Origin of the sequence: Breoghania sp. JC706 (genome assembly GCF_037026715.1) — a bacterium.
Classification (GTDB): domain Bacteria; phylum Pseudomonadota; class Alphaproteobacteria; order Rhizobiales; family Stappiaceae; genus Breoghania.
In genome coordinates this window covers 115,343-173,013 of sequence record NZ_JBANCG010000009.1, presented here as the reverse complement: position 1 = coordinate 173,013, position 57,671 = coordinate 115,343, and the positions used below count along the sequence as shown (strand labels likewise).

Sequence of the window (57,671 nt, the reverse complement as noted above, 5' to 3'; positions counted from 1 at the left end):
AGCTTCTGCGCAAGTTTCAGCCATGTGCCTTCCGCGGCTCATCCGCACCGCTCGCCCCGCCATCGACGGCGCGCCCGTGATCCAAGTGTCCGTTGTCGCCGATTAACCTTGCGATTTGGTTTCGCCCTGCCCGCAAAGCCCGAGCGGCATCCGCGCCTTTCGGTTGCGACGCGCGGTCATTCCGCTAAGGTAGCGAACGCACCTGCGGTGCGCGTCGGCGGCAGTTTTCCCGGTCCTCTCCATTTCTCGCACCATGCGCTTGCGGGCATTCTCGCCTGTCCGCCCTCTTTCCGGATCAACCCATGTCCCTGCTTCTTCGCGCCGTGCCGGTGATTTTCGTGCTGCTCTGGTCGACCGGCTTCATCGGATCGCGTATGGGAGCGCCCTACGCCGAGCCGCTGACCTTCCTGGTCCTGCGCTATGTCGCGGTGCTGGCGATCCTCGCCCTTTCGATGCTCGCCGTCCCGCCCCGCAGGCGGTTGACGATGCACGAGCGCGGCCATGCGATCGTGGTCGGGATTCTCATTCACGGCATCTATCTTGGCGGGGTCTTCTGGGCGATCGACAACGGCATGCCCGCGGGCGTGGCGGCACTCATCGTCGGCCTTCAGCCGCTCGTCACGGCCCTTTTCGCCGGCATGCTGCTCGGCGAACGCATCGACACCCGCTACTGGATCGGCATGGCGATCGGGCTCGTCGGCGTGGGGCTGGTGCTCGGCCCCAAGGCCGGAGTCGCAGGGCAGGGGATCCGGCCGGAGACGGTCGGCATGTGCCTGCTGGCCGTGCTCGGCATCGCCTTCGGCACGATCTACCAGAAGCGCTTCGCCCAGCACATGGAAATGCGCGGCGGGGTCTTCTACCAATATGCTGGCGCCCTGAGCGTGACTGCCCTCCTCGCCCTGTTCACTGAAACGGGCGAGGTGCAATGGACAGGCGAATTCGTCTTCGCCCTGTTCTGGCTCGTCGTCGTGCTGTCGCTGGGCGCGATCTCGCTGCTGATGCTTCTGATCCGCAAGGGCGAGGTCTCGCGCGTGGCGGGCCTGTTCTACCTCGTTCCCGCCGCAACCGCCGTGGAAGGCTATTTCCTCTTCGGCGAAGCTCTGGCCCCCATCCAGATCCTCGGCATGGTCATCGCCATCGGCGGCGTGGCCCTCGTCTCGCGCCCCTCCACCGGCCGGATCAGGACGCAAGCCGGCTGACGCAGCGCGGGGCCCTCCCGATTACGCCTGCGGGCAGGCCCCCTCATGCCGCGCGAACGCCGTCCAGGAACAGTTCCACCTCGCGCCGGATCGTCTCCACCTGTTCGGCAAGCCGCTGCGAGAGATCCTCCACGCTGCGCCCGGTGCGCCGGGCATGCTCGGTCGCCGCCCCGACGCTGCCCATCGCATCCGCGCCTTCCTGCGATCTGGTGGAAGCCCCGTCGATGTTATGGGAGATCGCATCCACCGACGCGCTCTGCTCAGCGACGGAGGCCGCCACCGTCTCCGCAATGGCGTGCATGTCGTCGATGATCTGGCGGATGTCGGAAATCGAGCTCGTCGCATCGGACGAAATGGCCTGGATGGACTCGATCTGGGTCGCGATTTCCTCCGTCGCCTTCGAGGTCTGCGTCGCCAGCTCCTTCACCTCCGCCGCAACGACCGCGAACCCGCGCCCGGCCTCGCCGGCCCGCGCCGCCTCGATGGTGGCATTGAGCGCCAGCATGTTGGTCTGGTCGGCGATGTCGCGGATCAGGTGCATCACCTGACCGATGCGGTCGGCGGTGCGGGCGAGCGTCGCCATGGTGGCGGATGTCTCCCCGGCGCCCGTCATGGCCTTGCGCGCGATCTCGCGGGACTTGTCCGCCTGTTCCGCGATTTGCCCGATGGAGGATGCCATTTCGCGCGTCGCCTGCGCCGCGCTGCCGACATTGTCCGTGGCGATGGAGACCGAATCGCCGGCTCTGCGCGCCTCCTCGGTCACGTTGTCGGAGGCTTCCTCCACCGCTTTTGCGGCACCCCGCAGATCCTGCGATGCACTGTTGAGACCGGCAAGCACGCCGGCGACCGTGTCCTCGAACGAACCGATGAGACCCGCAATGCGCCCGGCGCGGACGTTGCGCGCCTCCTCCTCGTTCGCCTGTTCCGCCCGCAGCCGCTCGCGCTCCACGGCATTGTCGCGGAAGACCATCAGCGTCCTGGCCATCGCCGACATCTCGTCGCGCCCGCCGGTTCCGGGAATATCGACGTCGTTCTCGCCGTCAGCAAGCCGCTCCATCACCTTTCGGAAGCCGACGAGCTGTCCGGTGATCGAGGATGCAATTACCAGCCCGAGTAAAGTGGCGACGATGATGGAGGCGCCGATCATCACGGTGACGATGGCCAATGTGTAGGTTCGCACCTGCGCCAGCCGCGCCACCGCCTCCGTCCGCCCTTCTTCCGCGACCGCCTTCAGCGCATCGAGGCGCGGCGGCAGCAGCGAGAAGAGCGTCTCCATCAACTCGACCGTCTTGGCACGCTCGGCGACCAGACCTGTGTATGCATCGAAGCCCTTGCGATAGGTCGCCATGTCGCCGGAAAGCTCGCCGCGCACGTCTTCGGGAATCTTGGCCTTCTTCAGCCGCCGGTCGAAGCGGGCGTAGGCAACCTCGAATGCCCCTTCCGCGACATCGGTGGGATTGAGCAGAAAGGCCTTCTCGTTGCGCGAGACCTCGACGATGGCGCGGGCGAGCTTGTCGTAATCGGCCCCGCCGCCGAACCGGGCCTCCTTGACGAGCCGCCGCTCTACCCGGGCGGAGGTTTCCGAAAGCTCGCCCAGAAGCCCCGTCTCGGGATCGAACCCGATGCCGGACTGCACCGCGTGCAGCGTCTCGAAAGTATCGTGAATGCTGTCGAGCGTGTCGATCACTTCCGCAAGGCTCGCGCGATAGGGCGCGGCAACATCCATCGAGGCGATGGTCCTGCCGTGCTCGCGGACGCCGGCTTCAAGGGCGAGAAGCGACGTCATCGCCTCCTGCGATGGCTTGTGCAGATAGCCCTGCTCCGCGCCGTGCAGCCACTGGGCCGCGGCGGACATGTCCCGCGCTTCCGCAGCCAGCGAGGCAAAGGCGACTTCGTCCGCGCTCGCCTCAGCCACCTGCGACTGGCTCCACCAATAGACGCCAGCGACACAAAGCAGACTAGCGGATGAGATGACGACAAGGCTGAACACCCGCGCCTTGAGAGAGAGACCAGAGAGAAAAATCGAATTTCTTCTAGAAAACAGTCGCATTGCACACGTCCCGGACGGCGGTGGAATCGGGAACCGCGCCGGCGGATCGCATCAGATCGAAACAGCCGGCGACGGAGAACGGGAAGTGACGCGCAGCGTAGAACCGAGAGGTTTACGAAGGGATAAGAAGGGCAACCAAGCCGTTGATATGACGGGTCTATTTTATAAGCATCGATACCCTTTGAAATATATACATGGATATTTCTTGCAATATCAATCGGATAAGAACAAAGCCATCACTCCAGGTGTAATCGCGATGCTGCCACACCGGGCACAACTCGCCATGCACTGCGAAGGGCATGCCCATATCGAAGGCATTTTTGACCTCTCGATTGAGGCGCGGGGGCGCCGTCCAGACAGACTCGACAAAAGGATAGTTTGCAGCGCAACATAACCTTTCGTAACAAGCAACCAATACGAAGAACCATACGTGGGGGATCCGACATGACACTCGCCGCGCCGTCTCCGGCCGCAGCCACCTCCGATCTCGTCGACCTTGCCGGACCGGCGCTTGCCGCCGTCGATACGCTGGTGGCGGAAGCCGCGGCGGGCGTGCGCGAGCGAGTGGTCGTCGACAGTCGGATCGACGCCGGGCGGATGGACCTGGAACAACGCGCCGCACATGGACTGGCATGGCTTGCGACCTACGCGCAGGCGCTACGCCAAGTGGCAGACTACGCCTCTCGCATGAGTGCGGAAGGCCGCTACGGCCGGATCGAGGATCAGCTCGCCCGCATGGCGTTTGCCGAATATCTGGCACAGATCTTCGGCGGCATTCCCATGAGCCAGGGTGAGATTGTCCGTCTTTCCGACATGGGCGTGCGCGCTGAGTCGATCGCGCGGGCACGCACGCCCGAGGTCGAGACCCTGATCGCCACCGGCAACACGGCCGAGACCCGCGCCCATCTGGTCGAGCTAATGGTGCAGCAGCAGGGCTCCGCCACCGTCGGCGATGCCGGGCTTGACGAGACCTACGAACAGATCCGCAACGAGATGCGCCGCTTCGGCGAGGCGGAGGTCGTGCCCCGCGCCCACGAGTGGCATCTCGCCAACGAGTACATCCCGCTCGAGGTCATCGCCCACATGGCCGAGCTCGGCGTCTTCGGCCTGACCATTCCGGAGGAATACGGCGGACTGGGGCTCGGCAAGGAATCCATGTGCGTCGTCTCCGAGGAGCTTTCGCGCGCCTATATCGGCGTCGGTTCGCTCGGCACTCGTTCCGAAATCGCCGCGGAATTGATCCTGTGCGGCGGTACGGAGGAACAGAAGGCGAAATGGCTGCCGAAAATCGCCTCCGGCGAGGTGCTACCGACCGCCGTCTTCACCGAACCCAACACCGGCTCCGACCTCGCCTCGCTGAGGACGCGGGCGGTCAGGGACGGCGACGTGTGGAAGGTCCACGGCAACAAGACCTGGATCACGCATCCCGTGCGCGCCGATCTGATGACCCTTCTGGCGCGCACCAACCCGGAAGAGCCCGGCTATCGCGGCCTGTCGATGTTTCTTGCCGAAAAGCCGCGCGGCGACGATGCCGACCCGTTCCCGGCCGAGGGCATGACCGGCGGCGAGATCGAGGTCATCGGCTATCGCGGGATGAAGGAATACGAGATCGCCTTCGACGGCTTCGAGGTGAAGGCGGAAAATCTGCTGGGTCAGGTCGAGGGGCAGGGTTTCAAGCAGCTGATGCAGACTTTCGAGGGCGCCCGCATCCAGACCGCGGCCCGTGCCATCGGCGTTGCCCAGTCGGCGCTGGAACTCGGCCTTCGCTATGCCCAGGAACGCATCCAGTTCGCCCGGCCGCTGATCAAGTTTCCGCGTGTTTCCGACAAGCTGGCGATGATGGCCTGCGAGATCCTGATCGCCCGCCAGCTCACCTACCATTCGGCCCGTGAGAAGGATCAGGGCCGACGTTGCGACCTGGAAGCCGGCATGGCCAAGTTGCTCGCGGCCCGCGTCGCCTGGGCCGCGGCCGACAATGCGGTCCAGATCCACGGCGGCAACGGCTTTGCGCAGGAATACCCGATCTCCCGCGTGCTGTGCGATGCCCGCATCCTCAACATCTTCGAGGGTGCGGCGGAGATCCAGGCGCAGGTTATCGCCCGCCGGGTTCTGGAGACGGCGGGCATCTAGATCCCCTTGCGTCAACTTTTGTCGCTTTGGTCCGAAACCGTGCGGAGGGCACCCCTGCCCCCGCCAACTCCATTGTATTTATGATTTTTTTCTAACCTGGCTTCCGAAAATAGAGTTTTCTTCACGAGAATTTTTACAAAATCTTCGCGCGCCTTCGTCGCTTGGGACTTGATTTATCCGCAATCTGGCTCTATGTCGCCAAGACCAGTTATTTCGCTCTTCTAAGATACTGCCTGTCCGACAAAGGTCGCAGTTTCGGGACGATATCGATAACTGCGTTAAGCCGCTGCAATCTCGCACTGCGGTAAATGATGAGATGATGGAGACAGGTAGATGGCTACCGGCACCGTGAAATTCTTCAACACCACCAAGGGCTATGGCTTCATTTCGCCGGACGCTGGCGGCAAGGACGTTTTCGTCCACATTTCCGCGGTGGAACGCGCTGGTCTGCATGGCCTTGCCGAGAACCAGAAGGTTGAGTTCGAGCTCGAGACGGGCCGCGACGGCCGCACCTCGGCCGGCTCGCTGCGCGCGCTCGACTAATCGAGCCCACAGCTTACGAGTTTCGAAGCCCGCCGGGTCCGCCCGGCGGGCTTTTTCGTTTGCGGAGCATTCCCGCAGAAAAATCAGTCCAGCGCGACGAGCGGCTCGTCCTTGGTCCGGCGGATTGTGAGCGCCGTGCGCACGCTGTCCACGTTCGCCGCCGCGGTCAGGTCGGAAATGATGAAGTTCTGAAAGGTCTGCAGGTCCGGCGCCACGCATTTCAGCAAGAAATCCACCTCGCCCGACAGCATGTAGGCCTCACGCACCAGCGGCCAGTTGCGGGTCGCACGCTCGAAAGCCTGAAGATCGCTTTCGGCCTGGGAATGCAGCCCCACCATCGCGAAGGCGGTGACATCGAGCCCAAGCTGCTTCTCGTCAACGAGCGTGCGATAGCCGCGGATGATTCCCGCTTCCTCCAGCGCCCGAACCCGGCGTAGACAGGGCGGGGCGGAAATGCCGACGCGACGCGCCAGCTCCACGTTGGTCATGCGGCCGTCGTCCTGAAGCTCTTTCAGGATCTTCCAGTCGATAGCGTCCAGTCGAGCTTTCACTCTTGAACCCCCGATTGCCTCATTGGGCCGGCCGTGGCAGGACAGGAAGGCCCAATGCGCAGATGTATGTTTTTTGCGCAGTTTTGTAACCATATAACAATATCGCGCACGATTCGGAAAGAATATGAGAGGTTATCCCCCGTGCCGGCCCCTGTGACAGAAAGCAGCGCACCCGTTCCGATCAGGTCCGCGTGGGTGCTGAGCGACGGCAAGGCCGGCGACGAAAACCAGTGTGCCGCCGTGGTCGAGGCGCTCGATTGCCCTTACGAGAGGCGCCACGTCGCCCCCCGCCCGCCCTTCGTCTGGGCGATGCCGTGGGGCCCGATCGACCCGCGCGAACGCCCATCGCGTCCTCAAAGCCCGATCCGCCCGCCCTATCCGGATCTCGTCATCGCCTCCGGCCGCAGGGCCGTGCCCTATCTCAGATACGTCGCGCACGCCTCCGGCGGTCGGACCATGACCGCCTTTCTGAAGGATCCGCTGACGGGCCCTGGCACGGCGGATTTCATCTGGGTACCGGAACACGACAGGCTGCGCGGCGAGAACGTGCTGGCAACCCCCACCCCTCCACACCGGTTCTCCAAGGTGCTTCTGAGCCATCTGCGGGTCATGCCGCCGGCGGACGTGGCGCATCTCGCCTCTCCCCGGGTCGCCGTGCTTATCGGCGGCGACAGCCGCCATCATCGCTTCACGCCCTACGACGTGGAGGCGCTCGGCCACCGGCTGGAGCATCTGGCCGAGACCACGCATCTGATGGTGACCCTATCGCGGCGCACGCCCGACCTGCTAGCCGACCGGATTTCCCGCCTTCTGAAGATCGGCGGACCTCATCTGCTGTGGGACGGCACGGGCGAAAATCCGCTCGCCGCCTACCTCGCGTGTGCCGACGCGGTGGTGGTGACGGCCGATTCGACCAATATGGTGGGGGAAGCGGCTGCGACCGGTCGCCCCGTGCTCGTTTACGAGCCGAGCGGCGGACACGAGAAAATCCGCAAGTTTCTTGATAATATGTCGGCATTGGGGATTACTCGCCCCTTTGCCGGGCGGCTTGAAACCTATAGGTACGAGCCACTAGATTCCACACCTGTCATTGCTGCGGCGATCCTCGCCCGCTGGCAGGCCCGACATGCCGGCAAGTCCGGCGAAAGCTGAGCCCCTTAGAGACCGGACGATGCCCATGACCGCGACACACACCAAGCTTCTCATCATCGGTTCCGGTCCTGCCGGCTACACCGCGGCGATCTACGCGGCGCGCGCCATGGTGGAACCGACGCTCATCGCCGGCCTGCAGCCGGGCGGCCAGCTCACCATCACCACCGAGGTGGAGAACTATCCCGGCTTCGCCAATCCCATCCAGGGTCCCTGGCTTATGGAGCAGATGCAGAAGCAGGCGGAGAACGTCGGCACCAAGATCGTCTGGGACCTGATCGTGGAAGCCGATCTCGCGGCCACCCCGAAGCGGCTCGTCGCCGACAGCGGCACGGTCTACACCGCCGACGCGGTGATCATCGCCACCGGCGCCCAGGCGAAATGGCTGGGCCTGCCCTCGGAGCAGACCTACATGGGCGCCGGCGTCTCGGCCTGCGCCACCTGCGACGGCTTCTTCTACCGTGGCCGCAAGGTGATCGTTGTCGGCGGCGGCAACTCGGCCGTGGAGGAGGCGCTTTATCTGGCCAACATCGCCGAGGAAGTGACCGTGGTGCACCGCCGCGACGAGTTCCGCGCGGAAAAGATCCTGCAGCAGCGGCTTTTCGCCCACCCGAAGATCACGGTCGTGTGGAACCACGCGCTTGACGAGATCCTCGGCGGCGGCACCCCGCCGGCCGTCACCGGCGCCCGGCTCAAGAACACACGGACCGGCGAAACCATGGAGCTGGCGGCCGACGGCGTTTTCATCGCCATCGGCCATGCGCCGGCCATCGACCTGTTCAAGGAGCAGATCAAGCTGAAGCCGACCGGCTACATCTGGACCGAGGCCGACAGCACCAAGACATCCCTTCCCGGCGTCTTTGCCGCCGGCGACGTTACCGACGAAATCTACCGCCAGGCCGTCACCGCGGCCGGCATGGGCTGCATGGCCGCACTCGAAGCGGAAAAATATCTGGCAGAATTGGAAGTCACCGCGGAAGAGGCGGCCGAATAGGCGGACGTCGCAACGCCCTGTAAACATGCGCGGCAAGGGAGCATCGCCTCCCCTGCCGAGTACGCAGACAGGACGCGCCGGAAGAGGGGCTGGAAATGGATTGGGACAAACTGCGGATCTTTCACGCCGCGGCACAAGCGGGCAGCTTCACCCATGCGGGCGACATGCTGCACATGAGCCAGTCGGCCGTGTCCCGCCAGGTTTCCGCCCTCGAACAGGAACTGCACGTCTCGCTGTTCCACCGCCACGCCCGCGGTCTGCTGCTGACCGAGCAGGGCGAGATGCTTTATCGCACCGCCCAGGACGTGCTGCGCAAGCTGGAGGCCGTCCAGTCGCGGCTGACCGACACCAAGGGCAAGCCGTCGGGCCTGCTGCGCATCACCACCACCGTCGGCCTCGGCTCCACGTGGCTCACCTCCCGGCTCAACGATTTCGTCGATCTCTACCCGGACGTGAATCTCGAACTGCTGCTGACCGATGACGAGCTCGACCTCTCCATGCGCGAGGCCGATGTCGCCATCCGTCTGCGCCAGCCCGTGCAGCCGGACCTGATCCAGCGCAAGCTCTTCACCGTCCACTTCCATCTCTACGCCTCGCCCACCTACCTCAAGCGCTTCGGCAGCCCGGTCACGGAACGCGATCTCGACAATCACCGCCTGATCAGCTTCGGCGAAAAGGCACCGCTCTATCTGCGCGAGATGAACTGGCTGGAGACGGCCGGCATGCCGGAAGGACAGAAGCGGCGGGCGACGCTCAGGGTCAACAACGTGGTGGCGATCAAGCGGGCGGTACAGCGCGGCATCGGCATCGCCCTGCTGCCGGACTATCTGATCGATCCCGAATCAGGCCTGGTGCAGCTTATCGCCGGCGCGGACGTGCCGAGCTTCGACACATATTTCGTTTATCCATCGGAATTGAAGAACACGGCACGCATTACCGCCTTCCGAGACTTCCTTCTCTCCAACGCCGAACACTGGACTTACTGAGGGGCCGCCTCCGGTCTGCGGCTCGGATGGCGACTTTATGACATCGCCATGCGGTGCACGCATATCAGAATTGCGCCGTTGATAGTTGTTTGGGCAGCCTGTGCTGCGCATATAGGCAGTGTCTGATGGTTCTGGGCCGTCGCAACCTCCTCCCTGCGACGCGCCGATTTCAGCCATCTGTTCCCTCTGGAAGGTGAATGTCCACGAGTTTCTCGTGGTCAGAACTGCCGGGCTCTTCGCGAGCCCGGCTTCTTTTCTTTCAGGGCCGGCTTCTCCCCAAAATCCGCAAAACAGCCGACAGTAATCGCCGAACGCAGGACCGGCGAACGCGTGAAGCCGCCAACCGACCGGCTCAATTCGTATATTCAGACATATTTGGCCAAACGATCAAATTTTGGCCGGCGCACATTTTTTGAGCAAAACATCTCAGCTCAAGCCATGCACCCGACGAATGACTTCGACCCGTTATGCGGCCGACCCGTGGCCGCACCCCGCATCGCCCCAAATCGCCGGCATCGTGGCGCATGCCCTTGTGACGGCAATGCGGGCGGCGAGGCCGCCCGCATTGCTCCTTTTCCCGCGCCGATATGCTGGCCCGCGTCGCCCCCAGACCCTCAGGCCGCCTGACGGCCGTGCCGTTGCAGCACCTGCTCCGCGAGCTTGCCGGTCAGTTCCGAAAGATGATCGAACCGGGCCGTGAAGTTGCCCACGCCCGCCGTGGCCGAGCGCATTTCCACGATCAGATCCAGGATTTCGGCCGCCGGCATGGTTGCCTTCACCTGGTCCCAGCCCGGCCAGTCCGGTCGGGCGTCGAAGCCGAGGATCTGTCCGCGCCGTCCGGCGACCATGGCGTTGATCTTCGCCGTCGCCTCGCTGGGGCAATTGAGCACGACCTGCATGATCGGCTCCAGCAGAACCGGCTTGCAGGCGTCCATGCCTTCACGCATGCCGACCTGGGCCGCCGCCTTGAAGGCCTGATCCGAGCTGTCGACGCTGTGATACGACCCGTCCGTCAAAGTCACGGCGATGTCGACAACAGGGAACCCGAGCGGTCCCTGCCGCAGATAATCCTTCACCCCGGCCTCCACCGACGGGATGTACTGCTTGGGCACGACGCCGCCGGTGATCGTGTCGGAGAAGACGATGCCCTCGCCGCGCGGCAGCGGCGCGATCGTCAGCACCACGTCGCCGAACTGGCCATGGCCGCCGGACTGCTTCTTGTGCCGCCCGCGCACGCTGGTGCTGGCGCGGATCGTTTCCTTGTAGGGAATGTGCGGCTGCCCGGTCTGGACCTGAATGCCGTACTTGCCGGTCAACCGCTCCAGTGCGACGCGCAGGTGCATCTCGCCCTGCCCGCGCAGCAGCGTTTCGGCCGTATCCTGCACCTGCTCCACGATCAGCGAGGGATCCTCCTCCACGATCCGCGACAGGGCGGCTGACAGCTTCACCTCGTCCTTGCGGTCGCCCGGCTTGACGGCAAACGCCATCACCGGCTCGGGCGGTTCCAGCATCGTGAGATTGGCGGCCGGCGCGCCGTCGAGCTTCAGCGTGTCACCCGTCTGGGCCGTCTCAAGCTTGCCGAGCGCCACTGTCTCGCCGCGGCCCGCCGGCCCGCGCTTGCTCGCCTGGGTGCCCACGACTTTCAGCACGCCGGAAACCCGGCTCTCCGCACCGTCGGACCGCATCAGCACAGCACCGTCGCCGATCGTGCCTTCCAGCACCCGCACGATCGAGAGCTTGCCGGCATGCGGCGTATGCAGCGTCTTCAGCACCTGCACGACGGATCCGGTATTCTCCGCAAGCCCGAGCCGCACGCAGGTGTCGTCGATAGCCGGCGCTTCATGCCGCAAGGCCTTCATCAGGCGCAGGATCCCGTTGCCATGCTCCGCCGACCCCATGAACACCGGACAGATGAGACCATCCCGCGTTTCCTTGACCAGATCGGTGAAGACGCGGTCCGCCTCGGGCTGGATGTCCTCCAGCAGCTGCTCCATCAGCGCGTCGTCGTAGTCCGCGATCGCCTCCAGCATTTCAAAGCGCGCTTCCAGTTCCCGCTCGCGCTCGTCAGCAGGGAAATCGATCACCTCGCTTTCCGCCTGTTCCTGGTAGATGTGCGCGCGCTCCAGCGCGAGATCGATGAAGCCGGCGACTCGACCGTCCTTGCGGATGGGGATCTGTCGCAGCACCATCGGCACCGCGGATGCCGGTTGCAACATGGTAAGGATGTCGTGGACCCGCCCGTCCACCTTGTCGATCTTGTTGAGGAACAGCATGTGCGGGACGCCGCGTTCCTCAAGTTGCTTGAGAATGAGCTGAAGCGCGGGAACCTTCTTCTCGTCGGCCTCCGCCACCACCACGGCCGCATCGACGCCGGCCAGCACGCCCTGCGTCTCAAACAGGAATTCCACCGAGCCCGGGCAATCGATGAAGGTGTAGGCATCCCCCATGAAGGTGGTTTCGGCGATATTCGCCTCCACGCTCATCGCATGGGCCCGCGCCTCGGGCGAGGCGTCGCCCACCGTGTTGCCCTGGGAGACCGTTCCCTGTCGCTGGATGGCCCCCGTGCGCGCCAGTATCGCTTCCAGAAGCGAGGTCTTGCCGCTTGCGAACGGACCGACCAGCGCAATGCACCGGGGCCCGGCTACTCTGCCGTTGGCGTCTCCCATGATGGTCTCTCCTTCTGTTCTCGGGTGCGAGAAAGGCGATGGACGCTGCGGAGAGCTCATGTCCCGAGTCGATTGTTCCCTATTTGTTCGTAAGCGTCCATCCTCCGCGATAGGGGAAACCGGGGCTATGTGCACCGGCCCGAACCCATCGTCTCAGCCAAGCTTTCGATGCGCAAGGGAATCCGATGTCGCGGCGCGGAAACCGCGAGCGTTTTTCCGGCCGCTGCTTTTCCGGGTTGCGGGAAAGTGCTAACCCTTGAGCGAAATATTCCAGACCCGGAATATGGGCGGCAGCAGACACACGCGTCTGCGCAGCCTTCGCATACCGGGCTCCCGTGGCGGCGCGACCGTCTTGTCGGGAGATTACCAACCAACGGAGCATTTCGTGATGAAGACGGAAACTGTCAGCGGCGTGGAATTGCAGGTCCTCACGCCCGAAGAGGTGAAGGAGCGCCTCGATCGCGACGAGATCGTTCTGATCGACGTGCGCACGCCGGCCGAATACTCCTTCGAGCACATTGCCGGTGCGATGCTGTTCCCGATGTCGTCGTTCGATCCGGGCAAGCTGCCGGTGCAGACCGGCAAGCCGATCGTCTTCCACTGCGGCTCCGGCATCCGCTCCAAGGCCATCGCCGACCGTTGCGCGCAAGCCGGAATCGCGCCGCTGGCCCATATGGGCGGCGGCTTCAACGCCTGGAAGGCGGCGAAGCTCCCCTATTCCGCCATCGATCCGGCCACCGGAGCCGTGGTCCCGAGATAGCGCCGCCGGCCCCGGCAACCATTCTCTCGGACGACAAAAGGCCGGGCAATCGCCCGGCCTCGCTGCAGTATTATGCTGTGTCCCGCGATGGGACCGCCCCCCTAATATAGGCACCCCCAAGACGTCTTAACCGAGCCCGGAGGGCAGACAAACCCGTCCGATTCAGGCTCTTTCTTTTCCTGCAGACGGTCAAGCGCCTGGCCGAGAGCGCGCAGACCGAGATCGCCCGGATCGTCCTCGCGGTGACGACGGATCAGCGACTTGGTCCCCCCACCCAGATAGAACCGCACGCCGCCCATCACGCTCCATGCGTCATCCTCGCCGACCAGACCGTCGGCAAACAGGCTGGTATTGCGCGCAAAGGCAAAGTCGGGCTGCCATTCCGCACCCATCGAGGCGAAATTGTCGCCGGTGACATTGAGGTAGCCGGCATAAAGACGCAGATCGTCGATCGGATAGAAGGCCGCCGTGACGGCGCCGAAGAGGTCGGTATCGCCATAGCCGTAATCGACGCCCGCAAGCCCCTCCAGAGACAGGCGCCCGAAATAGACTTCGCTTTCCGCCGCCACGATGCCCAGGTTGACATCGCGATCGCCGTCGAAGCCCGAATAGGAGGCATAGACGCCAAGAAGGCCGGCGGCCGGATCACGCCAGAATGCGTGCGCGCCGACGCCATAGCTGCCATCGCCATCGGTGGACGCGACCGATCCGTCGAGCTGCAGGCCGAAGGAATGGCCCAGCGGCGTTACGAAGGAACCGAAGATCGTTCCCGCCCCGGCATCGTTGACAGCTCCGAAGCTGGCGGCGATCTTGCCGTTCACGCCGGAAACCGCAGGTGCCCCAGACAATCCAGGCGCTTCGAAACCGGCGGCGCTGGCCGAGCCCGCAATAGCGGACGTTGCAACCCCGCACAGGGCTGTGGCGAAAAGGATACGAAGACACGCAGACATAAATCGAGCCCCTCACTTCATGAGCCCGATCTCATGCCATGCAAGGCAATCGATTTAAATCGCTAATATGACTTCAGACGTCACAACGCCCGCGTGTGTGGCACAATTACAAATAAGCCACCGAATTCATGTCTTTCCGCAGAGACTCCGGAAAGACGGGCTCCGGGGCCACCGCCTAGTTCAGAGAACGCAGTTCCAGTTCGGTGATGCCGGCGGCAAGGTTGATACCGACCTGGCTGTTCAAGCTCACCGGTTGCAGCACAATGGTCTGATCTCCCTGGCTGACGAGCGCATTGGCACCGATGCCGACGCCGAGCGTCGCCTCGGCCGAAACGCCCACATAATCGCCGGCAAGCGCACCCGCACCGACCTCATCCGTCTTCGCGAAGACGAACCAGCGGATCACGCCGCCTTCCGTCTTGCCCAGATCGAGACCGACCCTGCGGATTTGCCCGAAATAGACATCCGGCGGCTGGTCTGCACCGCGATCGAAGGTGCAGGAGAGATCCTTCGCCGACTGCAGGAGGCCATCGTCGCCGCTCTTGATGGCGCAATCGAGCAAACCGAGTTTAACCTGGCCCTCGTCACTGCCCTGCCCCTGCGCGCCCGGAACGCGCGGCGTTCCCTGTGCCGGCGCGCTTTCCTGGGCCCCTTGCGCGACTGCCGGCCCCGAAACGAGGGCCGGCAGGATCGCAGCGATCAGTGCAACCGCTTTCAACGACATTCCACACCTCCTGCGTGCATCGCCGCTTCCGGCAGCACCTGAGCGCCCGGGACAGTTCAGCGCGTCGCGGTCAGCTTGAGCGAGGCGATGCCGGCGGCCACGTTGAGGCCGTTTTGCACCTGAACGGAGACGGGATTGAGTGCGATCGACTTGTCGAGGCCGCCGATAAGCGCGTTCGCGCCGACGCCGCCGCCGACCGTCGCTTCCGCCGAAAGGCCGACATAGTCGCCTTCGAGCGCTCCCGCTTCCACATCGGCAGCCGGAGCAAGAACGCCCCAAGAAATCTTCGTCACGCCGGTCTCGCCGACGTCGATACCGTATTTGGTGATCTTGCCGTGGTAGGCCTCATCAGGCCCGGAAACGGGGCTGAAGACGCAAGTAAGATCCTTGGAGGATCCGAAAATGAAGCCGGACCCGCCGTCGACGGTGCAATTGAGCACGCCGACCTTCACGCCCGGATCCTCAGCCGCCGCGGCCGGCGTGACCGCAAGCGCACCGGCAACCGTTGCTGTGGCAGCGGCAGTGGCAAGGAGCGCGGTTATATGTCTGGTCATCGAAATCCCTCATGTATCAAGGTCCGGAGACTTGGCGCCGGGCCCGGCCGTAGCCTGGCTTCACCGGCCTGTCCCGGACGTTTCCGCCCGGGACGGGCCGTTCATCGCTTCGGCAGACCAACGCTCGGTCCGGTAGAGGGTTCCGTGATTTTCCCTATCGGGCAGGCGTCAGCGCACGTTTCCGCAGAAACGCTGGATACGGGTGCATGCCTCTTCCAGAGCCTGCGTGGAGGTCGCATAGGAGACGCGGAAGTTCGGGCCGAGCCCAAAGGCCGAGCCCTGCACGACCGCGACCCCTTCGTCCTCGAGAAGCGCGGTGACGAAGTCCTCGTCCGTCTCGATCTTCTTTCCCGAAGCCGTCGTCTTGCCGATCAGCCCCGCGCAGGAGGGATAGACATAGAAGGCGCCTTCCGGCGACGGACAGCTCAGTCCCTGCGCCTGGTTCAGCATCGAGACGACCAGATCGCGTCGCCCCTTGAAGATCTCCGCGTTCTTCGGAATGAAGTCCTGCGGCCCGGTGAGCGCCTCCACCGCGGCCCACTGCGAAATCGAGCAGGGGTTGGAGGTCGACTGCGACTGGATTTTCGCCATTGCCTTGATCAGCTCGCCCGGCCCGCCGGCATAGCCGATACGCCAGCCGGTCATCGCATAGGCTTTCGACACGCCATTGACCGTCAGCGTGCGGTCCTTCAGGCCCGGCTCCACCTGCGCGATCGTGGTGAACTCGAAATCGTCATAGACGAGGTGCTCGTACATGTCGTCGGTCATCACCCAGACATGGGGATGCTTCATGAGCACCTTGGCGATCGCCTCCAGTTCGCCGCGCGTGTAGGCCGCGCCGGACGGGTTGGAGGGCGAGTTGAAGATCAGCCATTTGGTCTTGGGCGTGATCGCGGCTTCAAGCGCCTGCGGGGTCACCTTGAAGCCGTTCTCGATGGTGGTATCGACGGGAACAGGCGTTCCGCCGCCCAGAAGCACCATATCCGGGTAGCTCACCCAGTAAGGCGCGGGCACCAGCACCTCGTCGCCGGGGTTCAGCGTCGCCATCAGGGCGTTGTAGAGAACCTGCTTGCCGCCGGTGCCGACGGTGATCTCGGAGGTCTTGTAGGTCAGACCGTTCTCGCGGGCGAACTTGTCGACGATTGCCTGCTTCAGCTCGGGCAGACCGTCGACCGCCGTGTATTTCGTCTTGCCGTCCGTGATCGCCTTGATTGCTGCCTGCTTGATGTTCTCCGGGGTATCGAAATCCGGTTCACCGGCCCCGAGGCCGATAACATCGCGTCCGGCTGCTTTCAGTTCCCGCGCCTTGTTGGTGACCGCGATGGTCGCAGACGGTTTCACCCGGGAAAGCGAGTCGGCAAGAAAAGCCATAGTTCTGTTCTCCGTGAGGATTGGCGCCGTCAATCAAAAAACGGCGCACGGACCCTATGCCGCCTCGCGCCCGCGCGCAACAGCCTGAATAGCTGCGCGCGTTCGACCGCCCGCAGTCTGATACCGGCACCGGCCGTATCGTTAACCTCAACAGCGAAATTTCCACCAATCCGGATACGATGATACGTTAGGATACATGTGAAACATGGTGACCCGTAGAGGCGAGCCCGGTGTGAGGGTCAAGTCCGAGAGACGAGGCCGCCAAGCCCGTCCGATGATCGGGCCGGACGTGCATCGCCGACGCCCCGGAGAAAAGGCAACCGCTCCGCATAACGCGGCCCACTCACAAGAACGCTGACGGAAGGCGCCGTGACAAAGCTTTACTCCATCATCCAGATCGACACCAAGCCGGAGTACCGCGAGGCATTTCTTCGGGCCGCACGCGAGCTGATCGACCGTCTCCAAGACGAACTCGGGCGGCTTGAGCACGCGATACACGCCTCCCCCACCACCCCATGCCAGTTGATCGTTACGATCCGCTGGCACGATAAGGAGGCTATGGCGGCTCATTTCGCCTCCCGCCATCTGCAGGACTACCTGAAGGAGACCGCACCCTACGTCGCCCAGCCGAGCGTCTACCGAACCTTCACCATCGAAACCGAGCACACGCTGCTGTGACGGCGGGGAGAGCCACATGTTCGCAACCGTGACGGGCCACGTCCGCAGTCGCCCAATACCCTGCCGCGGGAGATGGTCATGACCAACGTGACGATCCTGTTCCACGTGAGCATAAGGGCCGAACGCCGGGAAGATCTCGTCGATGCCCTTTCCGTCGTGGCCGCGCTGAGCGGCGAGGAGGACCTCTGCCTGGCCTATGACATTTATACCACCGACAGATCGAAGACCGATCTCGTCGTCGTGCAGACCTGGGAGACCCGCGAAGGCTACGAGACCCATAACCGGCTCGGCTATGTCGGCGCGCTGTTCGATCGCTTCGAGAACGATCTTCTGGAGCCCGTCCGCCGCACGATCCTTTGCCCGGCCTCCGAGATCGCCTCGCTTTAACACTCTCGCGTAAACCGAAAGCGCAGAAAACGGCCGCACGTCGACCGGCCCGCCCCGATTGCGCCACAGTGTTCACCGGCGCCACAATTTCGTCCCCAAAACACACCGCAGAAGTCCCAATCCCGGCACGGTCGAGGCCCAATCGCCGGGATAATCGGCCTTGTCAGTAAACGGACCACAGGGGACGGTCCCATGCAGTATCACCGTAGCGTGCCCTTCGGGGCGAACCTGAGCGAACCGAAGACAGTTCGGGTGGGGGCCCGGCTCGACGACCGTGGCAGGATCGCGGTGCAAGGCCATCGTGGCTTGCACGTGCGGCGCGGCCCGATGGCCGCAGGCCTCGCCGCCGCGGCACTCGCATTCACGCCGGTTCTGGCATTTGCCGCGACAGAGCCGGTCAATACCGGGCTCGCGCTCGGCGCGGCCTGGATCGCCTTCGTCGCGATGGTCGTGGTGGTCGCAGCCATGTGGCGCCACTTCGCCCGTCGCATGCTGGCGAGCCTGCGCCCGCGCTGGGAGGATTGGGGCTAAAGCGCTTTCCGTTCAGACGAAACCGCCTGATCGACAAGAAACCGCTCCAGATCAATACCTAGAGCATAGTCCGACCAGATCTGTGCGATCTGATCGACACGACGCCGGAAAAACGGAAAAAGCGGGAGCAAAGCCCCCGCTTCCGGAAACGCTCGAACCGGCCCGCGCCGCACTCCGGCAGCGGGTCAGCCGTCACATGATGTTCCGACCTTTCAGGCCTTCTCGTTCTTCGCCCGCTCGATCGCCTCGGTAATGAGCCGCTTTGCGACATCGACGCCGGCCCAGCCCTTCACCTTCACCCACTTGCCGTCTTCGAGATCCTTGTAGTGCTCGAAGAAGTGCTCGAACTGCTTGATGGTGATCTCCGGCAGATCCTCGTAGCTGTTGATCCGGTCGTAGCGGCGGGTAAGCTTGGGGTGCGGCACGGCCAGCACCTTCTCGTCCATGCCGGATTCGTCTTCCATCATCAACACGCCGATGGGTCGGCAGTTGAGGATGGCGCCGGGCACCACCGGGCGCTGGTTGCAGACGATGACATCGATGGGGTCGCCGTCATCGGAGAGCGTGTGCGGCACGAAGCCGTAATTGCCCGGATACCGCATCGGCGTATAGAGGAAACGGTCCACGAACATGGCGCCCGCGGCCTTGTCCATCTCATACTTGACCGGCTCGCCACCGACCGGCACCTCGATGATCACATTGACATCTTCCGGCGGGTTCTTTCCGATCGGCACGGCATCGATGCGCATAGTTGCGACTTCCTTCGCTTGATTCACGGCACGCCCTGCGGTCCGGTCGACGGGCCCGGCGTACTGTTGAGCTTGAAGATGATCTGGATCCGCAGCCCCGGTGGGCCCGGATCGCCGGCAGCGGGAGTGGGTGCTCCGCATCCGCCGCTGTTCGCCGGCTTTGTGCCGGGGACTGCGACAAAGTGCAAGCCAATTATATGCGCTGCAGCAAGGTCTGGATGCGGAAAACAGGCGATCCTCTCCGGTTTCGCCGGTGCGACAAGCACCGGCAGGCAGCATGAAGAGGCCCAAATTCGCCATGAATTCCAGCCGGGTACCAAGCTTCACCGAGCCCCGGCGGAGCCCTACCGCTCCCTGCCGGGCTCAGCCCAGCCATAGACCCGGATCGCGATGTCGGATTTGCCTATGCGCTCCACCTTCTCGTCGCACAAACCGCCGCCCATGGCCTCATAGAAAGCCTGGGCCGGCAGGTTCTCCTTCAGCACGCGCACCGCGACACCGGGCAGCGCGGCGGAGTTCATCGCGCCGCGCGTGGCCTGGAAGAGCCGCCGGCCAAAGCCGAGGCCCTGGTGATCAGGCCGAAGATAGAGCTCGTAGATCTCGCCGGCGAAGGGCAGGTGCTTCAGCCGGCTGTGCCCGAAAGTGGCGTAGCCAGCCAGCGTACCACACACGTCGAGAACGAGGATGCGCGTCTTGTAGCGGATGGCGGCATGCCACCAGGAAACGCCCCTTCGGGCTAGGAGGCGCTCCAGCTCGACGCCAGACAGAACGCCGCGATAGGCACCGTGCCACGCCGCATCGTGGATGTCGGCGAGCACTCCGGCATCCTCCGGTCGAGCCTGGCGAATGGTGACGGCATCGATCTTCATGGCATCACTCTACGGCGTCGCCGAAAGGCTTGAAAGCTCTTTCGGCTCGTCTACCCTTGCCGCGCACCGCGACAGGCCGTGGGAGGGCTGTCGCAAAGCCTGCACCACGCCGCCCTCGAACCGTCCCTTCTGAAAGGCACGCATGACAGACCGCCCTTCTCTTCTCGTCTGGCCCGCCATTGCCGGCGGCCTTGCCGGCGCGGCCGGCGTTGCGCTTTCCGCAGCCGCGGCACATGTCGACGGCTCCGATTTCGTGCGCTCGGCCGCCGCCATCGCACTCGCGCACGCGCCACTGCTGATCCTGCTTTCCCTGCCCGGCACCCGGCGCATTATCGCCCTGCCCGTCCTGCCCGCGCTGATGACAACTCTCGGAACCATGCTGTTCTGCGGCGACATGGTCACGCGCGCCTTTCTCGATTTCTCGCTCTTTCCCTATGCCGCGCCAACCGGCGGAAGCCTGCTCATCCTGGGCTGGCTCGCGACTGCGATCCTCGCCCTGCCCGCCCTGTTTCGACGCGACCCGGCGGGCTAGGAGGGAACATCAGGCCGCAGCAGGTTTGAGTTGCGGCACCGCCCCGTTCAAGGCACCGTATCGGCCACCTTCCCTCAGGCCAGAACGGGGCGTGACATGAAGACTGCGTTGATTTTTCGGAATGCCTTTATTTTCCCGGCGACCCTGGCCGCCGGCCTCATCCTTGGCGGCGCTGCGCGTGCCGATTACGCATTGACCATCCTGCACACGAACGATTTCCATTCGCGCATCGAGCCGATCAACAAATACGATTCCACCTGCGGCGCTGAGGACGACAAGGCCGGCAAGTGCTTCGGCGGCTCCGCCCGGTTCATGGCCAAGATCACCGAGCGCCGCGATGCCATCCGCGCAGCCGGCGGCAATGTTCTGCTGCTCGACGGCGGCGACCAGTTCCAGGGTTCGCTGTTCTTCACCCACTACAAGGGCAAGGCCGCAGCCGAACTGATGAACCGGATCGGTTACGACGCCATGGTCGTCGGCAACCACGAATTCGACGACGGCCCCGAGGTCCTCTCCGCCTTCATCGAAGCCATCGATTTCCCGATCCTGCTCGCCAATGCCGACGTTTCCCGTGAGGCTTCCCTGAAGGACAAACTCAGGAGCGCCTTGGTGATGGAGGTCGGCGGCGAGAAGATCGGCCTGATCGGCATCACTGCCGAGGACACCGGCGAGCTTTCCTCCCCCGGCGACGATGTCCGTTTCCTCGATGCCGTCGCCACCCTGAAGGGCGCGACGCAGGCGTTTCAGGCGGCCGGTATCACGCGAATCATCGTGCTGTCGCATTCCGGCTACAAGCACGACAAGGAGATCGCCGCCCTGGTGCCGGGCATAGACGTGATCGTCGGCGGCCACTCTCACACCTACCTCTCCAACTCCGATGACAAGGCCGAGGGTCCTTACCCGACCTTCGTCGACAACGCGGAAGGCGGCCGTACGGCCATCGTCCAGGCCGCTGCCTACGGCAAGTTCCTGGGCGAGGTGAATGTCGTTTGGAACGACGCCGGAGATCTCGTCTCCGCGGCAGGCGCCCCCATCCTGATGGACGCGAGCGTCATAGGGGATGCCGAAACCGGCAAGCGCGTCGCCGAACTCGCCGCGCCGCTCGACGAGATCCGCAACGAGGTCATCGGCCGGACCACGGCCGCAGTGGAGGGCTCGCGCGAGGTCTGCCGCAAGCAGGAATGCGAGATGGGCGATCTCGTCGCCGATGCGATGCTCGCGCGGGTGAAGGATCAGGGCATCGACATCGCCATCCAGAACGGCGGCGGCCTGCGCGCGTCCATCGATGCCGGCGACGTCACCATGGGCGAGGTCCTGACCGTGCTGCCCTTCCAGAACACGCTGGCGACCTTCCGCCTCAAGGGATCCGACGTTCTTGCCGCGCTGGAGAACGGATTTTCGCAGGTCGAGGACGGCGCGGGCCGCTTCCCGCAGGTCGCCGGCATGAAAGTCGTGTGGGACGCCGGCAAGCCCGCCGGCAAACGTGTGGTGTCGGTCGAGATCATGACGGACGGGGGCTATGCCCCGATCGAACCGGACAGGCTCTACGGCGTGGTGTCGAACAACTACATGCGCGGCGGCGGCGACGGCTATGCGATCTTCGCCACGGCCGGCCAGGATGCCTACGACTTCGGCCCCAACCTCGAGGACGCCGTCGCCGACTATATCTCGAAGGCCGACGGCTACGAGCCGCGCACCGACGGCCGCATCCGCCAGGCCAACTGATCGCGCAAGACGACCGGAACCTAATGACGAAAGGAGCCCGCGCGCCACACGGCGCGCGGGTTCAAAGCGCCGGGTTCAAAGGGCTGGCGGGGTGGCGATCCGGCGACGGCCGAAGAACGGCAGGATCTGAACGGCAATGATCGCGACGAAGATCAGCGCACAGCCGGCAAGCCCCGCCGGCGTCAGCCGTTCGCCGAGGAGGATCGCGCCGCAAAGGGCTGCGAACAGCGCCTCGGCGGAAAGGATGATTGCTGCGTCCGCCGCCTTGGTCCAGCGCTGGCCGATGACCTGCAGCGTGAAGGCGAGCCCGCCGGAAATGACGCCCGTATAGAAAAGCTCGAACGAGGCATTCTTCACGCCCGCCCAGGTCACGCCTTCCAGCAGCAGACCCGGGACGAAGGAGCCGGCGCCGACAATGGCAAACTGCACGAAGGACAGCATCAGCGGACGGGCCCCCTGCGCGCCCAGACGCCCGACAAGCAACACGTGCAAGGCCCAGAAGACGGCACAGGCGAAGACGAGACCGTCGCCCCAGTTGAGCCCCCCGATCCCGCCGCCCCCCAGAAGATAGATACCGACGACCGAGGCCAGGGAAGCGGGCCAGACGACCGGATGCGGCATGTCGCGAAAGACCGCGGCGCCAATCATCGGCACCATCACCACGTAGAGCCCGGTCAGAAAGCCCGCATTCGTCACCGTGGTGTAAACCAGCCCGACCTGCTGCAGGGAGATCCCACACAGAAAGACAAGACCGACGACCAGAAACATGCCCGCATGCGCACGCGATACCGGCACATCGCGGTGCTTTCGCGCTTCTCGCAGCGCGAAGGGCGCAAGACAGGCGGCCGCGATCAGGAACCGCAACCCGGTGAAGGTGAGCGGCCCAAGGCTCGACATCGCCGTGGATTGCGCCACGAAGGCCGAGCCCCAGATGAAGGCGGTGAGAAGCAGAAGAAGGTTTGCTGCAAGACGGGTCATACGCCCCGGTAGCCCAGGAAGAATGTTCTGGCAAGTGGGGCGACGCACATCCCCCGTTCACGGGGCTGGCGTCCGCAACCGATCCGTGCGAGCGGCGTTTTCAAAAAGACGATTGCCCACAGGTCTCGCCGGCAATAGAACACCCGCTCCCGCCGCACAGGTGACCATAAAATGCCTCTCCCGCCGACGCTCTCCCATATCCTCCCCATCGTCATGCTGATCGGATCGAACCTGTTCATGACGATCGCCTGGTACGGTCACCTCAAGATCAAGGCGGCCCCGCTGGCGCTGATCGTTCTGGCAAGCTGGGGCATCGCGTTTTTCGAATACTGGCTGGCGGTCCCCGCCAACCGGATCGGCCACACGGTTTATTCGACCGCCCAGCTCAAGACGATTCAGGAAGTGATAACGCTCGTCGTGTTCGTGGGTTTTTCCGTCGTCTACCTGAAAGAGCCGGTCACGGCGAACCACCTGATCGGCTTCGCTCTCATCGCGGCCGGTGCGGCTTTCATCTTTCGCGGGTAGACGTTTCCGCCTCTCCCGGCGAGACGCGTCGGGCGGGGTCTTCATCGCCTGGAACGCGAGGCCCAGGCTAGAGATTCAGCGCGTCGAGCCCGGCTTCCAGATAATCGGCGAAATAGGCCATGCGCGCGAGATACCGCGCCGTCGGTCCGAGCGCACGGCTGCGCGCTTCCTCGATCGCTGTCGCCAGATCGGCCGGCTCGTAGTCGCCGCGACCGATCCATGTGATCGCCACCAGTTCCGCCGCCTCGTCGACGTTCAGGTCCTCCAGCAGCGAGACCAGCTCATCCTCCGTCAGATCGTCGACTTCTTCCTCGACAAGGCCCTCGTGACGGTGCGCCTCTGAGAGGTTATCCGCGTCGAATTCCACCTCGCCTTCGTGGCCGCCCTCGAAGGTGTCCTGCATCGAGCCGCTGACGGCCCGCGCCTTTTCCACGATCATCCGGACGGTATCCGGACTGAGGACCAACTCGACCGCCATCGCCTGTTCTCACGCCTTGCTGAGCTGCGTCGTCTCCCGCCCTGCCGCTCTCGTTTCAGGGACAAGTTTTCCGACGCCACGATTCTTCGCCATCGATATAGAACCGTGTTTTCGACGCTGCGTCGAGTACCCGCGCCTCAGGCCTTTTCGGCCCGGTCGCCGAGCGTCTGCTCCAGTTCGGCGATCCAGCGTTTCACCCGTTCCTCGTTGTGGCCGCCCCCGTGTTCGGGGACAAGGCAACGGGAATAGATCGCAAAGGTCGAATGGCCAGCATCGAGCGGGATGTAGCGCACCTGAATGAGTTCGGGCACCCTCAGCCAGCGGGTTCGCTGAATGAAACGGTCGCCCAGCCAGTCGGGGTCCATTCCGACCCGCTCGGTCAACGGCTCGGTGCGCACGATGCGCCGCATTTCCTGACGCAGCCGTGCCGTATCGACGGAAAAGACCGGCGTATACATCTGGGGCTTGGTGTGCAGGGGTTGGGTTTCGGGCGCGGCGAGGAAGCAGTGGGAGGCGGGTGGAGGATCAAGTTCGGCGAAATCGACCGGTTCTTCCGGCGGCCCGAAGACGACCTCCCAGAGACGCTCGCGGCCATCGCCGAACCAGGTGATGATCGCAATCGCGATTGTGATGAGAGCTGCGACTATCAGAAGAGAATTCATAGGATCCGACCATCCCTCGCCGACCGAGAAGGCGGTGGCGATGCCATCCGACTTCTATAGTGGGAGTTGCGACGGGTCGAGACAATGCGGCCAATTCGCGAGTTTTCCCGAGGGTTTGGCACTATTTTCGGCATGCCCTAACGGCATTTTCGATTGTCGGTTACCGGTTCATGCCGCAGCAATCGGCGGCACTGCGCTCTCCAGCGCCCGCAGCCAGCGCCTGACGCGTTTCTCGTTGACCCCGAAATCGTTGCTCCCGAGCTTTGAGCGGGAATAGATCACGAGCGTCGTACGCCCGACATCGACGGGCACGTAGCGGATGACGATCGTGTCGGGAAAGCGCATCACGGGCGTGCGCTGGATATACCGGTCTCCGAGCCCGTCGTCATCGACCGCGACGTGTTCGACCAGCGGTTCCGCCTCGATGATCGCGGAAAGCGCCTGACGCAGCGCATGCGGATCGGCGGCAAAGACCGGCGGCACCAGGTCCGGCTCAGCCCGCACGCACACCTCCGGCGGGCACGCGAGAAACGTGTTCGCCGACTTTGGCCGCTTCAGTTCCGCGAAATTGGGAACAGGCCCAAGATCGGCGGGACCGAACAGAAGCGCCCAGGTGCGTTCTCGGCCGAAGCCGAAGAAACCCGCGACAAGAACCAGAACAATGACGATTGCGACAATGGCGGCTGTTTTCATGGCCGCACCATCGCCTGAGGGGTGACCGGGCGCAAGGATTTGAACGCGTAGAGCATCCGGAAACTGCGCCGCCTCGGCAATAAATAGAAAAGCCCGGCACGATGGTCGGGCTTATCCAGGTTCCGTGAATGCGCCGATTGTCAGCTATCCAGGAAGCTCCTGAGCTTCCGGCTGCGGCTCGGGTGCTTCAGCTTCCGAAGCGCCTTCGCCTCGATCTGGCGGATACGCTCGCGGGTGACCGAGAACTGCTGGCCGACCTCTTCCAGCGTGTGGTCGGTGTTCATGCCGATGCCGAAGCGCATGCGCAGCACGCGTTCCTCGCGCGGCGTCAGAGACGCCAGAACGCGCGTCGTCGTCTCGCGCAGGTTCGACTGGATCGCCGCGTCGATCGGCAGCACCGCGTTCTTGTCCTCGATGAAATCGCCGAGGTGGCTGTCTTCCTCGTCGCCGATCGGCGTTTCGAGCGAAATCGGCTCCTTGGCGATCTTGAGAACCTTGCGGACCTTCTCAAGCGGCATCTGCAGCTTTTCGGCCAGCTCCTCCGGGGTCGGCTCGCGGCCGATCTCGTGCAGCATCTGTCGCGAGGTCCTGACGATCTTGTTGATCGTCTCGATCATGTGCACCGGAATGCGGATCGTGCGGGCCTGGTCGGCGATGGAACGGGTGATCGCCTGCCGGATCCACCAGGTCGCATAAGTGGAGAACTTGTAGCCGCGGCGGTACTCGAACTTGTCGACCGCCTTCATCAGGCCGATGTTGCCTTCCTGGATGAGATCGAGGAACTGCAGGCCGCGGTTCGTGTACTTCTTGGCGATGGAGATCACGAGGCGCAGGTTCGCCTCCACCATCTCCTTCTTGGCGATCCGAGCTTCCTTCTCACCCTTCTGTACCATGTTCACGATCTTGCGGAACTCGGTGATTTCCAGACCGGTCTCGGAGGCCAGCGTCTGGATCTCCTGGCGCAGCTCGCGGATCGTGTCCTTTTCGCGCGCCACGAAATCCTTCCAGCCGCGCGAGGACAGGTTGGCCACCCGGCGGATCCAGTTCGGATCGAGCTCGGCACCCTGGTACTGCTTGAGGAAGTCGGTGCGGCTGACGTGATAGCTGTCGGCGAGGCGCAGCAGACGCCCCTCATAGCCCATCAGCCGCTTGTTGATGTCGTAGAGCTGCTCGACCAGCGAATCGATTCGGTTCTGGTTGAGCGACAGGCTCTTCACGTCCTCGATCACGTCGTCGCGCAGCTTCTTGTGGCGCCGCTCCTGGGAGGGCGACAGCGTCTTGTTCTGCAGACGGTTCTCGACGTGCTGGTCCTGCAGGCGGCGCAGCTTCTTGTAGCTGTCGGCGATGCGGTCGAAGGTCTCCAGAACCTTCGGCTTCAGCTCCGCCTCCATCGCGGCGAGCGACATGTTGGACTCGAACTCGTCGTCGTCGTCCCCGTCGCCCTCGCTGTCCCCCTCGCTTTCGCTCTCACCCTCGCCCTTCGGCGCGGGCTTGGCCTCGGCGCGCGGCGCACCGGTCGAAGCGACGTTGCCGGCCCCGGCATCCTCGGATGCCTCATCGTCGCCGTCCTCGTCCGAATCACCGCCGTTGCCCTTGCCTTCGGGATCGGCATAGGTCGCTTCCAGATCGATGATCTCGCGCAGCAGGATCTTGCCGTCGTTGAGCTCATCGCGCCAGATGATGATGGCCTGGAAGGTCAGCGGGCTTTCGCAAAGCCCTGCGATCATCGCCTCGCGGCCGGCCTCGATGCGCTTGGCGATGGCGATTTCGCCCTCGCGCGACAGCAGCTCCACCGAGCCCATCTCGCGCAGGTACATGCGCACCGGGTCGTCGGTGCGGTCCGTCGGCTCCTTGGTCGTGGTCTTGGCGACCGCCGTCGTCGAGGCCTCGACGAGATCCCCACCATCCGGCTGGTCGTCGTCGTCGGAATTGTCGGCTTCCGCCTCCTCATCCGATTCGACCACATTGATGCCCATGTCGGAGAGCATCGACATGGTGTCCTCGATCTGTTCGGAGGTGACCTCCTCCGACGGCAGCACCGCGTTCAGTTCCTCATAGGTGACGTAGCCACGCTTCTTGGCGGCCTTGATCATCTTCTTGACGGCGGCATCGGAAAGGTCGAGCAAGGGACCATCGGTGGTCTCGCTCGCCGTCTCCGTCTGCTCTTCCGCCTGCGTCGCTTTGGCTACCATGTCCTACTCCACAACCGCCGGACCACGCGCCGGGGAGGCTCTGTCCGCGCAAGGCACCGAACCCTGCTGCGTGCGCTCGCCCGAAAATCGCCCGCTCAATCCCATGTTCTGATACGCCGGGTGTCTTAAGCCCCGCTTAACCGTAACCGCCGGTGACCCTTCGTGCGGTGATATTCACGTGCGCCCGCCGACGGCCCCTGTAAAATGGCGAACACACGCCAGCACCGAAGCTGGCCACCTTCGCCGGCATCGGGAAAATCGTCACGGATATCGGACAGATCTGGTGTTTTCGCCGATCCATGTCACGGCGCTCATGCTGTCCCACGAGGTTATTTAACTTCGCCGTGACGATTCGCAAGAGTGATTCTCCACGGTCAAGCAGAAAAGATTGTTCCGCACCGCTCAAAGCCTCGTCTCCGGCACCGCCGAACGACGGCGCAACACGGCTTCGGATACCGTCACCCTCAGCTGCGGACCGCGTCCTCACATATGGCCCCGCCGCGCCACTCGACCAGTCCCACCGAGGGGCTTTTCTTGCATCCGCCCGGGTGCGGCCCTCCCCGTCTCAGTCGCGGATCTGCCCCTAGCCGGCCCTGCGCAAGCCTTCCGCCTTGTGCGCGGCGCGAATGGCGCGCGCCTCTTCTGCCAGATCATGATCGCGCCGTCCCAGTTCCTCGCGCCGACGCATCACCTCCTGCTTGAGCGCCTGAATCCGCTGCCAGGCCTGCTCGTCGATATCCTCCGCCGAGGCTTCCAGCTCCTGTTCCATCTCCCGCTCCAGCTGGCCGAGCTCCAACTCGTCGAGGAACAGTTCAAAACAGCGTTCGATGAAATCGCTCGACGGATTGAAGTTCAGCACCTGCAGCCGCTCGCTGAGCCGGGTCCAGTTGGGGTGAAAGCGCGCGCCATCCGGCGCCGCCTGCCGATCAACCATCACCTCGTTCAGGATTTCGTAGAAACGCGGGTCGAGGGTTTCGAAGAACGATGCCACCGTCTCGTCGTCGAGATCGACCGCCAGCCGGCACAACTCCGCCTTGAAGCCCTCGTGCAGGTCGTCGTTGAACCGAAGCCGGGCGATGCGTTCCACATTGTTCTCGAAGAGATCGAGATAGCGCGTGCACAGCCCGCACACCGTGCGCTCCATCGAAAAGAGAGGTCCGTGCGGCTTCTCGATTCGCTGCGGCACGCCGGCGCCCTTCCCGTCGCGCCCATGGCCGTCCCGGCCCCTGTCGTCGCGCCCGCGCTTGTCCCGCCCGCCCCGGCTCGCCTCCCAGAACAGGTTGGACAGCTTCAGCCGGATTTCCAGCTGATACCGCCGCCGCACCCGCTCGTCGCGGATCTGTTCGATGAGATCGTAAAGGCTCTTTTCCAGCGCCGCCTTGCGCTCCGGCGTGGCGATGTCGCGGTCGGCGACCTCACGCTGCCACATCACTTCCGAAAGCGGCAACGCCTTGCCCGTCTCTGCCAGAAAGCCCTCCCGTCCGCCGGACTGGATCAGGTCATCGGGATCCTTGCCGTCGGGCAGGAACGCGAACTGGAAGGAATAGCCGCTCTTCAGCGCCGGCAGAATGCGGTCCACCGCCCGGTTGGCGGCACTCACGCCGGCCGTATCGCCGTCGAAACAGATGGTGGGCTCCGGCGCCAGGCGCCACATGCGCGCGATCTGGTCCTCGGTGAAGGCCGTGCCGAGCGAGGCGACCACATGGCGGATGCCGGCCTGCCACACGGAGATGGCATCGAGATAGCCTTCCGTCACGATCGCCTGCCCCGCCTCGAAGGCCGGCTGGCGGGCGCGGTGCAGGTTGAACAGCATCGAGCCCTTGTGAAAGAGCGGCGTTTCCGGCGAGTTCAGATATTTCGGCTGGCCGTCGGGATCGAGCGTGCGCCCGCCGAAGGCGACCACGTTGCCGCGCTCATCCTGGATGGGAATGATGATGCGGTTGCGGAACCGGTCGTAGGAGGGACGGCCGGTCTCGGGCTGGATCAGCAGCCCCGCCTCCACCATCGTCGCCTCGTCGACGCCGCGTTCCAGAAGATGCCGCTTCAGCCCGTCGCGCGCATTGGGCGCCAGCCCGAAGCGGAATTCGCGCAACGTGTCGTTTGAAAGCTTGCGCCGCTCCAGATAGGTGCGCGCCGAACCCGCCGTCGGCCCGTAAAGCTCGCGCTCGAAGAAGCGCGCCGCCATCTCGCACACCTCTGCCAGCCCCGCCCGGCGCTGCTGGCGTTCCTCCGCACGCGGGTCGGGCTTGGGCAACGGCACGCCGGCGGCCTCTGCCAGCTGCTCCACGGCTTCGGGAAAGCTCAGGCCCTCGGTTTCCGTGAGAAACTTGAAATGATCGCCGGACGCGCCGCAGCCGAAGCACTTGTAGTGCCCGCGCCGGTCGTCGACGTGGAAGCTCGGCGTCTTTTCCTGATGGAACGGACAGCAGGCCCAATAATCGCCGCGCGAAGGCTGCGTCTTGCGCCGGTCCCATGTCACGCGCCGGGCCACCACTTCCGAAAGCGGCAGCCGCGTGCGAATGTCATCGAGGAGCGAAGGCGGAAAGCGCATGGGACTCGTCTGCTGGGAACCAAAGGTGCAGTCTAACGCCTGCGCGGGCTTTCCGACATATGTAAGCACTCAGGATAGCGGGGAAAGAGGACCCAAGCCCAACCGGCGGCTCCTCGACACGTGCCCTTGCGCCGGCCACTGCCGCAGCAACGCGCCAGATCAATACCTTGAGCATAATCTCATCGATCAGGTTGCTTCAATCCGATCGGAATATGTTCTAGTGCAGCAGCCCCTTCACCACGCAGCTTGCGCGGGCGAAATCCATCTGCCCCGGATAGCGCTCCTTCAGCACCGCCATGGTGCGGCCCATGTCGCGCAATCCCTTGCAGCCGAGTTCGTCCACCACCGCCTGGCACGCCGCCTTGGTGTCCGCCTCGTCGAGCTGCTTGGGCAGAAATTCCAGAATGATCGCGGCCTCGTCGCGCTCCTGCTGAGCGAGATCGAGCTGTCCGGCCTCCTCGTATTCGGCGGCGGAAATCTCGCGCTGCTGCACCATCTTGCGCAGGATATCGAGGATCTCCTCCGGCGCCACGCCGTCGCGCCCCTGCGTGCGCGCCGCACCGGCACGGTCGTTGATGGCAACCAGAATCAGGCGCAATGTCGCCGCGCGACGCTTGTCCTGTTGTTCCACCGCCTCCGCGAGGGCGGCATTCAGACGGTCGCGCATGGTCAGCGCCGGCCCCCGCAGACGGGAAGCTGTTCAAGCCAGATTTGCATCATCGACTCGCTGTCTGATCCTAATATGCTGATTTATAAGAGGTTTTTTCGCGCTGCGGCGAGTTGACCCGCGGTCTTCGTTGCCCTACTCTGCGCGCCTGAGCGCGCACCGTGCCTGGTTTGAGCCATCCTGGCCCGAGCCGTCTTCGTTCGGGGGCCCGTCTCAGCCAGTGCCGACCGGTTCTGCCGGTTGGGCGCGTGTCGCTGATCAGGATCCCGTTGCGAACCGGCTTTGGCGATTGATCGAAAGATCGATCGCCGCCATATATCGGTCCCGCTTGTGCGCATGATGTCACCAACCCGATCCGGATTGCAACCCATGACGAACGCTGACGCCTGGTCCGCGACGCCCCCCACGGCCGCCCTTGTCCTTGCCGATGGAACCGTGATCGAGGGCCACGGCCTCGGCGCGACCGGTTCCGCCGCCGGCGAGGTCTGCTTCAATACCGCCATCACCGGCTATCAGGAAATCCTCACCGATCCCTCCTACGCCGGCCAGATCATCACCTTCACTTTTCCGCATATCGGCAACATCGGCGCCAACGAGGAGGATGTGGAGACCGTTAACCTCGCCGGGGCCTCGGGCGTGCGCGGCGCCGTGCTGCGCGCCGACATCACGTCCCCGTCGAACTACCGTGCGACCCGCGCGCTCGACGCCTGGTTGAAGGCGCGCGGCATCATCGCCATCGCCGGCGTCGATACCCGTGCGCTCACCGCCCGCATCCGCGAGAGCGGCATGCCCAACGCGGTCATCGCACATGCACCCGACGGCCGCTTCGATTTCGACGACCTGAGGGAACAGGCGAAGGCTTGGCCCGGCCTTGAGGGCATGGATCTGGCGAAGTCCGTCACCACCGGGCAGAGCTTCGAGTGGAGCGAGACGCCCTGGAAATGGGGCGAAGGCTACGGCCGTCAGGACGCGCCGAAATATCATGTGGTGGTCATCGACTACGGCATCAAGCGCAACATCCTGCGGCTTCTGGCCGATCAGGGTTGCCGCGTAACCGTGCTGCCGGCGACCGCCACGGCGCAGGAGCTCATGGCACTCGATCCCGACGGCGTGTTCCTCTCGAACGGCCCCGGCGACCCGGCCGCGACCGGCGAATACGCGCTGCCGACGATCCGTGCGGCAATCGACTCCGGCATTCCGGTTTTCGGCATCTGCCTCGGCCATCAGCTGCTCGGACTGGCACTCGGCGGCAAGACCCGAAAGATGCATCAGGGCCACCACGGCGCGAACCATCCGGTCATGGACCGCACCACCGACAAGGTCGAGATCACCTCGATGAATCACGGCTTCGCGGTCGATACCGACAGCCTGCCGGACGGCGTGGAGGAAACCCACGTCTCGCTCTTCGACGGATCTAACTGCGGCCTGAGACTTTCCGGCAAGCCGGTCTTCTCGGTTCAATACCACCCCGAGGCTTCTCCCGGTCCGCGCGACAGCCACTACCTGTTCACGCGCTTCATCAACCTGATTCGCGAGCGCAAGGGCGAAGCTCCGCTGCCGGAGCGCGGCGCGGCCTGAGAAGGTCGGAACAAACCTGGCCGATAATTGCAACACGGAAATACCGGCCGCCGCTGCGTCCGGCGGCCGGCCTACCATGACCATCGTGAAAACCGGTGGCACGGAGGCAGCGGACACGCATGCGTCCATCCCTGCGTTTGGCAGGAGCTTCGCCGCCGTCAAAACCATCTGGGAAAAATGATGCAGCCCGGCCGCGGCCCCAGGCACCGCCTGAAGCTACGACCGGGCAAAACTGCAAAATGGCCGCCCGTGTCCGGCACTTTTCCGGGCTCGGGAGGAACCTGCATGGCAGAAGTGACGGTCCCTGTTCACATATCCGATCGGGCAATCATGCCCGACAGCAAGAACCGTCCGTATTCGATCCCTCGAGCATGTTCATACCGACCGGGTCGGATCGATCCGGTCGGAACAGGCTCCAGAGCATATCCCGATCAGATGGAACCTATCTGATCGATAAGGATATGCTCAAGGTATTGATCTGGAGCGATTTCTTATCGATCAGACGGTTCCGTCTGATCGGAAAGCGCTCTAGAGAATCTCGGTCGAGACGAGAACGTCGAGATCGCTGACGATCTGCCGCGTTTCCGCGAGCTGCTGCTTGACCGTCTCGCTCTGCTCTTCGAGCAGGTCGAGCTGGGACGCGCAGATGGAGCGCAGGTTCTTGAGCTGCTCGGCGCGCGAGGCCTTGCCTTCGACCAGCTTGAGCACCTGGCGGATTTCGACCAGCGTCAGGCCGATCCGCTTCGCCTGCAGAATCACCCGCATGCGGCCGACTTCCTGCTCACGATAGAAACGGCGCGAACCGCGGCGAACCGGGTTGAGCAGCCCCTTCTCCTCGTAGAAACGCAGGGTGCGCAGCGTGACGTCGAACATCTCGGCCATTTCCGAGATGGAATAGAGCTTGCCGTCCTCGGTGGAGTGAGGGATGGGACCTGCGATATCGGGAACGGCGGTGAGTGTTGTTGGTATTGTATTCATTTTGCCTACTTGCCAGTGAATTATGGTTGGTTCGGCCGTCCACCCATCGGCCTTGTCGAAGCGCGAACGCAGCGACATTCCTTTTGATCTCGAACCGGCTCCGACCTCCGGGTATCTTCGACCTCGACGGAAGGAGCCACATTTGTCCGGATCATTTTATCCGGTTATTACACCTCTTTATAATTCCTCCAGGGTAATTCGGACGTTTCCCGTGGGAACGGGCGGAATATGCCACCGCCTCGCGCTACGTAATTCGCCCCGCGCGCCTAAGTTTTAGCTCAAGGGGACATGCGACAACACGGCCCGTTGCGCGTGCGCTACAGTCGTTCCCGGTCCGATTGCATGTGACTGCGGTAATCTCGCGGAGACCGGCCAAACCATCTCTTTGCGGCACGGGTAAAATTACCAATACTGGAGAAGCCGAGCCGATAGGCGATTTCCGACACCATCAGGTCCGTTTCCTCAAGGTAACGCTTGGCCGCGTCCCGTCTGAGACCATCGACGAGATCGTTGAAGTTGGTGCCGCTGGCGGCGAGCCGGCGCTGCAGGCCGCGAACGCTGAGCCCCAGCCGCCGCGCGACCAGATCCAGCGTGACATTCCGCTCCTCGCGCTGCCCGAGGACCATGATCTCTTCCCGCACCTTCAGCACGATATCGTCCTGGCGCCGACGTTCCTGCATCAGCCTGACGTTGAGATCGCACAATGCCTTGAAGAGATGCGCGTCGGCCATGGGGTTTGGAAGGTCGAGACTGCGCTGCGGAAAGACGACCTCGTTGCGCTCGGCCGAAAAGTGCAGGCTGGCGGAAAGCAGCGAACGGTGCAGCGCAGACGATTTCGGCCGCTCGCGCATCAGCCGCACCTCCACCGGGTATTCGGAACGCGGCAGCGCCGTCGTCAGCCACGACACGAAGAGGCATGCATTGCGATCGACGATCTGGTTGCGTCGCGTGATCAGCGGAGAATAGTTCCAGGTCAGCGTCGCGTTGCCGTCAAAGCGGACCGAAACGTCCGAGGCATCGATGTGGAGGCTCATGAAACGCGCAAGCGTCTCCAGCGCAACACGCAAGTTCGGCACGTAACGCAGGCTCAAGGGTAACGTGCCGTGGCCGCTTTCCGTATCCTGCGCCGTCCAGCGCAATGCCAGGCAATCGTCGTCGGCGGCCTCGGAGGCAAGCTCCAGGAGATGGGCGAACGCATCCAGCGCGACATAGCTGTCAGTCGCCGTGGTATCCGCATCTCCCAGTCCCGCCTGGTTCGCCAGGCTCGAATAGTCGACGCCGCGCATGGCCAGATAGCCTGGCAGACCATTGAGGCTGCGGCAATGCACGAGGAAAGCGTCCCCGTTCTCGCTGTCGGCGGGCATGTTCACGCCCCGCCGCGCGGTCATGTCCGCAACAGCGCCTGTTATCGGCTTGCGACCACTTTCGAAATGCATCATGACCCGGCGGACCAACTCGAGCGCCGCGAACACGGCCGCTCCTGAACTGTGCAACGAACCCGCCCGGACCGGCCGGTCCGCAACGGAGGTTTTGTTTTCGACATGACGAAGACGAACGGCGTGCGCCGCTCGCCTTCCCCGTGTCGCGCGGCTCCGTGTGCATCGCAAGCCGTATCACGTCAACGTTCCACAGAACCCCAGAGGGATCCGCGGGCGCCCCCATGATCCGCATGCATCAAGCGCAACTGACCCGCTGGTCGGACTGCCACGATCAAGACACGCGACCGGAGAACCCCCCTCGGCACTTTCCAAGTGAACAAGATATCCAGCGAGGCACTCTGATACGTTACGTCGGAAGACAAGCCAACCACAGGACTTCGGCAGTAATCCGAATACCTCAATGATTATCGCTTGATACGGTTAATCATTCGATGTGGCAATTCAGGGGCAGCCTACTCGCTCGTTGCCACCGTCGAAAACGGGGGAAAAACGTCGGATTTCTGCGCTTTATGCCCGAAACAGGGGCTTTCGAGATCCCGTGTCGGGACACATTTGTTTCCAAATTTTTCCCTGTGAAAGTAACGTAACAATCCGGAAAACGCACGGATTTCCGCCATTTTCCTGAGTAACCGGCAGCGCAACTCCTTGGTAACATGTAAACTTATGCCGGACGCTATCCACCGGCCCGCCTGAAAATAACCAGCGCAGCGCGAACCAACCGCGTCAGAGCGCACCGGAACGTTGCGTGACGGTGAAGATCCAGCCGATCGCGGCCGATCGCTGAGCGGGTGAGAATGAGGTCGGAATACATCTGTCGAACTCCTTTTCGTGGTGAGTGGAATATGAAGCCGGGGCCAAGGCGCGCCGCGTCGGGGACCGGTCATGGCCAATCGGAACACAAACCGGCGCACAAAGCGCACTCAGTGCTTCCACTTGGCAATATGTGCACATAGTGCGCTTTTGTCAAGAAACGCGCACTTTGTGCATTCGATTGGACTGGTCTAGAATGGGCGCGCCGCATCCCGCGATGCGGTGGAAAGTCGGCCGCGCCGCCCTGGTCGCCGCACTGGCAATGGGCGTCGATGGCATCCAGAATCAAAGAGATACCCGAAATGAACACCTCCGCTGCAATGACGCCGGACCAGTTCCGCGCGTGGCGAAAGACCCTCGGCTGGAAACAGAAGGAAGCAGCCGAAAAGCTCGGACTGAAGAAGCGGATGATCCAGTATTACGAGAAGGGAGACCGAGACGGCCGCAAGGTCGACATTCCGCGTTATGTCCGGCTCGCCTGTTACGCGCTTTCCGCAGGCGTTGACGATTTTGACGGACGCACCGCGACACCTGCTGTCGAAAACACCGGCGAAACCCTCGCGACGCCCGACGCCGGCGGCGCATCCTGACGCTCCCTCCGCGAGCGCCGGAGCCGGACTGCACGATGTTTTTTCAAGTTCGCACGCCTGATCCCGCCGACGGGGGTTTCCGCCCCTCCACTTTTTCCCTATAAGGCCCGCTCAGCCGAACATCATCATCTGTCGCGATGCGACTCCTTGACCGACACATGCCGCGTGTCGCCGGCGGAGCATGCCCGATGCGCGACCCCGGGGAGCCGAAATGCCCAAGCGTACTGACATCCACTCCATTCTGATCATCGGCGCCGGCCCCATCGTCATCGGGCAGGCCTGTGAATTCGACTATTCCGGTACGCAGGCCTGCAAGGCCCTCAAGGCGGAAGGATACCGGATCGTCCTGGTCAACTCGAACCCGGCCACGATCATGACGGATCCGGAACTGGCCGATGCGACCTACATCGAGCCGATCACGCCGGAGATCGTCGCCAAGATCATCGAGAAGGAACGCACCGAGCGTCCCGACGAAAAGCTCGTCCTGCTGCCGACCATGGGCGGTCAGACCGCGCTCAACTGCGCCCTCAGCTTGCGCAAGATGGGCATCCTCGACAAGTGGGACGTGGAGATGATCGGCGCCACCGCCGACGCCATCGACAAGGCCGAAGACCGCGAGCGCTTCAAGGACGCGATGACCAAGATCGGCCTCGACACGCCGCGCTCGAAGCTCGCCCACGCCATGGCCGACGGCTATGCGGCGCTGGAGGAAATCGGCCTGCCGGCGATCCTGCGTCCCTCCTTCACCATGGGCGGCACCGGCGGCGGCATCGCCTACAACCGCGAAGAGTTCCTCGACATTCTGGAGCGCGGCCTCGATGCCTCGCCGACGAACGAGGTGCTGATCGAGGAATCGGTGCTCGGCTGGAAGGAATACGAGATGGAGGTGGTTCGCGACCGCGCGGACAACTGCATCATCGTCTGCTCCATCGAGAACGTCGATCCGATGGGCGTGCACACCGGCGATTCGATCACGGTCGCGCCGGCGCTGACGCTGACCGACAAGGAATACCAGATCATGCGCGACGCCTCCCTGGCGGTGCTGCGCGAGATCGGGGTGGAAACCGGCGGCTCCAACGTGCAGTTCGCGGTCAATCCGGAAGACGGCAGGCTCATCGTCATCGAGATGAACCCGCGCGTGTCGCGTTCCTCCGCGCTCGCCTCCAAGGCGACCGGCTTCCCCATCGCCAAGGTCGCGGCAAGGCTGGCCGTCGGCTACACGCTCGACGAGCTGGAAAACGACATCACCGGCGGCGCAACGCCCGCCTCCTTCGAACCCTCCATCGACTACGTTGTCACCAAGATCCCGCGCTTCGCCTTCGAGAAGTTCCCGGGCGCGCAGCCGGTGCTGACGACGGCGATGAAGTCGGTCGGCGAGGTCATGGCCATCGGCCGCACCTTCACCGAAAGCCTGCAGAAGGCGCTGCGTGGACTGGAGACGGGGCTTTCCGGCCTCGACGAGATCGACATTCCGGGCCTCGGCCAGGGCGACGACAAGAACGCCATCCGCGCTGCCCTCGGCGTGCCGACGCCGGACCGGCTGCTGAAGGTCGCCCAGGCCATGCGGCTCGGCCTCGACAACGAACAGATCCATGAGGCCTGCAAGATCGATCCCTGGTTCCTGGAACAGCTGCGCGACATCATCGAGCTTGAGGCCAAGGTCGCGAAGTTCGGCCTTCCGGAAAATGCGGAAAGCTTCCGCAGGCTGAAATCCATGGGCTTTGCCGATGCGCGGCTGGCGAAGCTGGCCGGGCTTGAGGAAGAGGAGGTCACGGCAAGGCGCACCGCGCTCGCCGTGCACCCGGTCTACAAGCGCATCGATACCTGCGCCGCCGAGTTTGCCTCCCCGACCGCCTACATGTACTCGACCTACGAGGCGCCTTTCGCCGGCAAGCCCGCCAACGAGGCCCAGCCGTCGGAAGCCACCAAGGTGATGATCCTCGGCGGCGGCCCGAACCGCATCGGCCAGGGCATCGAATTCGACTACTGTTGCTGTCACGCCGCCTTCGCGCTGGCCGACGCCGGCTACGAATCGATCATGGTCAACTGCAACCCGGAAACGGTCTCCACCGACTACGACACCTCCGACCGGCTCTATTTCGAGCCGCTGACGGGCGAAGACGTGCTGGAGATCATCCGCATCGAGCAGTCGAAGGGCACGCTCAAAGGCGTGATCGTGCAGTTCGGTGGCCAGACCCCGCTGAAACTCGCCCAGGCGCTGAAGGAGGCCGGCGTGCCGATCCTCGGCACCTCGCCCGACATGATCGACCTGGCCGAAGACCGCGACCGCTTCCAGAAGCTGCTGCACAAACTCGACCTGAAGCAGCCGGACAACGGCATCGCCCATTCGGTCGACGAGGCCCGCGCGATCATCAAGGAAATCGGCTTCCCGGCCGTGATTCGCCCCTCCTACGTGCTCGGCGGCCGCGGCATGGAAATCGTGCGCGACGAGGAACACTTCGAGCGCTACATCAACGAGGCCGTCGTGGTTTCCGGGAAGAGCCCGGTCCTGCTCGACCACTATCTTTCCGACGCCGTCGAGATCGACGTCGATGCCCTGTGCGACGGCAAGGACGTGTTCGTGTGCGGCATCATGGAGCACATCGAGGAAGCCGGCATCCATTCCGGCGATTCGGCCTGCACTCTGCCGCCGCACTCGCTGTCGTCAGACACCTTACGCGAGCTGAAGGAACAGACCCGCGCCATGGCGCTGGCCCTCGACGTCGGCGGGCTGATGAATGTCCAGTACGCGATCAAGGACGGCACGATCTACGTGCTCGAAGTCAATCCGCGTGCCTCGCGCACGGTGCCTTTCGTGGCCAAGACGATCGGCGTGCCGGTCGCCAAGATCGCCGCGCGCATCATGGCCGGCGAAACGCTCGCGTCCTTCGACCTGCACAGCAACCGGCTCGATCATGTGGCGGTGAAGGAAGCGGTGTTCCCGTTCGCGCGCTTCCCCGGCGTCGATACCGTTCTCGGCCCCGAGATGCGTTCCACCGGCGAGGTTATGGGCCTCGACCGCGCCTACCCGGTGGCCTTTGCGAAATCGCAGCTGGGCGCCGGCGTGAAGGTGCCGACGCAAGGCACCGTCTTCATCTCGTTGCGCGACGCCGACAAGCCGCGCATCGTGGAGACGGCCCGCATTCTCGAACGCTGCGGCTTCTCGATCATCGCCACGGGCGGAACACAGCGATATCTCGAGGAAAAGGGAATTAGCTGTCGCAAGATCAACAAGGTGCTTGAAGGCCGGCCGCACATCGTCGATGCTATCAAGAACGGTGAGGTTCAGCTCGTCTTCAATACGACCGAAGGCGCGCAGGCCCTGACCGACAGCCGGTCCCTCCGTCAGGCGGCGCTGCTGCACAAGGTGCCCTACTACACCACCCTGGCAGGCGCGATTGCCGCCGTACTGGCGATCGAGGCGTACAAGACCGGCAGCCTTGAAGTCAGGCCGCTGCAGGATTACTTCCCCTCGGCCGCCTGACGAGCGTCACGGACGTGACGGTTCGCAGGAACCGCCCCCGGGTGCGCCGATATCGCGGCGCCGACGGGTGAAGGCCAGCCGGATCGTTCGTCGCGGACACGGAATACATCGAAACCGGATCGACTGATCCGGTTCACCGAACTGATCGGCGCGGGCGCTTCGGGGAGACAAAACCCTGGCGCCCGGCCGTTTATTATTGACTGTCGGTGCTGCCCGAGGCAGCGCGACCGTATCGAGAGGTCGATAACGCATGGAAAAGATCCCGATGACGATTGGCGGCCACGCCAAGCTTGAGCAGGAGCTGAAGCATCGCACCTCGGTCGAGCGCCCGCGGATCATTCAGGCGATTTCCGAAGCCCGCGCGCATGGCGACCTTTCCGAGAACGCCGAGTACCACGCCGCCAAGGAACAGCAGAGCCACAACGAGGGCCGCATCAACGAGCTTGAGGACAAGCTCAGCCGCGCCGAGATCATCGACGTGTCCAAGCTCTCTGGTGACAAGATCAAGTTCGGCGCGACGGTGACCCTCATCGACGAGGACACCGAAGAGGAGAAGACCTACCAGATCGTCGGCGACGCGGAAGCCGACGTGAAGGAGGGCCGCGTTTCCATTTCCTCCCCGATCGCGCGCGCGCTGATCGGCAAGGAAGTCGGCGACAGCGTCGAGGTCGCGGCCCCGGGTGGTGCCCATTCCTACGAGATCGCGGAAGTCCGGTTCGTCTGAACGACGGTCAGGATTGCCGAGTGATTCAAAAGGCGCGCCCGCAACGGTGCGCCTTTTCTCGTTCGTGGAGGGGCTTGCCCGGACACAGGGCCGTGCCATTTGGAAAGACAATCTCCAACGTCATGCCGGTTCTGCGAAGCGTCACTGACGTGCCGCATCGCGTCCGGGATGACGTTGGAAGGATCGAGTATCAGAACCGCAAGCAAGAGCGATCAACCGCGGTTGACGAAGAACGGAGGCCCGCATGCCGGATCATGACCTCAAGCCAAAGACCCGGGCGAAGCCGAAGCTCGAGCGGCCGCGGATGCACAAGGTCATCCTCATCAACGACGACTACACGCCGCGCGAATTCGTGGTCATGGTGCTGGAGGCCGAGTTCGGAATGAACGAGGCGATAGCCGGCAAGATCATGATGACCGCGCACCAGAAGGGCAGCGCGGTCGTCGCCGTCTACCAGCGCGATGTGGCGGAAACGAAGGCCACCCGCGCTGTCGACATGGCGAAGAAATACGGCTTCCCGCTCATGTTCACAACGGAGCCGGAAGAGTAGCTTCCCGAATCGGCCTTCCCAGACGCCCGGCCGGGGACCACTCTGCGCCCGCTAAAACCATCCCCGAAGCCCCGCCCGCGAACCCCGCTCATGACCAGCAAACCGATCGTCACCATCACCTACTGCCGCCAGTGCAACTGGCTCTTGCGCGCCGGCTGGATGGCGCAGGAACTGCTGCAGACCTTTTCGGAGGAACTCGGCGGCGTCACGCTGGTGCCTGGTACCGGCGGCATCTACCATGTCACGGTGCGCCACGAGGGCCACGAGAACCTGATCTGGGACCGCAAGGCGGAGAACGGCTTTCCGCAGCCCAAGGTGATCAAGCAGCGCCTGCGCGACGTGATCGATCCCGATCTCGCGCTCGGCCACGTCGACCGGGATTGACCGGGCGGGACTGATCGGAACGTCAGCGCGGAACAAAACCGCAACCCGCGCCCTTCCCTTCCGCGTGGCTTCGCTCCATATTCGCCCCCATGGCACCGAAGAAATCCTCCCCCCGCGACGATGATCTCCCTGAGCCCGAGACCTCCGGCCACGACAATCCGGGCTTCGGCGAAAGCCCCCAGGCTGCGTTCGAGGGGGCTCCGCTGTCCGGCTCCGTCTCCGACTGGGCGCGCGAGATTTCCGCGGAGGCGATGAAGGCCCCGCCGGCGAAAAAGGCCCCCCAATCCGACGCCAAGGCGCCCGCGAAGAAACCCGCCAAGCCGCGCGCGAAGAAGGCGGATGCCCCCGTCAGCCCGAAAGCCAAGGCGGCCGGCGGCATGAACCCGATCGCCGGGCTCGACATCTCGCTGGAGGATGCGGAAGAACTGCTGGCAAAACAGGTCGCGGAGACCAAGAAACGCAACAAGCGCAAGGGCAAGAACGCCCTGCCCGAACTTTCCGGCGACCAGGGCGCGACCGCCACCGTCGCCGCGCTGTCGGCGCTGATCGAAAGCGGCAACCCGCTGCACAAGGACGGCAAGATCTGGACGCCGCATCGCCCCGAGCGGCCGGCGAAGTCCGAGGGCGGCGTGCCCATCGAGATGGTCACCGAGTTCAAGCCGTCGGGCGACCAGCCGACCGCCATTGCCGATTTGGTCGCGGGTGCCAACGACAACGAGCAGACCCAGGTGCTCCTGGGCGTCACCGGCTCGGGCAAGACCTTCACCATGGCCAAGGTCATCGCCGAGACCCAGCGCCCCGCCCTGATCCTCGCCCCCAACAAGACGCTGGCCGCCCAGCTCTATGGCGAGTTCCGCTCGTTCTTCCCGGAAAACGCGGTGGAATATTTCGTCTCCTACTACGACTATTACCAGCCGGAGGCCTACGTCCCGCGCACCGACACCTACATCGAGAAGGAATCCTCGATCAACGAGGAGATCGACCGCATGCGCCACGCGGCGACGCGCGCGCTGCTGGAGCGCGATGACGTCATCATCGTCGCCTCGGTCTCCTGCATCTACGGTATCGGTTCGGTCGAGACCTACACCGCCATGACCTTCTCGCTGGAGGTCGGCGAACGCATCGACCAGCGGCAACTGCTCGCCGACCTCGTCGCCCTGCAATACAAGCGCAACGACGCCGCCTTCCAGCGCGGCGCCTTCCGCGTGCGCGGCGACACCATCGAGATCTTCCCCGCCCACTACGAGGACCGCGCCTGGCGGATCTCGCTGTTCGGCGACGAGATCGACGCCATCACCGAATTCGATCCGCTGACCGGAAAGAAGTCCGGCGAGATGAAGTCGGTGAAGGTCTACGCCAATTCGCACTACGTGACGCCGAAGCCGACGCTGAACCAGGCGGTGAAGTCCATCAAGGCGGAGCTCAGGCAGCGGCTTGAGGAACTGAACGCCCATGGCCGCCTGCTGGAGGCGCAGCGGCTGGAACAGCGCACGCTGTTCGACATCGAGATGATCGAGGCGACGGGCTCGTGCGCCGGCATCGAGAACTATTCGCGCTATCTGACCGGCCGCGCGCCGGGCGAGCCGCCTCCGACGCTGTTCGAATACCTGCCCGACAACGCGCTGGTCTTCATCGACGAGAGCCACGTCACCGTTCCGCAGATCGGCGGCATGTACCGGGGCGACTTCCGCCGCAAGGCGACGCTGGCCGAATACGGCTTCCGCCTGCCCTCGTGCATGGACAACCGCCCGCTTCGCTTCGAGGAATGGGATGCCATGCGGCCGCAGACGGTCTGCGTTTCCGCCACGCCGGGCAACTGGGAAATGGAGCAGTCCGGCGGCGTCTTCGCCGAACAGGTCATCCGCCCCACCGGCCTCACCGATCCCCCGGTGGAAATCCGCCCGGCCAAGTCCCAGGTCGACGATCTTCTGGGCGAAGTGCGCGCAACGGCGGCGAAGGGCTACCGCAGCCTCGTCACCGTGCTCACCAAGCGCATGGCGGAGGATCTGACCGAATACCTGCACGAATCCGGCGTGCGCGTGCGCTACATGCATTCCGACATCGACACGCTGGAGCGCATCGAGATCCTGCGCGATCTGCGCCTTGGCGCCTTCGACGTGCTGGTCGGCATCAACCTGCTGCGCGAGGGCCTGGATATCCCCGAATGCGCACTGGTGGCGATCCTGGACGCGGACAAGGAGGGCTTCCTGCGCTCCGAGACCTCGCTGATCCAGACCATCGGCCGCGCCGCCCGCAACGTCGACGGCCGGGTGCTGCTTTACGCCGACCGCGTCACCGGCTCGATGCAGCGCGCCATCGACGAGACCGACCGCCGCCGCGCCAAGCAGGTCGCCTACAACGAGGAACACGGCATCACGCCGGAATCGGTGAAGAAGAACATCGGCGACATCCTGAGCTCGGTCTACGAGCGCGACCACGTGACGGTGGATCAGGGCTTCGCGGAGGCCGCCGGCGAGATGATCGGCAACAACCTCGCAACCCACATCGAGGCGCTGGAAAAACGCATGCGCGAGGCTGCCGCCGACCTCGATTTCGAGGAAGCTGCAAGATTGCGCGACGAGGTCAAGAGATTGCGCGAGACGGAGCTTGCGGTATCAGACGACCCGCTGTCGCGGCAATCCGCCATTGAGGACAAGAGCGGCGGCTACCGCGGCGAGCGCCCCTTTGGGGCGAGCGCCAACACGCCGAAGGGCGCGAGCTCCAAGGTGCGCAAGAACACGCTGGACGAGATGACCGTGGGTCGGACGGAAGTACCAATGCCGAGCGGCCGCCCGGGCATCGGCAGCGAGGAGAAGAAAGGGCCGAGGGGAAGGCCGCGGAAGACCGGGCGTGCGGGGAGGTAATGATAATAACTACCACCTCCCTTTATTTTCCTTCATTTTCAAAGAAAGCGCTCAATAATTTCATGAGTGAGTCTAATACTATTTGCTCATTTTCTACATAGATTGGACTTTTTATATTAATTAAAGGCCTTTTTTTATTATTTATATATTTAATATATTGCCCTTCATTATCTTTTCGCCTTCCGCGACTAAACAATATACGGTACATTCTTGGTGTGATGCCATAGAAATGAAGGAAGCTTACCCCAGGATAGGATTGATATTTGCCACGATCCTCCCCTTCGAACGAAATCGAATCATTATGCAAATTCGTTGAAAGGCTTTTTGGATAAGGCTCCAGAAAATATACTTTTGCGATACCAGAAGCGATAATATGTTTTTCACACATATGACACGGAAACGTTGTACAATACAAAATCATATCTTTAGTTGATCTACCTAGTCGCGCCGCATCCGTTATCGCCGACATTTCCGCATGAACAACTCGCCCATATTCAAGGGCATCCATTATTTGGGATTTCTGGACAGCCTTTGATGCAAAAATGCTCTCCGCGCTTTCAGCGCCTATAGTAGATATAAGATCTACAACCACCTCCTTTTTCCTTGAATAATTTGCATCAATACCCCTTTTGTAATCTCGATCATCTTTTTCTTCATCATAAGCCCAGTATGTCCCCCCACCAGCTTTCGGAACTTCATTTGATCCCATAGCTACAATTTCTCCTTCCGGAGAAAATATAGCAGCCCCTACCTGGCGTGAAAGATCAAGCGAGCGGAGCGCAACGGAATTTGCTATATACATACCGTACTCAATTTGAGTCGGAGATATATTATTAGCTGAAAATAAAAGCTCACAAAATCTACTGACTTGCTCCGAATATGTCATTTCCTCCATATCCATATTTATAATAACGTCTGCGTTATGAAATATATCTCCAACTTTTTGTCCATATTCAGCTTTCTCATTTTCATCAATTGAAACTAACTCTTCAGCAGAAGACCTATATTTCGTTATGCCGCTATCATTAATACTATTTGCCATTTTTCGCGAAAGGTAATCAACTCTAGCGCCGCGACGGGAATAAACAGATACTTGAATAAAGGCGCGACCATAAATTGATCTCATAAATTCGATCTCTTCATTTCTTTTAAACTGCCTAATCAAAAATACTGTTTTTGAATAAGCGTCTTTCAAAGCCGCCTTATCTTTTTTGTATAACTCATCCCGTTTCCGAGCAATTTCCGAGACAGTGAGGTACGCTAATACCTCTGGCATCTCGAATGATTTTCGAAGCTGATTTCCATAGGAAATATATGTTCTATATTTTTCCTCCAAAGTTTTATCTGACAATTCTTGATCTGGTATTATTTGTCGAGATAGTAATTTAAATGATTTCGTAATTCTGATATTGACGACTCGGTAATTATTTTCTTTGAAATAACTTGAATAACATTCAATTACATCATCGATGTTGACCCCGATAGGCGCAACGAATCCGATAAAAATCTCTGGAAACTCTATATTTGGGAAAAGATCAGACACCGATTGCCCCCATTTAAAAAATCGTTAACGAACACCTTAACGAGCCATTAACGCGAAGTTTGCATCATGGTACAGTTTCGAATCAGGGAGATGCAAATATGAGCCATTTAAAGAACCTGCCCAAAATAGGTGCTCAATTAAATTATCGGATTCAAAAGCTAATTGACGCGCAGAGTGATTCTTATAGTCAATGGAAGAGCTCGCAGATTAGTAGAAATCAAGAGGCAGCAGAAAGGCTCTCAGAGACACTTAAGGCTAAAAAGTAATAGTTTCTACAAAATATCTCTCTGTAAATTTGTGCGTTCTTGTACATAATTAGTTAGAAGCTACGCTTTGCTCATATTTATGTAGCGCACATTGTAGAATGGGTTTTTATTTCCCTCTAAGAATACTTCATGATGATAGAATTAGATGGCTCCGGCGGGACCGGACGGAGGCCGAAGGACGCCTCTGGTATCGGCTGCGCAACCGGCAGCTCTGCGGCTGGAAGTTCCGCCGTCAGGTGCCCGTGGACCGGTTCATCGTCGATTTCGTCTGCGAGGATGCCCGCCTGATCATCGAACTTGACGGTGACCAGCACGGTTGGCAGATCGAGAGGGACGACGCCCGCACCGCAGTACTTGAGGCCGCCGGCTATCGTGTCGTGCGCTATTGGAACCACCAGGTGACGCAGGGCATCGAGGACGTGCTGGAAGACATCCTCGCCCATCTGGAAAAGCGGTAGACGCGCCTAAGAAGCCGGCCCAATCACCTCTCCCATGGGGAGAGGTCGGAGCAAAGCTCCGGGTGAGGGGTGTCGGATCATCCGTATCCACGAGAGTTCCCATCCCCTCACCCCAGCCCTCTCCCCATGGGAGAGGGAGCCAGACCGTGCTTGCTGCAACACCGAGACAAACCAGCGCCCCAAAAAAACTTATCCCCGCCCCCTCTCACGGCCCTTATCCTTCTCCCATCGCCCGGCCATATGCGGGAAGCCACGGCAGACCGTCTGTCGTGCTGGTCGGGGATCGTGACGGCGACGGCTGAAAGGGTGTAACGGTCCCGATTAGGCTGACGTGATCGAGCCATTAGTCGTGGGGGCCCGGGATTCGATAGGGCACGCGACTTCGGACCGCGGACGGCAATTCCTTCGGGGAACGCCCGAAACCGGTCAGGAAGTACCGCCTCCGGCATGCTTCCGAAGTCGTGGCGTGAGAGTGGTCAGGCGACCGAGCGAGACTCTCGAGACAACGTCATGGGCAGGGCAAAGCCGCCTCATTGCCGAAGACTCGAAGAACACTTTTGAAATGGCCAGGCAATGCCGGCCGCGCCCTGCCGATTCCCTTCCAACGCCGAGCCTCCGGGCCCAGGCGCCGATCAGCCATGCTTGCAAATCCGGCAGCCGTTCCGGTTATGCACACGAAACGGATATTTCACGCACCATCGCAATAAACACAATAAATTACAATGGAAACTCGCCGCTTATACGTATTTACCGGCATATATTATTTAACATACGTAACAAAAATCGAATTTTAGTCTTTGATATCGCGCTTGCAGCCGGATACCTTTACGGCACCAACAAGTAGGCGAGAACCCTCACTATCGTTAGCAAACGGTTAACGCTATATCCGCAGGCGTGCCGGAAGCGACGGGGAAGAGGGCCGCATGGTGTCATCCAGGAGTGTGGACATGGGTATTTTCTCCAGCAGGCAGAATCCGCCATCCGACGACGGCGGCGCCCGGCCGACGCCCTATGGCGCGGCCGACGAAGAGGCGCTTTTCGAGGAGGAAAGCGGAGAGGAGTCCAACGTCCAGGAGATCTCCCCGCTGGCCTTGCGCATGCAGGAGAAGCTGCGCAGCCTCGACAATCTGAAGGCGCGCGTCGGCGGCCTCGGCCGCACGTTCGAGCAGATGAACGCGCTGGCCGCGGAAAGCTCCAATTCCATCTCGCTCCTGTCCGAATTCGTGGACAGCGCCCGCACCCACATAGAGACGGAAATCCGGCTCAAGTCGGAAAACGCCAAGCTGGCGACCGAGCTGATCGACCGCAATCACGAGGTCAAGTCGCTCAAGACCCAGCTTGAGGAGGCGCTGGCCGAGGTCCATTCGCTGCGCAAGCGCGGCACCGAGACCCGCACCGCACTGGAGGGCGCACGCAACGATCTCGTCGCCATCCGCGACAACAACAAGAAGGTGAACGAGGAATACCGCGCCCAGAGCGCGCAGCTGGTGGAGGCGAACGCGCAGATCGCGGAGCTGACGGGCGAGCTGAAGGATTCGAACGCCAAGCTCTCCGCGCAGGAGGAGCATTCCGAGAGCCTCAAGACGGCGCTCGACGGCGTCACCCAGCGCGAGAAGGAATTGCAGCAGAACCTCGCTGAAAGCGCCGCCCTGCTGGAGCAGGAGGTGAAGAAGTCGCAGCAGCTCACCTCCGAGCTGGAGGCCGCTAAGCGTCAGGTCGGCCAGTTCCGCACCGAGGCGATCGACCTGAAATCGCGCCTCGATATTGCCGAACAGGAGATCGAATACGCGCAGTCGCGGCTGGAGGAGGAGAAGCGCAAGCACGACAACGAGATCTACACGCTCAATTCAGAGATCGAAAACCTGTCCTCGCAGCGCCGTATCGGCGCCCATTCGCTGCAGGAGATGGCGACCGAGAACAATTCGCTGAAGGAGCGCAACCGCGATCTCGTCAAGCGCATGCAGGAAATCGAGCACCTGCTCGACGGCGCGCAGAAGAACCACGAGCACGACCGCAACGAGCTGGTCGGCGCAAATGCCAAGCTGCGCGAGCTGAACCTGCGTTACAATGCTGTGCTGACCGATCTCAATCACGAGCGCAGCCAGAACCAGAAATATTCCGACAGCAACGAGGAGCTGATCGAGGAAAACAAGAAGCTCCAGCGCTATCGCATCAAGTACGACAGCGCGGTCGACCAGATCGCCCAGCTCAAATCCGTCATCGCCAACTACCAGATGGCGATGGAAAAGGACGGCATCTCCTTCGCCCGGGCAACCGGCGGCGATGCGGTGGAGCGGGTGGAAAAGGTGCTCGCGGCCGACGACGACGTGGACGCCGACATCTTTTCGCCTTTGGACGAGACGCCCGGCGATGCTCCGGCCGAGACCGGCGCCTCCGGGAAGGACGATGGCAACATCGTCAAGCTGCGCGGCGAGCGCGACTGAACGCCGGCCGGACGGTCCATCCGAACGGACAGGACCGAGCGGAACGAGGCAGCGGGGCGCCAGAAACAGGCGCCCCGTTCACTTTTGGGGAGGCGTTTGCGCGCCGTCGCCGAGCGGGCGCTGCATCAGCACCGTATCGAGCCAGCGGTCGAACTTGCGGCCGACATCCTTCAGCGTGCCGACCATTGCAAAGCCCATCGAGCGGTGAAGCTCGATCGAGGCGACATTGGCGCTGTCGCCGATCACCGCCACCATCTGCCGGAAGTCGCGTGCCGTCGCCTCCTCAATGAGGCGGGTCAGAAGCGCGCGGCCCACGCCGAGGCGCCGGGCTTCCGCCGCCACATAGACAGAATTCTCCACCGTCCCCCGGTAGGCCGGGCGCGGACGATAGGCACCGGCGTAGGAATAGCCCAGAAGCCGGGCCACGCCGTCGATCTCTGCCTCACAGGCGAGATAGGGATACCCTCCCTGCACGAGCGCCTCGAAACGACGGCGCATTTCGTCCTCGTCCGGCGCAACCAGCTCGAAGGAGGCCGTTCCGGTGCGAACCGCTTCGGCATAGATCGCGGTGATCGTGGGAATGTCGTCCCCGCAGGCGGGGCGGATGGTAAGATGGGTCATGGGTCGGGAGTGGAGTGTCTTGAGGATGGGCAGGCGCGCCAGCAAGAGCGCAGCTGGATATTGCGCTGCAAGGGGCCTTCCGTCCAGCCGGGAATTATCAATGCCGACAGAAGCCGGCTCCTGTTCAATGGAACAGTCGCGGATCGATGACGCAACGGTTCAGACCCGAAACCCTGCGGCAGCCATGTTCTCCATTGCGCAAAATATTATTATATACTAACATTCGAATGTATTAATATAATGTATCGAACGCCCGCGCCGTTCTGCGGCCCGCGCGGGGCAACCGGGGGAAGACGGCACAGCCGCCCCATCCCGGCAAACCGCTCCGGCAACTTGACGAACCAACAAGAACAAGTCCACGCCGCGGGGAAAACAGGAGGAATGCAATGTCCCGGGTTCTCATTCTCGGCGGAGGCGTGGCCGGCATATCGGCGGCCTACGAGATCCGCGAGGCGCTTGGCAAGTCGCACGAGGTGACGGTCGTTTCCAAGGCGCCCTATTTCCAGTTCACGCCGTCCAACCCGTGGGTGGCCGTCAAGTGGCGCACGCGCGAGGACATCACCGTCGACCTCGCCTCCACGCTGCCCCGCCACGGCGTGAAATTCGTCCACGCGGCGGCCGAAAAGGTGCTGCCGGAGGAAAACGCCGTAAGGCTCTCCAACGGCGAGACCATGGGCTACGATTACCTGGTGATCGCCACCGGCCCCGAACTCGCATTCGACGAGATCGAGGGTCTGGGTCCGGAGGGCTTCACGCAGTCGGTCTGCGACGTCGAGCACGCCACCAGCGCGCAGGCCGGATGGGAGGCCTTCTGCGCCAATCCCGGGCCGATCGTGGTCGGTGCGGTGCAGGGCGCCTCATGCTACGGCCCGGCCTACGAATTCGCGATGATCATGGACACCGACCTGAGGAAGCGGAAGATCCGCGACAAGGTGCCGATGACCTTCGTCACCGCCGAGCCCTATGTCGGCCATCTCGGCCTCGGCGGCGTGGGCGATACCAAGGGCCTGCTGGAATCGGAGATGCGCGAACGCCACATCCGCTGGATCACCAATGCCAAGGTGGCGAAGGTTGAGGAAGGCAAGATGACCGTCCTCGAACACGACGACGACGGCGCTGTGAAGAAGACCCGCGAGTTGCCGTTCGGCTACTCGATGATGCTTCCGGCCTTTCGCGGCATTCCCGCATTGATGGGCATCGAGGGATTGGTCAATCCGCGCGGCTTCGTCATCGTCGACAAGCACCAGCGCAACCCGAAATACGCAAACATCTTCGGCGCCGGCGTCTGCATCGCCATCGCCCCGCTGGAAGCGACCCCGGTGCCCGTCGGCGTGCCCAAGACGGGTTACATGATCGAGAGCATGGTGACCGCGATCGCCTGGAACCTGAAGGAGATCGTGGCCGGCAAGGAACCCACCCATCAGGGCTCCTGGAACGCCATCTGCCTTGCCGATTTCGGCGACGGCGGGGTGGTCTTCGTCGCCCAGCCACAGAATCCGCCGCGCAACGTCAACTGGTCGTCGAGCGGCAAGTGGGTGCACCTGGCCAAGGTTGCCTTCGAGAAATATTTCCTGCGCAAGGTCCGCAAGGGTTCCACCGAGCCCTACTACGAAAAGGCCGTCATGCAGATGCTGAACATCTCGAAGCTGAAGGACAAGGAACCCGCCTGAGGCGGAATTCAGCCGGGCAACCGGTACGGCAATGAAAAACGGGCGCGGAGTGATCCGCGCCCGTTTTCAGTTTCCGGACAATCCGCGATGCGGACGAGAAAGCTAGTCGCGGTTGCCGAAGAGCTGCATCAGCATGATGAACAGGTTGATGAAGTCCAGGTACAGCCTGAGCGCGCCCATGATCGCCTTGCGGCCGGCGACGACATCGCTGTCCCCCGAATAGTACATCTCCTTGATCTGCTGCGTGTCGTAGGCGGTAAGACCGGCAAAGACGAGCACGCCGATCACGGACACGGCGAACTGCAGCGCGCTGGAGCCGATGAAGATATTCACCAGCGACGCGATGATGATGCCGATCAGGCCCATGAACAGGAACGAGCCCCAGCCGGACAGATCCTTCTTCGTGGTGTAGCCGAAGAGGCTTAGGCCACCGAAGGAGGCCGCGGTGATGAAGAACACCCGCGCCACCGACTCATGCGTGTAGACCATCAGGATCGAGGAGAGCGAAATGCCCACCAGCGCGGCATAGGCCCAGAACGTGCCCTGCGCGGCCCCGACGCTCATCTTCTGGATGCGGAACGAGAGGAAGAACACCATCGCCAGCGGCGCCAGGATCACCACCCACTTCAGCGGGCTGGCAAACAGCGCGACACCGAGATTGGTGAGCATCATGCCATTGTTGAGCTGCGCCACGGCGTTCGCCGGGTTGTCGGTCACCGACAGCATGAAGGTGCCGAGCGCTGCGAGCCCGGTGATACCGAGGCCGAGCGCCATGTAGTTGTACACGCGCAGCATGTAGGCCCTGAGGCCAGCGTCATAGAGGCCGGCCTCGGCGCGCGAACCCGCATATCGGGTTGCCTGATTACGGTCGAAGGTCGCCATCGAAATCCTCGCTTTTGATTACGCCCCGAAGAGACACATAGGCGCCTGGACGGGCGCTGCGTCGAATATGGTGGCATGCGGCACCACGAACAAGACCGCATCATGGCACATTCGCGTGATTTTATCCCCGTGGCCGTTGAATTGGTTAAGGTCTTCGGCACACGGCGGGGCGGCGGGCGAGCAGGCTCAGCCAAGATCCTTCTCGAACCAATGGTGCGCATAGGGTTCGTCGTTGAAGGCCGGCACCTCCCGGTAGCCGGAGGAGCGGTAGAGGGCGAGCGCCTCCGTCAGGTTGCGGTTGGTCTCCAGCCGGAGAAGCGAAATCCCGAAGCCCCGCGCCTCCGCCTCCAGCACCTCGATGATCCGCCGCCCGACACCGAGCCCGCGTGCGCCATCGGCCACCCACATACGCTTGACCTCGCCCATGCCGGCCTTGATCTGCTTGACCGCACCGCAGCCGACCGGCTTGCCGTCGAGCCGGGCGATAACGAAGGCTCCGTGGGGGGCGCGCAGCGAAGCCGCATCCGCCGGATTGCTCGCCGAGGGATCGAAGCCGGCATCGAAACGCCTGGCCAGCTCCTGAAAATACTCCTGCATGCACCATTGCGCGTCCGCGCTTTCGGGCGGCTCAACCGCCACCTTGATCGCGGAGGCGCGCAGCAGCCCGCATACCTCGCTCATTGCCGCTGCAAGCTCGTCGCGGCGCGCCTGATCGAGCGATGACAGGAGCGAAACGGCATTGCGTTCGAGGCCATCGCGCGTGCCGCCCGGGCCGCATGCCCCCAACCTCAGATCGACCTCGCGCACGAAGTCGAGCACCTGCTCAAGATGAATTGGCCTCATAAGACGCACTCACGGCTCTGAAATGAATGAAGGCCTCGGAAAACCCGCAGGCCTGAAAAACGAGAAAATCAGCAATCGAGATTGACATTACACAGCGGGATATCAATGACTTCAAAAAAGAAATATTGCAGAGAAAAATAAAAATAGACTAACGCCCACTAGACAATATACCCTAGGGTCAAATAGCTTCGATAAACCAATATCAAAAAATCATATTAATATATATTCAAAATAGTCGAAAAGTAAAAGGCGCCGGAATGAACAAAAAAAACTACAGTATAGTTATTATAATATTAATAATAATCGTACTATCGAATGCAGTGGACATTGGCGATAGAGTTTTTAAGCCAATTTGCACATATTTTATTTCTGAAGGCGGAATTTTATGCACACACAGAGAACACATAATAGATGCATCCTCTATATTGTTACTCTTTCTTATAGCATATTATACCATTTACAAGTTATATGACAAGGCTACCTCATCGCTTTCATTTTCTTTTTTCCGTGGCGAATGGTGCGTCGAACCATGTAATTTCGCCGATTTAAATCAAATTGACACAATTTCAAATAACGTTTTTGGGGATGAATCTTCAAATATAGAGCAAATAAGGAGAATTTATAGTATTGATCACAAATCTTTCTGGAAAGTTTTTAAGCGAAGAGATGATGGTAAAATCAGCATAAATGGGTATTTCTGTATCTATAAGATATCGAAGTCCGGCATATCTGCCATCAAAAATGGGACTTTTAATGGCGCGAATCCAGACAGAGCATGGCTAGATACTTCCAACCAAAAAAACAAGAAGACTTACTACATAGGAGCTATATATTCTAAAAGTCGATATGGAAAGGCTGCCGCTTTGTCAGGCATAAATGCTATATTTAATGAAAGAAATCCAAGTGCATTATTTGCGCGCGCGGCGACAGAAGATGGAATACGATCTCTAAACTCAAACAAATTCGAACCCGTCACACCTCGAAGAGTTGGAATAGGAGCATATTACACGAAGAATTTCCGAAACACTTAGAGATTGCGCAGAACCGGCGCCGGCCGTTCGCCCAGCACACGCCACGTGCCGATCAGGCCGAAGCCCACGGAAAGCACCAGCGCGACGAGCGCGGCGACAAGCGCCGTCATCGGCTGGAACGCGAAGCCGACATGCATGATCTCCACGATCACGTACCAGGCCGCCACGGTGCCGGCGATCACGGCAAAGACCGCCGTTGCGATCCCCAGCATGGCATATTCCATCGCATAGGCGGCGATCAGCCGGGCACGGGTCGCCCCAAGCGTCTTGAGGATCACCGCATCATGGATGCGGTTGCTGTGACCGGCGGCCAGCGCGCCCGCCAGAACCAGAACGCTGGCGATGAGCGTGATGGCGGAGGCGCCCCGGATTGCCCAGGCGAGCTGGCCGACGAGATCGTTCACCTGATTGATCGCATCCTTGACGCGCACGCCGGTTACCGTCGGCAGGGCGTTGGAAACAGATTTCAGCAACGCGATTTCGCGCGTCGTGCCGACCGGTTCTTTCCAGGTGACGGTGGCGAGATAGGAATGCGGCGCACCGGCGAAGGTGTTTGGCGAAAACACCATGACGAAGTTGAGCGCCAGGCTCTCCCACTCCACGTCCCGCGTGTTGGCGACCCGCGCCGTGATCTCGCGCCCAAGCACGTTGACGGTTACCGGATCGCCGATCTTGAGCCCCAGCCCCTTGGCAAGCTTGCCCTCGAAGGAAACAAGCGGCTCGCCGGTATAGTCCTTCGGCCACCATTTGCCGGCGACGAGTTCGGAATTCTCCGGCAGATCGGCGGAATAGGTGATGCCGCGGTCGCCGCGAAGCACCCAGGCTGCGTCCGGCGCCGGCTGGACCTGCGATGCAGGCACCCCGCTGAGCTTCACCAAGCGCCCGCGCAGCATGGGTGCGGTCACGAGCTCCGCCTTCGGCGCCTCCCGGGCGATCAGGTCGCGGAATGCGGGCATCTGGTCGCTCTGGATATCGAGGAAGAAAAAGCTCGGCGCATCGCCCGCGATCCGCGTCGTAAGCTCGCGCCTGAGATTTCCGTCGATCAGCGTCAGCGCGACGAGCAGCGTCAGCCCGAGCCCGAGAGACAGGGTGACCGATGGCGTCAGCGCGCCGGGACGATGGATGTTGCCAAGCGCCAGACGCCACTCGGTCGCAAGCGCGGCTGCACGTCCCGAAATTGCGCCGAAGCGCGGCATGTGCCGCGCCAACGCCATGACCCCGCGTCCCACCGCGAACAGCAGAATGAAGGACGCGGCGGCGGCACAGACATAGATGAGCGCGATGCGCCTCTCGTAGGAAAGCAGGACGACAAGCCCCGCCAGCAGCAGCACCGTGAGGGCCGCCGCGGTGACGTAACGCCGACGTGGCAGACGAACACCTGTGCCGATTTCGTCGCGAAAGAGCGCGGTCGGCGGCACGTCATGCGCGCGCCCCAGTGGCCAGAGCGCGAAGGCGAGCGCGGTGAGCAGACCGTAGACGAGCCCCAGCGCCAGCTCACCCGGATAGATGCCGGCGATCACCCGCACCGGCAGCACGCCGGACAGAGCCGCCCCGGCCGCAAACGGCAGAAGCGCTCCGAGCACCAGACCGATCGCCACGCCAAGGCCGGCCAGCAACAGGATCTGCATCAGGTAGAGCCAGAAGACGAAGCTTCCCGGCGCCCCGACGCATTTGAAGGTGGCAATGACCGACCGCTTGGAATCGAGAAAGGCGCGCACCGCATTGGCGACGCCGACACCGCCGACCACCAGGGCGGTGAGGCCAACGAGTGTCAGGAATTGCGAGAACTGGCCGATGCTGCGACTGAGCCCCGGCGCGGCATTGTCGCGGCTGCGGATCCGCCAGCCCGCATCGGGAAAGCGTGCCTCCGCCTCCTCCCGCACCGCCTTGACGGCCGCATCGCCAGCCGGCCCCGCCGAAGCCCCGTCGATGGCCACGCGGTGATGCCAGCGCACCAGGGTGCCGGGCTGCAACAGCCTGGAAGCGTCGAGCGCGGCGCGCGAGATCATCAGCCGCGGTCCGAAATCGACTCCGCCGCTGAGCTTGTCGGGCTCCGATGCGATCGTGTCGACCACCTTGAGCTTCGCGTAGCCGAGCGTGATCTGGTCGCCCACGGCTATGTCGAGACGGGCCAGAAGTGCCGGATCGACGACCGCGCCCCAGACGTCGCCGGTTTGCGCCAGATCTGCGTGCACGTCGCCGCCCCGGGAAAGCTGCAAGGTTCCAAAGAGCGGATAGGCGCCGTCGATCGCCTTGACCTCGACGAGCGCCTGCGCATCGCCGGACGGCGTTCGCGCCATGGCGCGCATGTTGGCGATCACGGAAATCCTGCCGGGCCCATCGAGGAAGACGCGCTCCGGCCCGCTCGCCTCGCGGTGGACCAGCGAAAAATCGAGATCGCCGCCGAGGATCGACCGTCCCTCGCCGGTGATGCCCTCGGTCAGCCCGCGCGACAGCGAGGCGACGCCGGCGATTGCGGCAACGCCCAGTGCGATGCAGGCGATGAAGACGTAGAACCCGCGAAGCCCTCCGCGCATTTCGCGAAGTGCGAAGCGGAAGGCCGTCGCGATCGTGGCGTATCCGCCCGCCGCCCCTGCTGCGGCCCGCGCCATGTCAGCGCCCCGCCGCCGCATGCGCGGGTCGGGCGACGTGATCAGCGTCGATAAGGCCGGAATGGATGCGCACGCTGGTGGTGCAGCGATCGGCGAGCGAGCGATCGTGGGTGACGAGCACCAATGTCGTGCCGCGCCGTTGCTGGGCCGCGAACATCAGATCGATGATGTTTGCGCCAGTGGTTTCGTCGAGATTGCCGGTGGGCTCGTCCGCGATGAGGATCTCCGGCTCGGTGACGAGCGCGCGGGCCATGGCGACGCGCTGCTGCTCGCCGCCGGAAAGCTGGGCCGGATAATGGGTGGCGCGGTCGCGGAGTCCGACGGCGGCGAGTTCGTCGCGGGCGCGCTCGAATGCGCGGGATTCGCCGGCAAGCTCCAGCGGCACGGCAACGTTTTCAAGCGCCGTCATGTTGGGAATGAGATGAAAGGACTGGAAGACGATACCGACATGTTGTCCGCGAAAACGCGCGAGTTCGTCCTCTGAAAGACCGGTGAGTTCGGTATCTGCCACCCGCACCGTGCCGCTGTCGGCCCGCTCCAGCCCCGCCATGACCATCAGCAGCGTCGACTTGCCCGAACCGGATGGCCCGATGATGCCGACGGAATGGCCGCGGGCGATATCGAGATCGATCCCTTTCAGGATGTGCACCCGGGCGGCGCCGTTTCCCAACGACAGGTGAACGTCCCGGAGCGAAATGGCCGGCTGTTCGGCAGGATGGTCCACGGGCCTTGTCCTCGGCTGGCTCGAACCCAAATGATAGGCCCGACATCTGATGGGTTTGCCGTCCGGCGCCCGATGACTGGCATGCGGCGGCAGGCACCCGATGTCGGACACGCGCTACGGGCCGAATGCCTAAAGATCACCAAACGACCGCGCTTGGCGGTCTTCCATCGAACGTGCTCTATTGGCGTCGACCATGTGTCCCGGCCAATATGGGGACGGAGCACGATCAATCCAGAGGGTTCATGCGCTTCCTGGCAATCATGATTTCCAGCCTGCTTATCGTCGGCGGAGCATCCGCCGGCCCTGCAGCGGCGAACGGGACCACCATCGTC

At 62.6% G+C, this 57,671-nt stretch carries 50 protein-coding genes and 1 pseudogene (2 of these 51 running past the window's edge); 26 read left to right on the top strand and 25 right to left on the bottom strand.

The window, feature by feature from the left end; translation table 11 throughout:
* A protein-coding gene (locus V2L18_RS19205; RefSeq protein WP_336179932.1) for a methyl-accepting chemotaxis protein crosses the window boundary here: on the bottom strand, positions 1–24 show its 5' end (the start). It extends 2,007 nt beyond the left edge of the window; the window shows 24 of its 2,031 coding nt (coding positions 1–24); the start codon lies at positions 22–24; the stop codon falls past the left edge of the window.
* Positions 25–302: 278 nt separating this feature from the next.
* Here V2L18_RS19205 and V2L18_RS19200 point away from each other — a divergent pair, with 278 nt between their 5' ends.
* Positions 303–1,199 carry a DMT family transporter gene (locus tag V2L18_RS19200; RefSeq protein ID WP_336179931.1) on the top strand — a complete coding sequence of 299 codons (897 nt, stop codon included), beginning with the start codon at positions 303–305 and terminating at the stop codon, positions 1,197–1,199.
* 43 nt (positions 1,200–1,242) lie between these two features.
* On the opposite strand, the gene V2L18_RS19195 is transcribed toward V2L18_RS19200, so the two are convergent.
* Positions 1,243–3,114, bottom strand: a complete 1,872-nt coding sequence (locus tag V2L18_RS19195) for a methyl-accepting chemotaxis protein (protein WP_336179930.1) — start codon at positions 3,112–3,114, stop codon at positions 1,243–1,245.
* A gap of 55 nt (positions 3,115–3,169) precedes the next feature.
* On the opposite strand from V2L18_RS19195, the gene V2L18_RS19190 reads away from it, so the two are divergent.
* The 3 genes from V2L18_RS19190 (at position 3,170) to V2L18_RS19180 (ending at position 5,922) form a co-directional block, all read left to right on the top strand.
* Positions 3,170–3,643, top strand: a complete 474-nt coding sequence (locus V2L18_RS19190; RefSeq protein ID WP_336179929.1) for a hypothetical protein — start codon at positions 3,170–3,172, stop codon at positions 3,641–3,643.
* Between the two features lie 50 nt (positions 3,644–3,693).
* Complete coding sequence (locus V2L18_RS19185; protein ID WP_336179928.1) at positions 3,694–5,379, top strand: acyl-CoA dehydrogenase family protein; 1,686 nt, start codon at positions 3,694–3,696, stop codon at positions 5,377–5,379.
* Positions 5,380–5,712: 333 nt separating this feature from the next.
* Positions 5,713–5,922 (top strand): cold-shock protein, encoded by a 210-nt coding sequence (locus V2L18_RS19180; RefSeq protein WP_336179927.1) that lies wholly within the window; start codon positions 5,713–5,715, stop codon positions 5,920–5,922.
* Positions 5,923–6,005: 83 nt separating this feature from the next.
* Here V2L18_RS19180 and V2L18_RS19175 read toward each other — a convergent pair whose 3' ends face one another.
* A complete protein-coding gene (locus V2L18_RS19175; RefSeq protein WP_336179926.1) occupies positions 6,006–6,473 on the bottom strand; it encodes an Lrp/AsnC family transcriptional regulator in 468 nt (155 codons plus the stop codon).
* A gap of 195 nt (positions 6,474–6,668) precedes the next feature.
* On the opposite strand from V2L18_RS19175, the gene V2L18_RS19170 reads away from it, so the two are divergent.
* The 3 genes from V2L18_RS19170 to V2L18_RS19160 all read left to right on the top strand — a co-directional run bounded on the left by V2L18_RS19170 (position 6,669) and on the right by V2L18_RS19160 (position 9,602).
* Positions 6,669–7,625: a mitochondrial fission ELM1 family protein gene (locus V2L18_RS19170; RefSeq protein WP_336179925.1), complete on the top strand. Its 957-nt coding sequence runs from the start codon at positions 6,669–6,671 to the stop codon at positions 7,623–7,625.
* Positions 7,626–7,650: 25 nt separating this feature from the next.
* Positions 7,651–8,616, top strand: coding sequence for a thioredoxin-disulfide reductase (gene trxB / locus V2L18_RS19165; RefSeq protein WP_336179924.1), 966 nt, complete (start codon positions 7,651–7,653; stop codon positions 8,614–8,616).
* Positions 8,617–8,711: 95 nt separating this feature from the next.
* On the top strand, positions 8,712–9,602 hold the full coding sequence (locus V2L18_RS19160) for a LysR family transcriptional regulator (protein ID WP_336179923.1): 891 nt from the start codon (positions 8,712–8,714) through the stop codon (positions 9,600–9,602).
* 614 nt (positions 9,603–10,216) lie between these two features.
* Here V2L18_RS19160 and V2L18_RS19155 read toward each other — a convergent pair.
* Positions 10,217–12,268, bottom strand: a complete 2,052-nt coding sequence (locus tag V2L18_RS19155; protein ID WP_336179922.1) for an elongation factor G — start codon at positions 12,266–12,268, stop codon at positions 10,217–10,219.
* Positions 12,269–12,656: 388 nt separating this feature from the next.
* On the opposite strand from V2L18_RS19155, the gene V2L18_RS19150 reads away from it, so the two are divergent.
* Entirely contained in the window at positions 12,657–13,028 is a 372-nt protein-coding gene (locus V2L18_RS19150) for a rhodanese-like domain-containing protein (protein ID WP_336179921.1), read from the top strand.
* A 101-nt stretch (positions 13,029–13,129) separates the two neighbouring features.
* On the opposite strand, the gene V2L18_RS19145 is transcribed toward V2L18_RS19150, so the two are convergent.
* The 4 genes from V2L18_RS19145 to V2L18_RS19130 form a co-directional block, all read right to left on the bottom strand.
* Complete coding sequence (locus V2L18_RS19145; protein ID WP_336179920.1) at positions 13,130–13,876, bottom strand: hypothetical protein; 747 nt, start codon at positions 13,874–13,876, stop codon at positions 13,130–13,132.
* A gap of 277 nt (positions 13,877–14,153) precedes the next feature.
* On the bottom strand, positions 14,154–14,702 hold the full coding sequence (locus tag V2L18_RS19140; protein WP_336179919.1) for a DUF992 domain-containing protein: 549 nt from the start codon (positions 14,700–14,702) through the stop codon (positions 14,154–14,156).
* Between the two features lie 56 nt (positions 14,703–14,758).
* Positions 14,759–15,256 (bottom strand): DUF992 domain-containing protein, encoded by a 498-nt coding sequence (locus V2L18_RS19135; RefSeq protein ID WP_336179918.1) that lies wholly within the window; start codon positions 15,254–15,256, stop codon positions 14,759–14,761.
* Between the two features lie 168 nt (positions 15,257–15,424).
* On the bottom strand, positions 15,425–16,627 hold the full coding sequence (locus V2L18_RS19130; RefSeq protein WP_336179917.1) for a pyridoxal phosphate-dependent aminotransferase: 1,203 nt from the start codon (positions 16,625–16,627) through the stop codon (positions 15,425–15,427).
* A gap of 369 nt (positions 16,628–16,996) precedes the next feature.
* Between V2L18_RS19130 and V2L18_RS19125 the strand changes: the two genes are divergently transcribed.
* From V2L18_RS19125 to V2L18_RS19115, 3 genes are all read left to right on the top strand, one after another.
* Positions 16,997–17,305 (top strand): antibiotic biosynthesis monooxygenase, encoded by a 309-nt coding sequence (locus tag V2L18_RS19125; RefSeq protein WP_336179916.1) that lies wholly within the window; start codon positions 16,997–16,999, stop codon positions 17,303–17,305.
* A gap of 78 nt (positions 17,306–17,383) precedes the next feature.
* Positions 17,384–17,692 (top strand): antibiotic biosynthesis monooxygenase, encoded by a 309-nt coding sequence (locus V2L18_RS19120; protein WP_336179915.1) that lies wholly within the window; start codon positions 17,384–17,386, stop codon positions 17,690–17,692.
* A gap of 192 nt (positions 17,693–17,884) precedes the next feature.
* Complete coding sequence (locus V2L18_RS19115) at positions 17,885–18,223, top strand: hypothetical protein (RefSeq protein ID WP_336179914.1); 339 nt, start codon at positions 17,885–17,887, stop codon at positions 18,221–18,223.
* 212 nt (positions 18,224–18,435) lie between these two features.
* Here V2L18_RS19115 and ppa read toward each other — a convergent pair whose 3' ends face one another.
* Positions 18,436–18,972, bottom strand: a complete 537-nt coding sequence (ppa, locus tag V2L18_RS19110; RefSeq protein ID WP_336179913.1) for an inorganic diphosphatase — start codon at positions 18,970–18,972, stop codon at positions 18,436–18,438.
* A gap of 344 nt (positions 18,973–19,316) precedes the next feature.
* Positions 19,317–19,841, bottom strand: a complete 525-nt coding sequence (locus V2L18_RS19105) for a GNAT family N-acetyltransferase (RefSeq protein WP_336179912.1) — start codon at positions 19,839–19,841, stop codon at positions 19,317–19,319.
* A 142-nt stretch (positions 19,842–19,983) separates the two neighbouring features.
* Between V2L18_RS19105 and V2L18_RS19100 the strand changes: the two genes are divergently transcribed.
* Together V2L18_RS19100 and V2L18_RS19095 are read left to right on the top strand one after the other, a co-directional pair.
* The gene (locus tag V2L18_RS19100) at positions 19,984–20,373 is read left to right on the top strand and encodes a DUF423 domain-containing protein (RefSeq protein WP_336179911.1); all 390 of its coding nucleotides are present in this window, start codon (positions 19,984–19,986) and stop codon (positions 20,371–20,373) included.
* A gap of 96 nt (positions 20,374–20,469) precedes the next feature.
* Positions 20,470–22,098 carry a bifunctional metallophosphatase/5'-nucleotidase gene (locus V2L18_RS19095; protein ID WP_336179909.1) on the top strand — a complete coding sequence of 543 codons (1,629 nt, stop codon included), beginning with the start codon at positions 20,470–20,472 and terminating at the stop codon, positions 22,096–22,098.
* A gap of 75 nt (positions 22,099–22,173) precedes the next feature.
* Here V2L18_RS19095 and V2L18_RS19090 read toward each other — a convergent pair whose 3' ends face one another.
* Positions 22,174–23,076 (bottom strand): DMT family transporter, encoded by a 903-nt coding sequence (locus tag V2L18_RS19090; RefSeq protein WP_336179908.1) that lies wholly within the window; start codon positions 23,074–23,076, stop codon positions 22,174–22,176.
* Between the two features lie 171 nt (positions 23,077–23,247).
* Here V2L18_RS19090 and V2L18_RS19085 point away from each other — a divergent pair, with 171 nt between their 5' ends.
* Positions 23,248–23,601: a DMT family protein gene (locus V2L18_RS19085; RefSeq protein ID WP_336179907.1), complete on the top strand. Its 354-nt coding sequence runs from the start codon at positions 23,248–23,250 to the stop codon at positions 23,599–23,601.
* Positions 23,602–23,668: 67 nt separating this feature from the next.
* Here V2L18_RS19085 and V2L18_RS19080 read toward each other — a convergent pair whose 3' ends face one another.
* From V2L18_RS19080 to V2L18_RS19055, 6 genes are all read right to left on the bottom strand, one after another.
* On the bottom strand, positions 23,669–24,079 hold the full coding sequence (locus tag V2L18_RS19080) for a DUF3775 domain-containing protein (RefSeq protein ID WP_336179906.1): 411 nt from the start codon (positions 24,077–24,079) through the stop codon (positions 23,669–23,671).
* 137 nt (positions 24,080–24,216) lie between these two features.
* Complete coding sequence (locus tag V2L18_RS19075) at positions 24,217–24,741, bottom strand: hypothetical protein (protein ID WP_336179905.1); 525 nt, start codon at positions 24,739–24,741, stop codon at positions 24,217–24,219.
* Between the two features lie 168 nt (positions 24,742–24,909).
* Entirely contained in the window at positions 24,910–25,434 is a 525-nt protein-coding gene (locus V2L18_RS19070) for a DUF1499 domain-containing protein (RefSeq protein ID WP_336179904.1), read from the bottom strand.
* 140 nt (positions 25,435–25,574) lie between these two features.
* Positions 25,575–27,626: an RNA polymerase sigma factor RpoD gene (gene rpoD, locus V2L18_RS19065; RefSeq protein ID WP_336179903.1), complete on the bottom strand. Its 2,052-nt coding sequence runs from the start codon at positions 27,624–27,626 to the stop codon at positions 25,575–25,577.
* Positions 27,627–28,209: 583 nt separating this feature from the next.
* Positions 28,210–30,177, bottom strand: a complete 1,968-nt coding sequence (dnaG, locus tag V2L18_RS19060; protein ID WP_336179902.1) for a DNA primase — start codon at positions 30,175–30,177, stop codon at positions 28,210–28,212.
* A 217-nt stretch (positions 30,178–30,394) separates the two neighbouring features.
* A complete protein-coding gene (locus tag V2L18_RS19055; RefSeq protein WP_336179901.1) occupies positions 30,395–30,844 on the bottom strand; it encodes a GatB/YqeY domain-containing protein in 450 nt (149 codons plus the stop codon).
* Positions 30,845–31,213: 369 nt separating this feature from the next.
* On the opposite strand from V2L18_RS19055, the gene carA reads away from it, so the two are divergent.
* Positions 31,214–32,422, top strand: a complete 1,209-nt coding sequence (gene carA / locus V2L18_RS19050) for a glutamine-hydrolyzing carbamoyl-phosphate synthase small subunit (protein WP_336179900.1) — start codon at positions 31,214–31,216, stop codon at positions 32,420–32,422.
* Positions 32,423–32,950: 528 nt separating this feature from the next.
* On the opposite strand, the gene V2L18_RS19045 is transcribed toward carA, so the two are convergent.
* Positions 32,951–33,400 carry a MerR family transcriptional regulator gene (locus V2L18_RS19045; protein WP_336179899.1) on the bottom strand — a complete coding sequence of 150 codons (450 nt, stop codon included), beginning with the start codon at positions 33,398–33,400 and terminating at the stop codon, positions 32,951–32,953.
* A 317-nt stretch (positions 33,401–33,717) separates the two neighbouring features.
* On the bottom strand, positions 33,718–34,872 hold the full coding sequence (locus V2L18_RS19040; RefSeq protein ID WP_336179898.1) for an AraC family transcriptional regulator ligand-binding domain-containing protein: 1,155 nt from the start codon (positions 34,870–34,872) through the stop codon (positions 33,718–33,720).
* A gap of 1,079 nt (positions 34,873–35,951) precedes the next feature.
* Here V2L18_RS19040 and V2L18_RS19035 point away from each other — a divergent pair.
* From V2L18_RS19035 to uvrB, 6 genes and pseudogenes are all read left to right on the top strand, one after another.
* Positions 35,952–36,239 (top strand): helix-turn-helix transcriptional regulator, encoded by a 288-nt coding sequence (locus V2L18_RS19035; RefSeq protein ID WP_336179897.1) that lies wholly within the window; start codon positions 35,952–35,954, stop codon positions 36,237–36,239.
* Between the two features lie 211 nt (positions 36,240–36,450).
* Positions 36,451–39,723, top strand: a complete 3,273-nt coding sequence (gene carB, locus V2L18_RS19030; protein ID WP_336179896.1) for a carbamoyl-phosphate synthase large subunit — start codon at positions 36,451–36,453, stop codon at positions 39,721–39,723.
* A gap of 250 nt (positions 39,724–39,973) precedes the next feature.
* Positions 39,974–40,447, top strand: coding sequence for a transcription elongation factor GreA (gene greA, locus V2L18_RS19025; RefSeq protein ID WP_336179895.1), 474 nt, complete (start codon positions 39,974–39,976; stop codon positions 40,445–40,447).
* A 244-nt stretch (positions 40,448–40,691) separates the two neighbouring features.
* Positions 40,692–40,997, top strand: coding sequence for an ATP-dependent Clp protease adapter ClpS (gene clpS / locus V2L18_RS19020; RefSeq protein ID WP_336179894.1), 306 nt, complete (start codon positions 40,692–40,694; stop codon positions 40,995–40,997).
* 90 nt (positions 40,998–41,087) lie between these two features.
* Complete coding sequence (locus tag V2L18_RS19015; RefSeq protein WP_336179893.1) at positions 41,088–41,381, top strand: SelT/SelW/SelH family protein; 294 nt, start codon at positions 41,088–41,090, stop codon at positions 41,379–41,381.
* An 89-nt stretch (positions 41,382–41,470) separates the two neighbouring features.
* Positions 41,471–44,158 (top strand): annotated as a pseudogene (gene uvrB, locus V2L18_RS19010) (excinuclease ABC subunit UvrB); the annotation flags it as partial.
* A 109-nt stretch (positions 44,159–44,267) separates the two neighbouring features.
* Here the strand turns inward: uvrB and V2L18_RS19005 are convergent.
* Positions 44,268–45,788, bottom strand: a complete 1,521-nt coding sequence (locus tag V2L18_RS19005) for an anti-phage dCTP deaminase (protein WP_336179892.1) — start codon at positions 45,786–45,788, stop codon at positions 44,268–44,270.
* A gap of 364 nt (positions 45,789–46,152) precedes the next feature.
* Between V2L18_RS19005 and V2L18_RS19000 the strand changes: the two genes are divergently transcribed.
* Entirely contained in the window at positions 46,153–46,512 is a 360-nt protein-coding gene (locus V2L18_RS19000) for a DUF559 domain-containing protein (RefSeq protein WP_336179891.1), read from the top strand.
* A gap of 947 nt (positions 46,513–47,459) precedes the next feature.
* On the top strand, positions 47,460–48,956 hold the full coding sequence (locus V2L18_RS18995; protein WP_336179890.1) for a hypothetical protein: 1,497 nt from the start codon (positions 47,460–47,462) through the stop codon (positions 48,954–48,956).
* Positions 48,957–49,034: 78 nt separating this feature from the next.
* On the opposite strand, the gene V2L18_RS18990 is transcribed toward V2L18_RS18995, so the two are convergent.
* The gene (locus V2L18_RS18990) at positions 49,035–49,577 is read right to left on the bottom strand and encodes an N-acetyltransferase family protein (protein WP_336179889.1); all 543 of its coding nucleotides are present in this window, start codon (positions 49,575–49,577) and stop codon (positions 49,035–49,037) included.
* Positions 49,578–49,963: 386 nt separating this feature from the next.
* Between V2L18_RS18990 and V2L18_RS18985 the strand changes: the two genes are divergently transcribed.
* Positions 49,964–51,247 carry an FAD-dependent oxidoreductase gene (locus V2L18_RS18985; protein ID WP_336179888.1) on the top strand — a complete coding sequence of 428 codons (1,284 nt, stop codon included), beginning with the start codon at positions 49,964–49,966 and terminating at the stop codon, positions 51,245–51,247.
* A 102-nt stretch (positions 51,248–51,349) separates the two neighbouring features.
* On the opposite strand, the gene V2L18_RS18980 is transcribed toward V2L18_RS18985, so the two are convergent.
* Both V2L18_RS18980 and V2L18_RS18975 read right to left on the bottom strand, forming a co-directional pair.
* Entirely contained in the window at positions 51,350–52,129 is a 780-nt protein-coding gene (locus V2L18_RS18980; RefSeq protein WP_336179887.1) for a Bax inhibitor-1/YccA family protein, read from the bottom strand.
* A gap of 186 nt (positions 52,130–52,315) precedes the next feature.
* Positions 52,316–52,972, bottom strand: coding sequence for a GNAT family N-acetyltransferase (locus V2L18_RS18975; RefSeq protein WP_336179886.1), 657 nt, complete (start codon positions 52,970–52,972; stop codon positions 52,316–52,318).
* Between the two features lie 257 nt (positions 52,973–53,229).
* On the opposite strand from V2L18_RS18975, the gene V2L18_RS18970 reads away from it, so the two are divergent.
* Complete coding sequence (locus V2L18_RS18970) at positions 53,230–54,003, top strand: hypothetical protein (protein ID WP_336179885.1); 774 nt, start codon at positions 53,230–53,232, stop codon at positions 54,001–54,003.
* Here V2L18_RS18970 and V2L18_RS18965 read toward each other — a convergent pair.
* Both V2L18_RS18965 and V2L18_RS18960 read right to left on the bottom strand, forming a co-directional pair.
* Positions 54,000–56,615, bottom strand: a complete 2,616-nt coding sequence (locus tag V2L18_RS18965; RefSeq protein ID WP_336179884.1) for an ABC transporter permease — start codon at positions 56,613–56,615, stop codon at positions 54,000–54,002. The two genes, V2L18_RS18970 and V2L18_RS18965, sit on opposite strands and share 4 nt — an antisense overlap.
* Before the next feature lies 1 nt (position 56,616).
* The gene (locus V2L18_RS18960; protein WP_336179883.1) at positions 56,617–57,339 is read right to left on the bottom strand and encodes an ABC transporter ATP-binding protein; all 723 of its coding nucleotides are present in this window, start codon (positions 57,337–57,339) and stop codon (positions 56,617–56,619) included.
* A 242-nt stretch (positions 57,340–57,581) separates the two neighbouring features.
* Here V2L18_RS18960 and V2L18_RS18955 point away from each other — a divergent pair, with 242 nt between their 5' ends.
* On the top strand, positions 57,582–57,671 hold the start of the coding sequence (locus V2L18_RS18955) for an arylesterase (RefSeq protein ID WP_336179882.1). It continues 546 nt past the right edge of the window; only the first 90 of its 636 coding nucleotides appear in the window; it begins with the start codon at positions 57,582–57,584; its stop codon lies beyond the right edge, outside the window.

Excerpts from the sequence above, each read along its gene's own strand:
- V2L18_RS19200 (WP_336179931.1), top strand. The coding sequence starts at position 303 with ATGTCCCTGCTTCTTCGCGCCGTGCCGGTGATTTTCGTGCTGCTCTGG.
- V2L18_RS19190 (WP_336179929.1), top strand. The coding sequence starts at position 3,170 with ATGACGACAAGGCTGAACACCCGCGCCTTGAGAGAGAGACCAGAGAGA.
- V2L18_RS19185 (WP_336179928.1), top strand. The coding sequence starts at position 3,694 with ATGACACTCGCCGCGCCGTCTCCGGCCGCAGCCACCTCCGATCTCGTC.
- V2L18_RS19180 (WP_336179927.1), top strand. The coding sequence starts at position 5,713 with ATGGCTACCGGCACCGTGAAATTCTTCAACACCACCAAGGGCTATGGC.
- trxB (WP_336179924.1), top strand. The coding sequence starts at position 7,651 with ATGACCGCGACACACACCAAGCTTCTCATCATCGGTTCCGGTCCTGCC.
- V2L18_RS19160 (WP_336179923.1), top strand. The coding sequence starts at position 8,712 with ATGGATTGGGACAAACTGCGGATCTTTCACGCCGCGGCACAAGCGGGC.
- V2L18_RS19155 (WP_336179922.1), bottom strand. The coding sequence starts at position 12,268 with ATGGGAGACGCCAACGGCAGAGTAGCCGGGCCCCGGTGCATTGCGCTG.
- V2L18_RS19150 (WP_336179921.1), top strand. The coding sequence starts at position 12,657 with ATGAAGACGGAAACTGTCAGCGGCGTGGAATTGCAGGTCCTCACGCCC.
- V2L18_RS19140 (WP_336179919.1), bottom strand. The coding sequence starts at position 14,702 with ATGTCGTTGAAAGCGGTTGCACTGATCGCTGCGATCCTGCCGGCCCTC.
- V2L18_RS19135 (WP_336179918.1), bottom strand. The coding sequence starts at position 15,256 with ATGACCAGACATATAACCGCGCTCCTTGCCACTGCCGCTGCCACAGCA.
- V2L18_RS19130 (WP_336179917.1), bottom strand. The coding sequence starts at position 16,627 with ATGGCTTTTCTTGCCGACTCGCTTTCCCGGGTGAAACCGTCTGCGACC.
- V2L18_RS19120 (WP_336179915.1), top strand. The coding sequence starts at position 17,384 with ATGACCAACGTGACGATCCTGTTCCACGTGAGCATAAGGGCCGAACGC.
- V2L18_RS19115 (WP_336179914.1), top strand. The coding sequence starts at position 17,885 with ATGCAGTATCACCGTAGCGTGCCCTTCGGGGCGAACCTGAGCGAACCG.
- ppa (WP_336179913.1), bottom strand. The coding sequence starts at position 18,972 with ATGCGCATCGATGCCGTGCCGATCGGAAAGAACCCGCCGGAAGATGTC.
- V2L18_RS19105 (WP_336179912.1), bottom strand. The coding sequence starts at position 19,841 with ATGAAGATCGATGCCGTCACCATTCGCCAGGCTCGACCGGAGGATGCC.
- V2L18_RS19100 (WP_336179911.1), top strand. The coding sequence starts at position 19,984 with ATGACAGACCGCCCTTCTCTTCTCGTCTGGCCCGCCATTGCCGGCGGC.
- V2L18_RS19095 (WP_336179909.1), top strand. The coding sequence starts at position 20,470 with ATGAAGACTGCGTTGATTTTTCGGAATGCCTTTATTTTCCCGGCGACC.
- V2L18_RS19090 (WP_336179908.1), bottom strand. The coding sequence starts at position 23,076 with ATGACCCGTCTTGCAGCAAACCTTCTTCTGCTTCTCACCGCCTTCATC.
- V2L18_RS19085 (WP_336179907.1), top strand. The coding sequence starts at position 23,248 with ATGCCTCTCCCGCCGACGCTCTCCCATATCCTCCCCATCGTCATGCTG.
- V2L18_RS19080 (WP_336179906.1), bottom strand. The coding sequence starts at position 24,079 with ATGGCGGTCGAGTTGGTCCTCAGTCCGGATACCGTCCGGATGATCGTG.
- V2L18_RS19075 (WP_336179905.1), bottom strand. The coding sequence starts at position 24,741 with ATGAATTCTCTTCTGATAGTCGCAGCTCTCATCACAATCGCGATTGCG.
- V2L18_RS19070 (WP_336179904.1), bottom strand. The coding sequence starts at position 25,434 with ATGAAAACAGCCGCCATTGTCGCAATCGTCATTGTTCTGGTTCTTGTC.
- rpoD (WP_336179903.1), bottom strand. The coding sequence starts at position 27,626 with ATGGTAGCCAAAGCGACGCAGGCGGAAGAGCAGACGGAGACGGCGAGC.
- dnaG (WP_336179902.1), bottom strand. The coding sequence starts at position 30,177 with ATGCGCTTTCCGCCTTCGCTCCTCGATGACATTCGCACGCGGCTGCCG.
- V2L18_RS19055 (WP_336179901.1), bottom strand. The coding sequence starts at position 30,844 with ATGCGCGACCGTCTGAATGCCGCCCTCGCGGAGGCGGTGGAACAACAG.
- carA (WP_336179900.1), top strand. The coding sequence starts at position 31,214 with ATGACGAACGCTGACGCCTGGTCCGCGACGCCCCCCACGGCCGCCCTT.
- V2L18_RS19045 (WP_336179899.1), bottom strand. The coding sequence starts at position 33,400 with ATGAATACAATACCAACAACACTCACCGCCGTTCCCGATATCGCAGGT.
- V2L18_RS19035 (WP_336179897.1), top strand. The coding sequence starts at position 35,952 with ATGAACACCTCCGCTGCAATGACGCCGGACCAGTTCCGCGCGTGGCGA.
- carB (WP_336179896.1), top strand. The coding sequence starts at position 36,451 with ATGCCCAAGCGTACTGACATCCACTCCATTCTGATCATCGGCGCCGGC.
- greA (WP_336179895.1), top strand. The coding sequence starts at position 39,974 with ATGGAAAAGATCCCGATGACGATTGGCGGCCACGCCAAGCTTGAGCAG.
- clpS (WP_336179894.1), top strand. The coding sequence starts at position 40,692 with ATGCCGGATCATGACCTCAAGCCAAAGACCCGGGCGAAGCCGAAGCTC.
- V2L18_RS19015 (WP_336179893.1), top strand. The coding sequence starts at position 41,088 with ATGACCAGCAAACCGATCGTCACCATCACCTACTGCCGCCAGTGCAAC.
- V2L18_RS19000 (WP_336179891.1), top strand. The coding sequence starts at position 46,153 with ATGGGTTTTTATTTCCCTCTAAGAATACTTCATGATGATAGAATTAGA.
- V2L18_RS18995 (WP_336179890.1), top strand. The coding sequence starts at position 47,460 with ATGGGTATTTTCTCCAGCAGGCAGAATCCGCCATCCGACGACGGCGGC.
- V2L18_RS18990 (WP_336179889.1), bottom strand. The coding sequence starts at position 49,577 with ATGACCCATCTTACCATCCGCCCCGCCTGCGGGGACGACATTCCCACG.
- V2L18_RS18985 (WP_336179888.1), top strand. The coding sequence starts at position 49,964 with ATGTCCCGGGTTCTCATTCTCGGCGGAGGCGTGGCCGGCATATCGGCG.
- V2L18_RS18980 (WP_336179887.1), bottom strand. The coding sequence starts at position 52,129 with ATGGCGACCTTCGACCGTAATCAGGCAACCCGATATGCGGGTTCGCGC.
- V2L18_RS18975 (WP_336179886.1), bottom strand. The coding sequence starts at position 52,972 with ATGAGGCCAATTCATCTTGAGCAGGTGCTCGACTTCGTGCGCGAGGTC.
- V2L18_RS18970 (WP_336179885.1), top strand. The coding sequence starts at position 53,230 with ATGAACAAAAAAAACTACAGTATAGTTATTATAATATTAATAATAATC.
- V2L18_RS18965 (WP_336179884.1), bottom strand. The coding sequence starts at position 56,615 with ATGGCGCGGGCCGCAGCAGGGGCGGCGGGCGGATACGCCACGATCGCG.